Origin of the sequence: Cupriavidus pauculus, assembly GCF_008693385.1 — a bacterium.
Classification (GTDB): domain Bacteria; phylum Pseudomonadota; class Gammaproteobacteria; order Burkholderiales; family Burkholderiaceae; genus Cupriavidus; species Cupriavidus pauculus_D.
The window spans coordinates 2487237-2544233 of record NZ_CP044067.1 but is presented as its reverse complement, the minus strand read 5'-3'; the positions used below and the strand labels follow the sequence as shown (position 1 = coordinate 2544233).

The 56997-nt window shown below is 67.6% G+C and carries 50 protein-coding genes (2 of these 50 running past the window's edge); 23 read left to right on the top strand and 27 right to left on the bottom strand.

Translation table 11 applies throughout. The annotated features are described in order from the left end of the window. The 5 genes from tcuA to FOB72_RS29595 all read right to left on the bottom strand — a co-directional run. Positions 1-796 carry the 5' portion of an FAD-dependent tricarballylate dehydrogenase TcuA gene (tcuA, locus tag FOB72_RS29615; RefSeq protein WP_150376799.1) on the bottom strand. Its footprint begins 626 nt before the window's first position, so only the first 796 of its 1422 coding nucleotides appear in the window; its start codon is at positions 794-796; the stop codon falls past the left edge of the window. Positions 797-947: 151 nt separating this feature from the next. After that, entirely contained in the window at positions 948-1889 is a 942-nt protein-coding gene (locus tag FOB72_RS29610) for a LysR substrate-binding domain-containing protein (RefSeq protein WP_150376798.1), read from the bottom strand. A gap of 46 nt (positions 1890-1935) precedes the next feature. Beyond that, positions 1936-2649, bottom strand: coding sequence for a 4-carboxy-4-hydroxy-2-oxoadipate aldolase/oxaloacetate decarboxylase (locus FOB72_RS29605; protein WP_150376797.1), 714 nt, complete (start codon positions 2647-2649; stop codon positions 1936-1938). Next, positions 2646-3374, bottom strand: a complete 729-nt coding sequence (locus FOB72_RS29600; protein ID WP_150376796.1) for a PIG-L deacetylase family protein — start codon at positions 3372-3374, stop codon at positions 2646-2648. Before FOB72_RS29600 ends, FOB72_RS29605 begins: the two co-directional genes overlap by 4 nt. Positions 3375-3393: 19 nt before the next feature. Then, on the bottom strand, positions 3394-4347 hold the full coding sequence (locus FOB72_RS29595; RefSeq protein ID WP_150377565.1) for a Bug family tripartite tricarboxylate transporter substrate binding protein: 954 nt from the start codon (positions 4345-4347) through the stop codon (positions 3394-3396). 175 nt (positions 4348-4522) lie between these two features. Between FOB72_RS29595 and FOB72_RS29590 the strand changes: the two genes are divergently transcribed. Then, complete coding sequence (locus tag FOB72_RS29590; protein WP_150376795.1) at positions 4523-5425, top strand: LysR family transcriptional regulator; 903 nt, start codon at positions 4523-4525, stop codon at positions 5423-5425. A gap of 24 nt (positions 5426-5449) precedes the next feature. Here the strand turns inward: FOB72_RS29590 and FOB72_RS29585 are convergent, their stop codons facing one another. Then, positions 5450-6142 (bottom strand): GntR family transcriptional regulator, encoded by a 693-nt coding sequence (locus FOB72_RS29585; protein ID WP_191002309.1) that lies wholly within the window; start codon positions 6140-6142, stop codon positions 5450-5452. A gap of 186 nt (positions 6143-6328) precedes the next feature. Here FOB72_RS29585 and FOB72_RS29580 point away from each other — a divergent pair, with 186 nt between their 5' ends. From FOB72_RS29580 to FOB72_RS29560, 5 genes are all read left to right on the top strand, one after another. After that, on the top strand, positions 6329-7297 hold the full coding sequence (locus tag FOB72_RS29580; RefSeq protein ID WP_150376793.1) for a Bug family tripartite tricarboxylate transporter substrate binding protein: 969 nt from the start codon (positions 6329-6331) through the stop codon (positions 7295-7297). An 82-nt stretch (positions 7298-7379) separates the two neighbouring features. Next, on the top strand, positions 7380-8549 hold the full coding sequence (locus FOB72_RS29575) for an aromatic ring-hydroxylating oxygenase subunit alpha (RefSeq protein ID WP_150376792.1): 1170 nt from the start codon (positions 7380-7382) through the stop codon (positions 8547-8549). Between the two features lie 17 nt (positions 8550-8566). Further along, positions 8567-9592 (top strand): NAD(P)-dependent oxidoreductase, encoded by a 1026-nt coding sequence (locus FOB72_RS29570; protein ID WP_150376791.1) that lies wholly within the window; start codon positions 8567-8569, stop codon positions 9590-9592. A gap of 13 nt (positions 9593-9605) precedes the next feature. After that, positions 9606-10574 carry a PDR/VanB family oxidoreductase gene (locus tag FOB72_RS29565; protein WP_150376790.1) on the top strand — a complete coding sequence of 323 codons (969 nt, stop codon included), beginning with the start codon at positions 9606-9608 and terminating at the stop codon, positions 10572-10574. Positions 10575-10592: 18 nt separating this feature from the next. Then, a complete protein-coding gene (locus tag FOB72_RS29560; RefSeq protein ID WP_150376789.1) occupies positions 10593-11750 on the top strand; it encodes a RidA family protein in 1158 nt (385 codons plus the stop codon). Here the strand turns inward: FOB72_RS29560 and FOB72_RS29555 are convergent, their stop codons facing one another. Both FOB72_RS29555 and FOB72_RS29550 read right to left on the bottom strand, forming a co-directional pair. Continuing rightward, positions 11751-13880 (bottom strand): acetate--CoA ligase family protein, encoded by a 2130-nt coding sequence (locus tag FOB72_RS29555; protein WP_150376788.1) that lies wholly within the window; start codon positions 13878-13880, stop codon positions 11751-11753. It abuts the gene before it with no gap. A 38-nt stretch (positions 13881-13918) separates the two neighbouring features. Further along, positions 13919-15274 (bottom strand): MmgE/PrpD family protein, encoded by a 1356-nt coding sequence (locus FOB72_RS29550; RefSeq protein WP_150376787.1) that lies wholly within the window; start codon positions 15272-15274, stop codon positions 13919-13921. A 161-nt stretch (positions 15275-15435) separates the two neighbouring features. Between FOB72_RS29550 and FOB72_RS29545 the strand changes: the two genes are divergently transcribed. The 4 genes from FOB72_RS29545 (at position 15436) to FOB72_RS29530 (ending at position 20388) form a co-directional block, all read left to right on the top strand. Then, the gene (locus tag FOB72_RS29545) at positions 15436-16347 is read left to right on the top strand and encodes a LysR family transcriptional regulator (protein ID WP_150376786.1); all 912 of its coding nucleotides are present in this window, start codon (positions 15436-15438) and stop codon (positions 16345-16347) included. A 104-nt stretch (positions 16348-16451) separates the two neighbouring features. Then, positions 16452-17426, top strand: a complete 975-nt coding sequence (locus FOB72_RS29540; RefSeq protein ID WP_150376785.1) for a Bug family tripartite tricarboxylate transporter substrate binding protein — start codon at positions 16452-16454, stop codon at positions 17424-17426. Positions 17427-17522: 96 nt separating this feature from the next. Beyond that, a complete protein-coding gene (locus FOB72_RS29535) occupies positions 17523-18719 on the top strand; it encodes a GGDEF domain-containing protein (protein ID WP_150376784.1) in 1197 nt (398 codons plus the stop codon). Positions 18720-19020: 301 nt separating this feature from the next. Continuing rightward, on the top strand, positions 19021-20388 hold the full coding sequence (locus FOB72_RS29530; RefSeq protein ID WP_150377563.1) for a collagen-like triple helix repeat-containing protein: 1368 nt from the start codon (positions 19021-19023) through the stop codon (positions 20386-20388). Between the two features lie 47 nt (positions 20389-20435). Here the strand turns inward: FOB72_RS29530 and alaC are convergent, their stop codons facing one another. From alaC to FOB72_RS29505, 5 genes are all read right to left on the bottom strand, one after another. Next, positions 20436-21656: an alanine transaminase gene (gene alaC / locus FOB72_RS29525; RefSeq protein ID WP_150376783.1), complete on the bottom strand. Its 1221-nt coding sequence runs from the start codon at positions 21654-21656 to the stop codon at positions 20436-20438. A 133-nt stretch (positions 21657-21789) separates the two neighbouring features. Continuing rightward, positions 21790-22179, bottom strand: a complete 390-nt coding sequence (locus FOB72_RS29520; protein WP_150376782.1) for a hypothetical protein — start codon at positions 22177-22179, stop codon at positions 21790-21792. 90 nt (positions 22180-22269) lie between these two features. Then, complete coding sequence (locus FOB72_RS29515; RefSeq protein WP_150376781.1) at positions 22270-23082, bottom strand: siderophore-interacting protein; 813 nt, start codon at positions 23080-23082, stop codon at positions 22270-22272. Positions 23083-23115: 33 nt separating this feature from the next. Continuing rightward, positions 23116-23772, bottom strand: a complete 657-nt coding sequence (locus FOB72_RS29510) for a PadR family transcriptional regulator (RefSeq protein ID WP_150376780.1) — start codon at positions 23770-23772, stop codon at positions 23116-23118. Between the two features lie 84 nt (positions 23773-23856). After that, the gene (locus tag FOB72_RS29505) at positions 23857-24060 is read right to left on the bottom strand and encodes a hypothetical protein (protein WP_150376779.1); all 204 of its coding nucleotides are present in this window, start codon (positions 24058-24060) and stop codon (positions 23857-23859) included. Between FOB72_RS29505 and FOB72_RS32335 the strand changes: the two genes are divergently transcribed. Both FOB72_RS32335 and FOB72_RS29500 read left to right on the top strand, forming a co-directional pair. Then, positions 24059-24217, top strand: coding sequence for a hypothetical protein (locus FOB72_RS32335; protein ID WP_191002308.1), 159 nt, complete (start codon positions 24059-24061; stop codon positions 24215-24217). The two genes, FOB72_RS29505 and FOB72_RS32335, sit on opposite strands and share 2 nt — an antisense overlap. A 132-nt stretch (positions 24218-24349) precedes the next feature. After that, complete coding sequence (locus FOB72_RS29500) at positions 24350-25294, top strand: hypothetical protein (RefSeq protein WP_191002307.1); 945 nt, start codon at positions 24350-24352, stop codon at positions 25292-25294. 151 nt (positions 25295-25445) lie between these two features. Here FOB72_RS29500 and FOB72_RS32910 read toward each other — a convergent pair whose 3' ends face one another. The 4 genes from FOB72_RS32910 to FOB72_RS29480 form a co-directional block, all read right to left on the bottom strand. Next, the gene (locus FOB72_RS32910) at positions 25446-26993 is read right to left on the bottom strand and encodes a methyl-accepting chemotaxis protein (protein WP_150376778.1); all 1548 of its coding nucleotides are present in this window, start codon (positions 26991-26993) and stop codon (positions 25446-25448) included. A gap of 126 nt (positions 26994-27119) precedes the next feature. Then, positions 27120-27629: a hypothetical protein gene (locus FOB72_RS29490; protein ID WP_150376777.1), complete on the bottom strand. Its 510-nt coding sequence runs from the start codon at positions 27627-27629 to the stop codon at positions 27120-27122. Positions 27630-27631: 2 nt separating this feature from the next. Continuing rightward, positions 27632-27982, bottom strand: a complete 351-nt coding sequence (locus tag FOB72_RS29485) for a DUF6152 family protein (RefSeq protein WP_150376776.1) — start codon at positions 27980-27982, stop codon at positions 27632-27634. Between the two features lie 52 nt (positions 27983-28034). After that, entirely contained in the window at positions 28035-29462 is a 1428-nt protein-coding gene (locus FOB72_RS29480) for a tetratricopeptide repeat protein (protein ID WP_223851636.1), read from the bottom strand. Between the two features lie 175 nt (positions 29463-29637). On the opposite strand from FOB72_RS29480, the gene FOB72_RS29475 reads away from it, so the two are divergent. Further along, complete coding sequence (locus FOB72_RS29475; protein WP_150376775.1) at positions 29638-30834, top strand: DSD1 family PLP-dependent enzyme; 1197 nt, start codon at positions 29638-29640, stop codon at positions 30832-30834. Between the two features lie 29 nt (positions 30835-30863). Here FOB72_RS29475 and FOB72_RS29470 read toward each other — a convergent pair whose 3' ends face one another. Beyond that, the gene (locus FOB72_RS29470; RefSeq protein ID WP_150376774.1) at positions 30864-31352 is read right to left on the bottom strand and encodes a hypothetical protein; all 489 of its coding nucleotides are present in this window, start codon (positions 31350-31352) and stop codon (positions 30864-30866) included. 469 nt (positions 31353-31821) lie between these two features. On the opposite strand from FOB72_RS29470, the gene FOB72_RS29465 reads away from it, so the two are divergent. From FOB72_RS29465 to FOB72_RS29445, 5 genes are all read left to right on the top strand, one after another. Further along, positions 31822-32013, top strand: a complete 192-nt coding sequence (locus FOB72_RS29465; RefSeq protein ID WP_150376773.1) for a hypothetical protein — start codon at positions 31822-31824, stop codon at positions 32011-32013. Between the two features lie 52 nt (positions 32014-32065). After that, on the top strand, positions 32066-34213 hold the full coding sequence (locus FOB72_RS29460; RefSeq protein ID WP_150376772.1) for a phosphocholine-specific phospholipase C: 2148 nt from the start codon (positions 32066-32068) through the stop codon (positions 34211-34213). Positions 34214-34335: 122 nt separating this feature from the next. After that, positions 34336-35259: a LysR substrate-binding domain-containing protein gene (locus FOB72_RS29455; RefSeq protein ID WP_150376771.1), complete on the top strand. Its 924-nt coding sequence runs from the start codon at positions 34336-34338 to the stop codon at positions 35257-35259. An 18-nt stretch (positions 35260-35277) separates the two neighbouring features. Beyond that, a complete protein-coding gene (locus FOB72_RS29450; protein ID WP_150376770.1) occupies positions 35278-36306 on the top strand; it encodes a M14 family zinc carboxypeptidase in 1029 nt (342 codons plus the stop codon). Then, the gene (locus FOB72_RS29445) at positions 36303-37070 is read left to right on the top strand and encodes an alpha/beta fold hydrolase (RefSeq protein ID WP_150376769.1); all 768 of its coding nucleotides are present in this window, start codon (positions 36303-36305) and stop codon (positions 37068-37070) included. The genes FOB72_RS29450 and FOB72_RS29445 overlap by 4 nt, the downstream gene beginning before the upstream one ends. A gap of 60 nt (positions 37071-37130) precedes the next feature. Here FOB72_RS29445 and FOB72_RS29440 read toward each other — a convergent pair whose 3' ends face one another. Further along, the gene (locus FOB72_RS29440; RefSeq protein ID WP_150376768.1) at positions 37131-37751 is read right to left on the bottom strand and encodes a TetR/AcrR family transcriptional regulator; all 621 of its coding nucleotides are present in this window, start codon (positions 37749-37751) and stop codon (positions 37131-37133) included. A gap of 407 nt (positions 37752-38158) precedes the next feature. Next, the gene (locus tag FOB72_RS29435) at positions 38159-38644 is read right to left on the bottom strand and encodes a copper resistance protein CopQ (protein ID WP_150376767.1); all 486 of its coding nucleotides are present in this window, start codon (positions 38642-38644) and stop codon (positions 38159-38161) included. Positions 38645-38975: 331 nt separating this feature from the next. On the opposite strand from FOB72_RS29435, the gene FOB72_RS29430 reads away from it, so the two are divergent. Then, positions 38976-39872, top strand: coding sequence for an alpha/beta hydrolase (locus FOB72_RS29430; RefSeq protein ID WP_150376766.1), 897 nt, complete (start codon positions 38976-38978; stop codon positions 39870-39872). Between the two features lie 5 nt (positions 39873-39877). Here FOB72_RS29430 and FOB72_RS29425 read toward each other — a convergent pair whose 3' ends face one another. Beyond that, complete coding sequence (locus FOB72_RS29425) at positions 39878-41098, bottom strand: methyl-accepting chemotaxis protein (RefSeq protein ID WP_191002306.1); 1221 nt, start codon at positions 41096-41098, stop codon at positions 39878-39880. A gap of 220 nt (positions 41099-41318) precedes the next feature. Here FOB72_RS29425 and ltaE point away from each other — a divergent pair, with 220 nt between their 5' ends. Next, on the top strand, positions 41319-42350 hold the full coding sequence (ltaE, locus tag FOB72_RS29420; protein WP_150376765.1) for a low-specificity L-threonine aldolase: 1032 nt from the start codon (positions 41319-41321) through the stop codon (positions 42348-42350). 18 nt (positions 42351-42368) lie between these two features. On the opposite strand, the gene FOB72_RS29415 is transcribed toward ltaE, so the two are convergent. The 6 genes from FOB72_RS29415 to FOB72_RS29390 form a co-directional block, all read right to left on the bottom strand. After that, positions 42369-42923, bottom strand: a complete 555-nt coding sequence (locus FOB72_RS29415) for a vWA domain-containing protein (protein ID WP_223851635.1) — start codon at positions 42921-42923, stop codon at positions 42369-42371. A gap of 92 nt (positions 42924-43015) precedes the next feature. After that, positions 43016-44095: an ATP-binding protein gene (locus tag FOB72_RS29410; protein WP_150376763.1), complete on the bottom strand. Its 1080-nt coding sequence runs from the start codon at positions 44093-44095 to the stop codon at positions 43016-43018. Next, positions 44092-47904: a cobaltochelatase subunit CobN gene (gene cobN / locus FOB72_RS29405; protein ID WP_150376762.1), complete on the bottom strand. Its 3813-nt coding sequence runs from the start codon at positions 47902-47904 to the stop codon at positions 44092-44094. The genes FOB72_RS29410 and cobN overlap by 4 nt, the downstream gene beginning before the upstream one ends. A gap of 4 nt (positions 47905-47908) precedes the next feature. Further along, a complete protein-coding gene (cobW, locus tag FOB72_RS29400) occupies positions 47909-48967 on the bottom strand; it encodes a cobalamin biosynthesis protein CobW (RefSeq protein WP_150376761.1) in 1059 nt (352 codons plus the stop codon). A gap of 99 nt (positions 48968-49066) precedes the next feature. Further along, on the bottom strand, positions 49067-50713 hold the full coding sequence (locus FOB72_RS29395) for a M30 family zinc metallopeptidase (protein WP_223851634.1): 1647 nt from the start codon (positions 50711-50713) through the stop codon (positions 49067-49069). A 147-nt stretch (positions 50714-50860) separates the two neighbouring features. Then, a complete protein-coding gene (locus tag FOB72_RS29390) occupies positions 50861-54820 on the bottom strand; it encodes a cobaltochelatase subunit CobN (protein WP_411859887.1) in 3960 nt (1319 codons plus the stop codon). A 786-nt stretch (positions 54821-55606) separates the two neighbouring features. Here FOB72_RS29390 and FOB72_RS29385 point away from each other — a divergent pair. The 3 genes from FOB72_RS29385 to FOB72_RS29375 form a co-directional block, all read left to right on the top strand. Continuing rightward, positions 55607-55933, top strand: coding sequence for a hypothetical protein (locus tag FOB72_RS29385; RefSeq protein WP_150376758.1), 327 nt, complete (start codon positions 55607-55609; stop codon positions 55931-55933). A gap of 166 nt (positions 55934-56099) precedes the next feature. Beyond that, a complete protein-coding gene (locus FOB72_RS29380; protein ID WP_150376757.1) occupies positions 56100-56810 on the top strand; it encodes an alpha/beta hydrolase in 711 nt (236 codons plus the stop codon). Then, positions 56807-56997, top strand: the 5' portion of a protein-coding gene (locus FOB72_RS29375; RefSeq protein WP_191002304.1) for a hypothetical protein. Its footprint extends 181 nt past the window's final position; only the first 191 of its 372 coding nucleotides appear in the window; it begins with the start codon at positions 56807-56809; its stop codon lies beyond the right edge, outside the window. The genes FOB72_RS29380 and FOB72_RS29375 overlap by 4 nt, the downstream gene beginning before the upstream one ends.

The window sequence follows — 56997 nt, the reverse complement described above, 5'->3', positions numbered from 1 at the left end:
GCACCACGCCCAGCGACACGCAGTCGATACGCGTGCAGATGCCGCCGTCGTACAGCGGCGCGCGCGCGTCGATGGCCACGCAGTGCGATTGCGACGGATCGCCGATCGCATCGGCGCCGGCCTCGATCATGTACTTGAGCAGCACGCCCATATTGAAGCGCGTGCCGCGGATCAGGAAGTTGTCGGCCGGCCATTCGCCGCGCTCGTTCTGGCCCCACGCTTCGCGCAGCCATTCGCGGTTCGACTCGAAGCCGCCGGCGGCCAGCACGCAGGCACGTGCCTCGATGCGCTCCTTGCCGATACGCGCGGCCACGAAACGGTCCCCGTCGAGCTCGATCGCATCGACAGGCGCGTTGTAGCGGATCTGCACGCCGAGGTTTTCGGCGCTGCGGTAGTACGCATTGACCAGGGCCTTGCCGCCGCCCATGAAGAACGCATTGGTGCGCGCGACATGCAGCGCGCCGGACAGCGGCGGCTGGAAGTGCACGCCATGGCTGCGCATCCAGTCGCGGCAATTCGACGACGCCCGGATCACGAGGCGCGCGAGGTGTTCGTTGGTGATGCCACCGGTGACCTTAAGCAGGTCCTGCCAGAACTCCTCTTCGGGATAGGCGTCGACGAGCACGTCCTGCGGGGCGTCGTGCATGCAACGCAGGTTGCGGGTGTGCTGCGAGTTGCCGCCGCGCCATTCGCGCGGTGCGGATTCCAGCAGCATCACGCTGGCGCCGGCCTCGCGCGCCATCAGGGCCGCGCACAACGCGGCGTTGCCGCCGCCAATGACGAGAACGTCGATCATGGCCGGACGTCCTTTCTGGCTCGAGTGGGGAGGGAAGACACGATTGAAATCTTGTGGAAGCGTGCCGGAACTGTATCGGTCACACCTCCCCCTGCGAATCCCCTGCACGGCATGGGGGCATCACAAATCGTGATACCCCTGCCGGTGGCGGCTATGCCTCCATCAGGCGCGCGCCATGCCAGCCGCCCGAGCGCACGAGGCTGCGGGCGGTATCGGCCAGCACCACGCGCAGCGCGAGGGCGGCGGGCGACAGCTCGTCGTCGGACAGACTGCAAAGCAGGTTCTGGCGGCCGACCTTGGGGTCGTCGATCTGCGCGAGATGGAAGCGTTTTTCCGCGTCGGGATAGCGGCCGACGGCGGCCCAGGGCTGCAGCGTGGCGCCGAAGCCCATATCCACCGCGTCCATCAGCATCGCCAGCGAGTCCACTTCCTGCACCACGTTCGGCACGACCTTGGCCCGCGTGAACGCGGCGTCGAGCGTGCTGCGCAGGCCGTGGAGCCCCGTGGGCATGATCAGCGGGATTGCTTCGAGATCGACGATCGACAGATGCGTGGGCGGATCGGCGCGGCCCTGGGGCAATGCCGCGCGCGAGCGGATGAGGAACAGCGTTTCCTCGAGCAGCGGCAAGACGGTCCAGCGGCGCGCGGCGTTCGTGTCGAACAGGACGGCGAGGTCGAGTTGCCGCGCGTTGAGCATCGCGGTGAGGTGGCCGGAGAGACTTTCGACCATATGCAGGCGCACATCGGGATACCGCTCGCGCATCGCGCGCATCAGCGGCACGCCGACCACGGACGCGGTGGTCGGCGCCAGCCCGACGCTCACGGTCCCGGACAGCCGCGCCTGATGCGCGGCCCGCTTCGCCTGCTCGGCATGGCGGAGCGTAAGCTGCGCCTCGTGAAAGAACGCGAGCCCGGCCTCGGTCGGTGTGACCCCATGCGGCGCACGGCGCAGCAGACGCGTGGACAATTCGCTCTCGAGCCGGCTGATCTGCTGGCTGATGGCCGACTGCACCATATCGAGCTCGAGCGCTGCCCGGCTCATGCTGCCTAGTTCGACCACCCGTACGAAATACTGAAGCTGGCGCAGTTCCATCTGTCTCCCCTATGCGCCACTTATACCAGATTGGAGGGGGGGGAACTCAGGCCTCGTCGGCCCCGCTATACCAGTCCACGGTCCGGTCCGAATACACGAGCCCCTTGGCCGCCAGCCCCGGCCGCATATCGTACATATCCACGCCCAGCACGCCCGAAGCCAGCTTCTCCCGCTTGCCGGCCTCCAGCGCCTCCCGGTCGGCGGCCTTCCTCGCAATCGCCTCGGCCGCCGGCCGGGCGACCACGACCACGCCATCGTCGTCCGCCACGATCACATCGCCCGGACGCACCTGCGCGCCCGCGCACACCACGGGCACATTCACCGCGCCCACGGTTTCCTTGACCGCGCCCTGGGCCGAAATCGCCCGCGACCACACCGGAAAGCCCATCTGGTTCAGCACGGAGACATCGCGCACCCCACCCTCGATGATCAGCCCGCGCGCACCGCGCGCCTTCAGCGACGTGGCCAGCAGATCGCCGAACAGCCCATCCGTGCAATCGCTGGTCAGCGCGACCACGAGCACGTCTCCGGGCTGGATCATCTCCACGGCCACGTGAATCATCCAGTTGTCGCCCGGATGCATGAGCGCGGTGACGGCGCTGCCGGCAATCGCCACGCCGGACTGAATCGGCCGCATATAGGGCTTCATCAGCCCCGTGCGCCGCTGCGCCTCGTGCACGGTCGCCACGCCCAGCTTGCCCAGCGTATCGATATGGCGCGCCTCGGCGCGCAGGATGTTGCGGTAGGCAATCGTCCTCATGCCAGCACCTCGCTCACCATCGGAAACACGCGCGCATAGCCTTCGCCATACTGGATCTTGAGATCGGAATTGCGCGTCGCCTGCGCGCCGCGCTGCAGCGCGACACGCGTGTAGTACTCCCACAGGTGTTCCTGCGCGGCCATCGTCGTGAACGCGCGCTGCTTCTTCTCCCAGACCGGGGAGATATCGAGCAGCAGATCGGGCTTCCAGTTGCACTGCTCGGGCTGATGCGGCTCGAACAGGAACACCGGCGGCGCGCCGATCACGGGCACGTCGGGCTTGTAGCCGTGCGCCTGCGCGATGACGCGCGCTTCCTGCGCGACGTGCGTCGCCAGCGGATGGTCGAAGTTGTAGATGTCCTCGCGCGAATGGCTCAGCACGAACTCGGGGCGGATCTCGCGATAGATATCGGCCAGCCGCAGCAGCGCTTCGTCGGGCACGCGCATCGGATAGTCGCCGAGGTCGAAGCATTCGAGCGTGCCGCCGAGGATCTCGGCCGCGCGCTCGGCTTCCTCGCGGCGCGCCGCCTTGACGCGGTCCATCGTCATACCGGGCTGGCGCCACATCTTGGCGGATTCGCCGCGCTCGCCGAACGACAGGCAGACGATGCGCACGTGATAACCGCGTTCCGCATAAAGCGCCACGGCGCCGCCCGCGCGCCAGACAAAGTCCGCGGCGTGCGCGCTCACAACGAGGATGGAAGGCTTGGCTTGAGTGTCGGTCATGCTTGAGATCGGTAAAGAATCAATCGGCCGTGATGTTGGCCTTGTGGATCACGCCGGCCCACGTCGTGGTCTCGCTGCGGATGAACTGGCCGAACGCTTCGGGCGTACCGGACACGATCGTCACCCCCAGTTGCTCGAGCTGCTTGCGCACCTCGGCATCGGCCAGCGCCGCATTGGCCGCGGCGTTCAGCTGCTTCACGATCGGCGCGGGCGTCCTGGCCGGGGCGATCAGGCCCCACCACACGGACGCATTGAAGTTCGGCAGCCCTTCCTCGCGCGACGTCGGCACGTTGGGCAGTTGCGCGGAACGCCTGGCGCTCGCCACGGCCAGCGGCCGCAGCGTGCCGGCCTTGATATGCGTGATGACTTCGAGCGGGTTGATCGGCATGAAGTTGATGCGCTCGCCGAGCAGGTCGGTGATCGCGGGCGAACCGCCCTTGTACGGTACGTGCAGCACGTCGATGCCGGCCACTTCCTTGAACTGCTCGCCCGCGAGATGGCCCGAGCTGCCATTACCGGCCGATGCGTAGGCAAGCTTGCCCGGCTGCGCCTTGGCCTGCGCGATCAGATCCTTCAGCGACTGGATCTTCGACTTCGCCGGCACCACGATCACGAGCGATGCCTCGCCGATACGCGCCACCGGTGCGAAGTCCGTCGCGGGATTGAACGACAGCTTGCTGAACAGCGCGGCATTGGTGGCCAGGCTGTTGGAGGCCATCAGGATCGTGTACCCGTCGGCCGGCGCCTTCGCGGCCATGTCGAGCCCGATATTGGTACTCGCGCCCGGACGGTTGTCCACGATGATCGGCTGCTTGAGCGACTCGCTCATCTTGTGGCCCACGGCGCGGGCCACGATATCGACGGCGCCACCGGCCGCGTAGGGCACGATCAGGCGAATCGGATGGTTGGGATAGGCATCCTGCGCATGAGCGGCCATGCCGGTGAAAGCCAGCGCTGCGATGACGCCACCCATCAGGCCGGCCACGACGGTCCGGCGGCCGCGCGAGGTGTGCTTGGAATTCATGATCTGTGCCCCGTTGTTGTGCTTGTGCACGCATTCTCGGCACCGATCGTGATAGTGTCTAATATGTTTTCAACCTGCCGGTTATTTCAATTCGCTATCACGAAGCCGGAAAACCGCCCCCATCATGGATTTCCGCCAACTGCGCTACTTCGTTGCGGTCGCCGAGGCCCTCAGTTTCAGTGAAGCCGCCCGCAAGCTGCATATCAGCCAGCCGCCGCTCTCCATCCAGATCAAGGCCCTCGAAGAGGAGCTCGGCAGTCCGCTGCTCGAACGCACGCGGCACAAGGTCGCGCTGACGCCGGCCGGCAGCCTGTTCCTGGAAAAGGCGCGCGCGGCGCTGGCCAACCTCGATCAGGCTCGCGATGTCGTGAAGCAGGTGGCCAGTGGAGAAGCGGGCGAGATCCGCGTCGCCTTTACCGCGTCCGTGCCGATGCACGACACGTTTCCCCGCGCGTTCCAGCGCTTTCGCGAAGCCCACCGCAATGCGATGCTCGAGCTCGTGCATATGTCCACGGGCCAGCAGCTGCAGCAGATCGAAGAGGGCGAGATCGACATCGGCTTTCTGCGGCCTTCGCCCCAATTCCGTCCGCCCACGTCCATCGCCGTGAGGGAAGTGCTGAGCGACCGGCTCGTCGTGGTGGTACCGCTCTGGCACCCGCTCGCACGCGATAGGCGCCATGCGGGCGAGGCGGATCATGCGCTGGACATCGCGGAGTTGTCGAACGAGGCGTTCCTGCTGTTTCCGCGCGGCCTCGGCTGCGGCCTGTTCGACCACGTGACCACGCTCTGCAACCGCGCGGGCTTTGCGCCGCGCACCGTGCAGGAAGCGCGCGAGGCCACGACGATCATCGGCCTCGTCGCCAGCGGCGCGGGCGTCGCCGTGCTGCCCGAGATCTATGCGCGCACGGGCATTCCGGGCGTGGCCTATCTGCCGCTGATCGGCCCGGACGCGGACAGCCGCGTGCTGATGGCGCACCGCGCGGGCATGCTGTCGCCGATCATGGAGCGGTTTGTCGGGTTCTTCTGAAGCGCACCGTGCAGCCGCAGCCGCTCACGCGACATTGGCCATGCGCGTGCGATAAGCCTCGGCAAAGTCCGCCGCGTTACCGATGTGCTCACGCATCCGGGCCTCGGCCAGATCCGCATCGCGCGCCTCGATCGCATCGAGGATGCTCTCCAGTTCGGCCACCGCATCCTTCATGCGCAACGGCGGCGACGGCGTCATCTTCTTCAGCCACCGCAGCTTGTCCAGCAGGTTCAGCAGGCTGTCCGTCATCAGGCCGTTACCGGCCGTGCGGTAGATCGTCGAGTGGAACGTCGCGTCCAGTTCGTTGAATTCATCGAACGACTGGCTCTCGAAGCTGGCGTCGTCCGACGCGAACCGGCGGAACGCCGCGCGCAGTCGCCGGATGGTGTCGTCGGACATGCGCGTGGCGGCCTGGCGCGTGACGTAGGACTCCAGCAGAAAACGGTATTCGAAGATCTCGTGGATCTCCTCTTCGGTCAGCGACCGGACATAGGTCCCGCTCTGCGGACTGACCGCGATCCAGTCGTCGTTCCTGAGCTGCGCGAATGCCGTCCGGATCGGAGAGCGGCCGCAACCGAGTTCGTCGGCGAGTCTTGCTTCCGAAAGCTTTTCGCCGGGCGCATAACGCAGGCTGATAATGCGTTGCTTGATCTCGTTGTACACGAGCGTCGCCACCGCGGAACTCTCTGGAATCTTCAATTCACTGCCAGTCGTCACCTGCATCTCTGCCGCATCGATAGCGCCAGACCTCTAATAAAGTAGTTACCCAGTTTAGCGCATGCCTCTCATGCATGCGAGATTCATGTGCCTTTTGCCCCCTTTTTGTGCCAACAAACATTCTAGTTGACTAGTTTAACGATTGATCTAGGATGACGATTCGCCCCCACACCGAGGAGAAACCTCATGTCATCCCGTCGTACGTTGCTAGGTCTGGCCGTTGCAGCTGCCGCGCTGCTTTCTCCTCTGGCGCACGCCCAATATCCGGACAAGCCCATCCGGTTCATCGTGCCCTTTCCGCCGGGCGGCGCGGTCGATGTCCTCGGCCGCCTGACCGCCAAGATCGTCGGCGACGCCACGCGCCAATCGGTGGTGGTCGAGAATATCGCGGGCGCCGGCGGTGCCATCGGGACCAAGATGGCCGCCCAGTCGCCCAACGACGGCTATACGCTGCTGATGGGATCCACCAGCTCGCTGTCGATCAATCCGATTTACCAGAAGGTCGGTTATGACCCGATCAAGGATTTCACGCCCATTACCCTCGTCGCCTCCGTGCCGCACGTGCTGGTCGTGGACCCCGCCCTGCCCCCGAAAACGCTCGCGGAATTCATCGCCTACGCAAAAGCCAACCCGAAGAAGCTGAATTTCGCATCGTCCGGACCGGGCACGCCGCACCACGTGGCGGGCGCGATGTTCAACCAGATGGCGGGCGTCGACCTCGTTCATATCCCGTACAAGGGCACCGGGCCCGCGCTGACCGATGTCATGGGCGGACAGGTATCGATGATGTCCGTGGAAATCCTCGCCGCGGCGCCGCAGGTCCAGACCGGGAAGGTCCGCGCGCTCGGTATCGCCGCCGACCAGCGCAGCCCGCTGCTGCCCAACGTGCCGACCGTGAGCGAAGCGGGCCTCAAGGGTTTCGAGGTGACGTCCTGGTATGGCGTGGTGGCGCCGGCCGGCATTCCGCCCGCCGTGGCGGCGAAGCTGTCGGCCGCGGTCGCGGAGGGGCTGAAATCGCCGGAAGCCATCGAAAAGCTCAAGGCGCTGGGCGCCCAGCCGGTCGGCGGCAGCCCGGAACAGTTCCAGTCGTTCCTGCAGCGCGAGAACCAGAAGTGGGGCAAGGTCATGGCGGCCGCGGATATCTCGAACAACTGACCTTGACGATCGCCCGCCCATTGCGTACTCTGCCCTCTAAACTAGTTGACTAGTTTTCTAGGTAGTCACAACCGAGACAACGATGATCGAAAACATGTTTTCCCCCGCGCACTACGTCGCGCAGCGCCGCCCTTTGCATGAGGGGTCGCCGCTGCCGGGCTGGTGCTACACGTCCCCCGAGTGGTATCAGCGCGAAGTCGACACCATGTTCCGCAAGGACTGGCTATGCGTCGGCCGCGTCGAACAGGTCGCCGAGCCGGGCAGCTACTACTCGATCGAGGTGCTCGGCCAGCCGCTGATCGTGGTGCGCGACGAGAACAACGACGTCCGCGTGCACTCCGCGCTGTGCCGGCATCGCGGCGCGATCATCACCGAGGGCGCGGGCAAGTGCCGCGCCTTTACCTGCCCGTATCACAGCTGGACCTATGCCCCGAGCGGCAAGCTGATCGGCACGCCCGGCACGCCGCCGCCGATGGCCGGCGTGGCCGGGTTCAAGGCCGCCGACCATGGCCTGCGGTCCATCCGCTCCGAGACCTGGGCCGGGTTTCTCTTCATCACGTTCAACGCGGAAGCGCCGCCGCTGCTCGACTACCTCGGCGACCTGCCGGCCTATATGGCAAGCCACCGGCTCGAGGACATGCAGTGGACCCATCGCGACGAATACGTCGTCGACTGCAACTGGAAGGTGTGGCTCGAGAACGCATTCGAGAACTATCACGTGCCGACGATCCATCGCAGCCACGTCGATCCGAAGAACCCGCAGAACTGGCAGTTCGAGAAAACCCATGGTGCGTGGGAGGCGATGTACAGCAAGCGCAGCATCGTCGCGTACTCGGGCCTGCCCGAGATTCCCGGCATCGACCCCGAGAAGGCGAACTGCCTGTTCCATATCTGGGTCCAGCCGACGCTCCAGATCATCGTCACGTCGTCGTACATGAAATTCCGCCAGTACCTGCCCGAGGGTCCGGAGAAGCTGCGCATCTACGAGAACTGGACGTTCCCGCGCAGCACCGTGGCGCGCGACGATTTCAGCGAGATCGTCGGTCCGGCGTACTACGAGAAATATTCGAAGATCGTCATCGAGGACCTCGGCATCAATCCGAACGTGCAGAAGGCCATGCGCACCGGTGCCTATGTTCCGGGCCGGCTCTCCCTCGAGGAGTACATCGTGCACCGTATCGCGAACCACGTGCTGGACCGCGTCATCGGCCCCGACACCGAATCGTCGCGCGAACTCCGCGACGCCGCCTAAGACAACGAGACGCCCCCATGCCCTCCACGACCGCAAGCCGCGACTATTCCAGCGCGGATCCGCTCCACATCCATATCGAGAACTCGCGCGCGATGATGCCCGTGTTCACGGTGCACACGGACCAGTACGAAGCCGCGCTTGGCCGGCACCCCGACGTCGCCGCGCGCATCCGCACGACGTGGGGTCACGATCAGGATATCTATCACGATGCGATGGAAACCGCGGACGCGATGATCACCTACCGCTTCCCGCACAAGACGCTGCGCGACGACGGCAAGCGCCTCAAGCTGCTGCAGGTGCTGGGCGCGGGCGTCGATTACCTGCTGCCGCTGGACTGGGTTCCATCCGGCCTGCAGGTACTGACCAACAGCGGTGCCCATCTGCCCAAGGCCGCGCAATCGGGGCTGATGGCGCTGCTCATGCTCAACGCGCGCATGCCCGCGCTGATGTGGAACCACCGGCGGCACGCATGGGACCGGCAATTCACGTCGGCACTGAACGGCAAGACGGTGCTTATCGTCGGCGTCGGTGCGATCGGCGGCGGCATCGCCACGCTGGCCAAGCAGTTCGGCATGCACGTGATGGGCATTCGCCGCAGCGGGGCCCCGCACGAGAGCGTGGACAGCATGCATCTGCCCGGCGCCTTGCGCGACCTGTTGCCCCAGGCGGACTTCGTGCTGCTGAACACCGCGCTGACGGAAGAGACGCGCTTCCTGATCGGTGCCGAGGAAATCGCGCGTATGCGCGACGGCGCCGGGCTCATCAATATGTCCCGCGGCGGGTTGATCGACCCCGCGGCGCTGGACAGCGCGCTGCGCACGGGCAAGCTTGGCGGTGCCATGATCGACGTGACCTACCCGGAGCCACCGCCCGCCGACTGGCCCTACTGGGAGACGCCCAACCTCGTCATCACGCCCCACGTGCTGTCGGACGATATCGAGCATTACATCCCGCACACGCTCGATATCTTCTTCAACAATATCCGCCGCCATTTCCACGGCGAGCCGCTGACGAACCTCGTCGACCTCGCGCGCAGCTACTGAAGGAGGCGTCATCATGAGTCAGGCCACCGACGAGCTTCGCCTGGTCAAAGTCGCGGCGATGCGCGAGGTCGCCACCGACATCGTGCAGTTCGACCTGCGCGCCGTGGATGGCCGGCCGCTGCCGGCCTTCTCCGCGGGCGCGCATATCGACGTGCATACGCCCGCCGGCCTCGTGCGGCAGTACTCGCTCTGCGGGCCGATCGACGATGCCGATCACTACAGCATCGCGGTCAAGCACGAACGCGGCGGCCGCGGTGGTTCCGCGAGCCTCCATGACGGCATGGAGGTCGGCAGTCCGCTCGGCATCTCGCCGCCACGCAACCACTTCCCGCTGGTCGCAAGCGCGGCGCACACGGTGCTGATTGCCGGGGGTATCGGCATTACGCCGTTCGTGGCGATGATCGCGACGCTGGACCGCGCCGGCCAGTCGTGGGAATTGCACTACTGCGCGAGATCGGCCGAGCATGCGGCGTTTCACACGCGGCTGAGCGCGCGGTATCCCGACCGCGTCACGACCTACTTCAGCGAGGCGCCGATCCTTCCCGTGCGGGACATCGTCGGCCTCGTCGCGGCGTCGCCCTCGAATGTCCATCTGTATTGCTGCGGACCCGCAGGCCTGATGCGCGCGGTGCAGGCGGCAACGCCGGACACGGCGACATCGCGCGTGCATTTCGAATGGTTTGCGGCCGACCGGGACGACGCGGCGCCGAACGAGCCCTTCGAACTCAAACTCGCGTCGTCCGGCAAGGTGCTGGCCGTGCCCGCGACCGAGACCGCGCTGGATGTCCTGCATGCCAACGGCGTCGATCTTCCCAGCAGTTGCCGCGAGGGGGTATGCGGGACCTGCGAGGTGCGCGTGCTGTCGGGCGACATCGACCATCGTGATCTGCTGCTCGGCGCGGCGGAGCGCGGCGCCAACCGCTGCATGATGCCCTGCGTATCGCGCGGGCGGCCCCACACGCGAGTCGTGCTCGATCTTTGAACGAATCAGGAGAAGAACATGGACATGCCCACGTCGAATCCACACATTCCCCCGCTGCGGCGCGTCGGCCAGACCGTCTACGTCGGCCTGCAGCTTCCGCTCGCCTCCGCGCATCCAGTGGACATCGCGGACCAGACCGACCAGGTGTTTCGCAGCCTGGTCGCGCGACTGGAAGAAGCCGGCGGCGCGATGGCCGACCTCACCAAGCTGCATACGTACTACCTGTTCGACGGCGATGGCACCGACGTCACGGCGTACTGGGAACGCATGACCGCGGTACGCCTCCTGCATCTGGCCGATCCGGGACCGGCCGCCACGGCGTTGCGCACGCAGGGCGTCGGGCCGGACCGGGCACTGATCGCGGTGGATGGCATCGCCGAACTCGGCCAGGACAAGCAGCGCATCATGCCCGCGCACGCGTGGGACTGGAGCATCCCCACGCCGTTCTCGCAAGGCTGGCGCGTCGGTACGACCGTGTATGTGGGCGGCCAGATTTCCGCGGACCGGCAGGGGCGGACCATCGCGGCGGGCGATGTCGAGGCCCAGACGCGCAACACGCTCGAGTACATCGAACACGTGCTGCGCGACGCGCGGACGGACTGGGACAAGGTCTGCTCGCTGAAGATCGCGTACCGGCATGACGGCGACGCGTCGCTACATGCATCGCAACGGCTCGGCGAATCGATCGTTGCCGAAGCGGCGCGCCGGTTCGCGGGACCGAAGCCGGCCATCACCGTGATCGGCGTGGACCTGCTTTACGAAGGCCTGCTGCTCGAGATCGATGCCGTCGCGTCCACCGAGGCCGGCGAGCCGGTGAGCATCGCGGGCGAGACGGGCGCAACGCCGTTCTCGCCGGGCTGGCGCGCCGGCAACGCGCTCCACATTGCCGCGCAGGCGGCACCCGAGGCCGACGGACTGGCGGCGCAACTCGAAGGCGCGCTGACCCGCGTGGCGACAGTCGCGCAAGCGGGCGGCGCCGCGATGGCGGACATCGTCAAGCTCAACGTATTCCTCTGCCCGGGCGAGTCGGCCCAGACGGCGACCGAGGTGCTGCACCGGTTTCTGGTGCCGGGCCGCACCGTGGTCAGCATCGTGCAGGTGGCGGGCTTCCTCACCCCGGGCCAGCGCGTGCAGATCGACGGGCTGGCTATCCTCGGGCAGGACGCCTCGGCCTGATCACACCACGCCTGATCGCCCCACGCCTAATCGCACTACGCAATCGACGCCGACCACCCCGTCAGCCCGCACGAACAGCGGGTTGACCTCGGCGTCCTCGATCTTCACGTCCGTCACGGCGCAGAGGTTCGAGAACGCGACGATGGTCTTCGCCAGCGCATCCACGTCGCCGCGCGGCAGGCCGCGGAAACCGCGAATCAGCTGTGTCGAGCGGACCTCGCCGATCATCTCGCTGGCCTCGGCCAGCGAGACCGGCGCGGGACGCAGGCTCACGTCGCGGTGGAGTTCGGCCGTCACGCCGCCGGCGCTCAGCATCACGATCGGGCCGACGAGCGGATCGTTGCGATAGCCGAGCATCAGTTCCAGCAACCGGCTTTCCATGCGCTGCACGAGAATGCCGTCGATCCGCGCGTCCGGTGCCGCCCCGCGTACGTTCGCGTACAGCTGGTCGGCGGCGCTCGCGAGTTCCGCGTTGTCGCGCACCCCCACCTTCACGCCGCCGACTTCGGTCTTGTGCAGGATATCGCGCGAACAGATCTTGGCCACCACCGGATACGGCACCGCATGGGCCAGCGATGCATCGGTGACGAGCGCCATCGGTGCGATGGGCACGCCCGCCGCCGCAAACACCTTCGCGGCTTCGAACTCGGACAGGTCGCCCTGCGTGGGCAGCCCCGCCGGCCATGTGATCGGTGCCGGTTCCGCGATGGCGTCGTCGCGGGACTTCGCGGCGCGGAACAGGCAGGCCAGCGCGTCGGCGCAACTCTCCGGCGTGCGGAACGCCGGCACGCCTGCCTGCTGAAGCAGGTCGAGCGACTGGGTCGCCTCCGGCGCGAGGAACGCCAGCAGCGGCTTGCCCGTGCGCGCGGACACCGCCGAAGCCTCGACGATCGGTCGCACGGCCAGCTGCGGGTGGAATTGCGCGGACGAACCCGCCACGCACAGCACCGCATCGCACCAGTCGCTCTCGAGCATCTGCTCGACGAGGTCCTGGTATTGCGCGCTCGTCGCGGCCAGCGTGAGATCGATGATCGGGGTCTGGCGAATCTTCACGCCTCGCGCGGCCATATGCGCGACAAAGGCATCGGGCGGCGCCACGGCCTCCACATCGGCCAGCCCGAGCCGATCGACTACCGTGGCGGCCCCACCACCCGTCGTCGTCACGACCGCGATGCGCGGATGGCGATCGAGCACGGGCACCGTCTTCGCATAACGGCGTGCGAGCGGCGCGAGTTCGAACAGCGCTTCGAGAAACTCCACGCGCATGGCGCCGTGCTTGCGCAGGAACGCGTCGACGGCGGCATCGTTGCCCGCGAGCGCACCGGTATGCGATTGCGCGAGCGCCTCGCCCTGCGCGGAACGGCCGAGCTTGTAGGCCAGCACGGGCTTGCCGGCAGCCCGTGCGCGGCGCAGCGCGGGACCGAGCACCGCGGCGTCGCGAATGGTTTCGAGGAACAGCAGGATGACCTCGGTGGCGTCGTCATCGACGAGCATATCCACGAGCTCGCCCACGCCGATATCGCATTCGTTGCCGACCGATACGAGCTTGGCAAAGCCGAGTCCGCGCGCGGCCCCGCGCGACAGCAGCGCGCCGAGCATCGAGCCGCTCTGCGATACCACGCTGATACCGCCAGCGCGCAGTTCATCCATCTCCAGCACGGCGTTGACGGAGAGAATCGCGCCGCTGTGCACATCCACCACGCCGATGCTGTTCGGCCCCAGCAGCCGCACGCCCAGCTCGCGCGCCCGCGCCGCCAGCGCTTCCTGCGCGGCCACGCCGTCGCCGCCGAGTTCGGCAAAACCGTCGGAGAACACCGTCACCACGCGCGCGCCCTGTGCCGCGCATTGTTCGAGCACTTCTGGCACCTGCCGGCCCGGCACCATCACGAACGCGTGGTCGATGGTGGCCGGCAGATCGGCGACGCGCGGGTAGGCTTGCAGGCCCATGACCTCCGCGCGGCCGGCATTGATGGGATAGATCGTGCCGCGATAGCCGTGCTTGCGCATGAAGCGCATCGGGCGGGCGGTGTTCTTGCTTTCGTCGGCGGAAGCGCCCACCAGCGCGACACGCTGCGGCGTAAAAAGGGCCTTGGCCAGCGCGGCGCCGGCGGGTCGGGAAGTCGAGGTCATGAGAAAATCGGTCGTAAGCGGAATCGCGTGGGCGAAGATCAGCCGGCCTTGAGCCGGGAGAGGCCAAGCGCGCGCACGGGCCGCTCGTCGAGTTGCCACAGCGTGTCGAGCAGCCGCGCGGCCGGGCCAGCGCCGAGTACCGGCGCGGCGAGCTCCATGAACTTGTCGGCCAGTGTCGCGTCGTCGAGCGGCGACTCGGGGTCGCCCTTGCGATACGGCGCGAAGTAGGTATGGCGCGCGCCATTGGCCATTTCGATCTCCACGCGCGCGGCACGCTGGCGCGGAAACGCCGCGGTCAGTTCCGGATCGGCGGTCAGCGACACCTTGGTCATCAACTGGCGAATCTGCGCATCGGCCATGCGTTCGGGCAGGAACGCGTCGAGCCGCACCGCGCCGCGCAGAATGCCGTGCGACACGACGTACGGCAGGCTGAAGCGCGCCTCGAATGCCGTGGTCGGATTGAAGTTGCCGGTCACATCGAGCGCCACCTGGTACGTCGCCACGCGGACGGCCGCGATGCGCGCCGGGTCGAGCGCGTGATCGCGCACGAGTTGCTGGGCGGCATCGATCGCCGCGAACGTATGGCCGCAGCAGCCGTGATTCTTCTGCGTGATGCGCGTGACGTTGTAGTCGGTGCCGAGGCCCTGCGTCACGTTGCTCCAGTCCGGCTTGCCGCACAGCGCCGCGCCGAAGCCGGCATCGCCTTCCAGAATGTTGTACACGCCGTTGACGCCGTGCGCGGCGGCCTGCGCCGCCTGCACGCCGACCTGCGCGGCATGGCCCGCATGCAGCGCCTTGGTCATCGCGTCGGAGCGGAATGCCTGTTGCAGGCCAGAGGCGAACGTCGCGGCCGTGGCCATCGCATCGGCGGCCACACGCGCATTGCCCGGAGCGACGAGCAGCGCGCCCGCGGCCGCGGCGCCGAAGCAGCCGACCGTGCCGGTGGTATGGAAGAAGCGATAGTGCGCGGGCTGGATGGCCGCGCCGATGCGTGTGGACACTTCATAGCCGGCGATCACCGCGCGCAGGAAATCGATGCCCGTGGCATCGACCTGTTCGGCCAGCGCCAGCGCGGCCGCGATGGTCGGGCAGCCGGGGTGATAGACGGCATCGCGGAAGATGTCGTCGAACTCGGCCGCGTGCGATGCGCTGCCGTTGATCCATGCGGCCAGCGCGGGAAACGCGTGCGTGCCATGGCCGATGACGGTCGAGCGGCCCACGCCGAGCTCTTCGCGGTGCGCGGCCACCAGTTGCTGGCCCGGCGCGATCTGGACGCCGGCGAGCAGCGCGGCGAACCAGTCGATGACGGCGCGGCGGGCATGGTGCAGTGCGGCGTCCGGCAGGCGCGACGACGCTTCCCGCCCGACATAGGCGGCGAAATCTTCGATGATCATGAGTTGTGCTCCTCGGAATGCGGGCGTCTCTGGCGCCCGTCGACAGTCTGGAATGGTTATCATCGTAGGCTCGCCGGCGTGGCCAGCTTTGACTTTTGGAGAAACCTCCCGAAATATCGCGGGGATTCCAGAGGACGCGCCGTGCGGTGCATACTGCGCCCATGGACATTCCGTCGCTACTCATCCTGATTGCCGCCGTCGAGGAAAAAAGCCTGTCGCGCGCGGCCGAACGCGAGAACCTCGTAACCTCCGCGGCCAGCAAGCGCATCGCCGAACTGGAGCGCCGCGCGGGCACCGCGCTGCTGCGCCGCCACGGTCGCGGCGTGGAGCCGACGCCAGCCGGCGCGATGCTGTATCAGCGCGCCAAGGCCATCGTGCGCAGCGTGCAACTGGCGCAGGACGCGCTCGCCACGTTCTCCACCGACGGCACCGCGAAGATCCGCCTGGCCTCGAATCGCTCGACGGTGCTGCAGTTCCTGCCCACCGATATCAGCGGCTTTCTCAAGCAGGTCCCCGAAGCGCGCATCGACCTGATGGAGGCGTTCAGCTTCGATATCCCGCGCATGGTGTCCAATGGCGACGCCGATATCGGCATCTATCACGCGCGAAGCCCGAGCCCGGGGGTGTTCTCGCTGCCGTACCGAAAGGATCGCGTCGGGCTCGTCGTGCCGCGCGGCCATCCGCTCGAGGCCAAGGGATCGCTACGGCTCGAGGAAGCGCTCGACTACGACTTCCTGGGCTATTTCCCGCGCCATACGTTCGATGCGTTCCTGACGCTGGTGTCGGGCACGATCTCGCGTCCGCTCACGATCAAGACGCAGGTCTCGAACTTCGAGGCGCGTTGCCGCATGGTGCGCGAAGGGCTCGGTATCGCGGTGGTGCCAGAAGGCATTGCCAAGAACTACCTGTCGATGATGGGCCTGTCGCTGCTGACGCTCAACGACGAATGGGCCGTGCGCGAATTCCACGTGTGCGTGCGCGATCGCGACAGCCTGCCGGCCGCCACGGCGCAATTGCTCGAGTACCTCGCGCGCTGCGCGACGATGGAGCAGCACTTCAAGCGGCCGCGCTAGAAGTGGCAGCGAGGCATGAACGCAGCGTTTCTCTTTTTTCATAGCTGAGCGGGCGCGTTTCCCTAAGATGGTCGGTAGAACACTACGAACATCGGAGACGACTCATGCTTCAGATCTTCCGGCCCATCGCGGCCGGCATGCTGCTTTGCTGCGCCGCAGCGACCGCGTCGGCCCAGACGACGAATTTCCCCACCAAACCCATCCGCATGGTCGTGGCATTCACGGCCGGAGGCACCACCGACATCCTCGCGCGCGAAGTCGCCGCCGAGATGTCGCAGACGCTGGGCCAGTCCGTGGTGGTGGAGAACCGTCCCGGCGCGGGCGGCAATATCGGCACCGAGATCGTGAGCCGCACCGAGCCCGACGGCTACACGCTGCTGGCCACGTCGGTGGGCCCCATCGCGATCAACCCGTCGCTCTACAGCAAGCTCAAGGTCAACCCGCTGACCGAACTCACGCCGGTGGCCCCGATGGCCGACGTGCCCAACGTGCTCGTGGTACCGCCCACGCTGCCGGTGAAATCGGTGAAGGACCTCATCGCCTACGCGAAGGCGCATCCGAACTCGACCAACTTCAGTTCCACCGGCGTCGGCACCGCCGCGCATCTGTCGGGCGTGCTGTTCAACGAGCGCGCGGGCGTGCAGACCACGCACGTGCCCTACAAGGGCGCCGATGCGCTCAACGATCTGCTGGCCGGCCGCGTGCAGTTCATGTTCGCGACGCTGCCGTCCGTGATCTCGCATATCCGTAGCGGCACGCTGCGCGCGCTCGCGGTGGCATCGCCGCAGCGCACCGGCACGCTGCCCGATGTGCCGACGATGGCCGAAGCTGGCGTCTCCGGCGTGGAAACCGGCGCGTGGTTCGGCCTGTTCGCGGCCAAGGGGGTGCCCAAGGACGTGCTCGCCAAGCTCAACGGCGCCGTGGTCACCGCGCTCGGGAAGGCCGAGGTCAAGAACAAGCTCGCGCAGCAGGGTGCCGATGCGATGCGGCTCTCGCCCGAGGCGTTCGGCAAGTTCGTGCTCAGCGAGAACAAGCGCTGGAAGCCGGTGGTGGTGAGTTCGGGCGCGCGCATCGACTGACCCTGCCCGCCCTCCTGGCCCACGACGCCCCGCCCCGTGCGGGGCGTTGCTTTTGCGAGGCGTATCATTGAGCTTTTGATGGAGGACGCCTCGCCGATGTCGGCTCCGATCGCCCTGCTGGTCATTACCGCGGCGCTCAGCGCAATGATGCTGGCCATTGTCTTGTCGCTGCGCCGCTGCGGCCTGCCCGGCGTGCAGGAGTGGTGCCATGCGAACCTCGTTGCCACCGTCGCGCTCGTCCTGTTCGCGCTACGCGGCAATATTTCCGACGTGCTGTCGGTCGTGGTCGCCAATGCCGCGCTCGCCTGGGCCATCTGCATGTTCTACGCGGGCACCGTGCTGTTCTGCGGCGGCCGGCCGCCATGGCGCATGCTGATCGCCGGCACGGCCGGCGTCGCGGTGAGCATTGCCGCGCTGCGTTATGTCGTCGATGACTTCGCGGCCCGCGTCGCGCTCGTCTCCGCCTTCCATGCGCTGCTCTGCGCGGGCGTCGGCATCACGCTGCTCACGCGCCGCCCGCGCAATCGTACCGCGAGCCATTTCCTGACCACCGCGACGTTCGCGCTCGGCTTCGCGCTGGCGCATGCCGCGCGCGGCGCCATGGCCGCGATGGCGATGCTCGGCGACGGCATCACGGCACCGGGCCTCAACGTCGCGTTCCTGACGCTCGGCGCGCTGGTGATGCCCGCGCTGACGATGGGCGCGGTGCTGATGATCCACGACAGCCTCGTGCGGCGGCTGGAAGCCATCGCCAATACCGATACGCTGACCGGCGTGGCCTCGCGCAAGGCGTACGAGGACGAAGCCGCGCGCGAACTCGCGCGGGCCATGCGCGGCGGCCCCACGCCCGCGCTCGTGATCATCGATATCGACCGCTTCAAGTCCGTCAACGATACGTGGGGACACGCCGCGGGCGATGCGGTGCTGCGCGAGTTCGCGCGCGTGGCTGGGGAGGAGATTCGCGCCAGCGACCGGCTCGCGCGGCTGGGCGGCGAGGAGTTTGTGATCCTGCTGCCGGCGACGGGCGAGGCCGAAGCGCGGCATGTCGCGGAACGGGTTCGCGCGCGCGCGGCGGCCAATGCCGTCGATACGCTGTTCGGCACGGTGCACTACACGGTCAGCGGCGGCGTGGCGACGTGGCGCGCCGGCGAATCGCTCGCGCAACTGTCGGCGCGCGCCGATGCGGCGCTCTATCGCGCCAAGCTGACGGGCCGCAATCGTATGGTCGGCCAGAGCGAACTCGTGGACGGCTTGACCGCGCCCGCCTCGGATCGCATCGCCAACACGGTCTGATGCGCCGTCAGTTTTAATCTCGCGTTACGGCAAACGTTACGGCCGACGTTACGAGGTAACGATGCCGTAACGGCCCCGCGTGCTCCCGCGCACGTTCGAACGGACGTCTCAATCGCACCCTCCTTCCCGCAAACCCAATGCCGTGGCGGTACCCGGCAACGTCGCGGATGCCCTGACATGGCCGCGCGCGCACTGGGCATGGCCGTTGCGGTGGTGAGTCGCTGCACTCGCAGAACATCACAAAGGAGAGGTCATCGTGCGCAACAACAATTACTTGCTCGGCCTGGTATTGGTGGGCCTGATGCTGATGGGCGGCTGCTCCCATCACCATACCGGCCCCATGGGGCCTGAAGGCATCGCGGGCCCGACCGGCGCGACGGGAGCGACGGGGGCGACGGGTGCCACCGGCGCGACGGGCGCCACGGGCTCGGCCGGTGCGACCGGCGCCACGGGGTCCGCCGGTGCTACAGGTGCTACAGGTGCTACAGGTGCTACGGGTGCGACCGGCGCGACGGGGGCGACGGGCGCTACCGGTGCGACAGGTCCCACGGGCGCGACGGGTGCCACGGGCCCGCAAGGTCCGCAGGGCCAGACCGGCGCGACCGGTCCCACCGGCCCGGCCGGCAACGACGGCGCCACCGGTCCGCAAGGACCGCAAGGTCCGCAAGGGGAAACGGGTGCCACGGGTCCGACAGGCGCCGCGGGTCCCACCGTGCTGAAAGAGGTCGGCACCGCGGTCAGCAGTGTCGGCAGCACGGTCAGCGGTCTCGGCACGGGACCGCTCGCCGCGGTGACCGCGCCGGTGGGCTCCGTCGTCAGCCAGACCGGCGACCTCGTCGGCAACCTCACGCCGCAACTCGCGGCCGATCCGGTCAATCAGGTATTGACCACGGCAAACCGCGCCATCGTGCCGCTGACGGCCACGCTCGGCAACGCCACGCAGACCATCGGCGGCGCTACGGGTCTTGGGCCTACCGTGAACAACCTGCTCGTAACGCTGGGCGGCGCGGTGAACAATGTGGGCGGCACGCTCAAGCAGACGCAGGCACCGGTGGTGAGCGAGGTCGGCGGCATCGTGCAGACGACGGGCACCGCGGTGGCGGCGCTGGGCGGCGCGCTGATTCCCGCGGGTGGGACACCGGGCACGAACCCGCTGGCCCCGATCACCAACCTCGTCAGCGGCCTGACGGGCGGCCTCACGGGTGGACTAGGCGGCGGCACCGGCGGCACGAACCCCCTGGCACCGGTCACCAGCCTCGTCAGCGGCCTCACGGGCGGGCTGACGGGCGGACTGGGCGGCGGCACGGGCGGCACGAACCCGCTGGCACCCGTCACCAACCTCGTCAGCGGCCTCACGGGCGGGCTGACGGGCGGACTGGGCGGCGGCACCGGCGGCACGAACCCGCTGGCCCCGGTCACGAATCTCGTCGGTGGCCTCACGGGCGGCGTGGGCGGCGGCACGGGCGGCACGAACCCGCTGGCACCCGTCACGAATCTCGTCGGTGGCCTCACGGGCGGCGTGGGTGGCGGCACGGGCGGCACGAACCCGCTGGCACCCGTCACGAATCTCGTCGGCGGCCTAACCGGCGGCGTGGGCGGCGGCACCGGCGGCACGAACCCGCTGGCCCCCGTCACCAACCTCGTCGGCAGCCTGACCGGCCAGCGTTAAGCGAAAAATGCCCCTCTCCCGCCGGAGAGGGGCGCGCATCGCACCGGTCAAGCCGCGACCGGCTTGATCAACCCATCCGCGCGAAACATCGCCTTGATACCCCGCACCGCCTGACGAATCCGCGACTCGTTCTCGATCAGCGCGAATCGCACATGCTCGTCGCCATAGTCGCCAAAGCCAATCCCCGGCGACACCGACACCTTGGCCTTCGCCAGCAACTGCTTGGCGAACTCGAGCGAACCGAGCGCGCGATACGGCTCGGGAATCCGCGCCCAGATATACATCGACGCCTTGGGAATCTCCACAGGCCAGCCCGCCTCGATCAACCCGCGCGCCAGCACATCGCGCCGCGACTGGTACTGCGCGGCAATCTCCTTCACGCACTGCTGATCGCCCTCGAGCGCGCTGATCGCCGCCACCTGCAATGGCGTGAACGTGCCGTAATCGTGATAGCTCTTGATGCGCGTCAGCGCGTTCACGAGATCCGGATTGCCGACCATGAAGCCGATACGCCAGCCCGCCATGTTGTAGCTCTTGGACAGCGTGAAGAACTCCACCGCAATGTCCTTGGCCCCAGGCACCTGCATGATCGAAGGCGCCTTCCATCCATCGAACACGATGTCCGCATACGCGAGGTCGTGCACGACGAAGATATCGTGCTTGCGCGCCAGCGCGATCACGCGCTCGAAGAAATCCAGCTCCACGCAGGCCGCGGTCGGGTTCGACGGAAAACCCAGCACGATCATCTTCGGCTTCGGATAGCTGCCGCGAATCGCGCGCTCGAGTTCGGCAAAGAAATCGATGTCCGCCGTCATCGGCACCGAGCGAATATCCGCGCCCGCGATGACCGCGCCGTAGATATGGATCGGATAGCTCGGGTCCGGCACCAGCACCGTATCGCCGCGATCGAGCGTGGCGAGCATCAGATGCGCAAGCCCTTCCTTCGAGCCAATTGTGGCGATGGCCTCGGTATCGGGATCGATATCCACGCCATACCGGTCGCGATACCAGTGCGAGATCGCGCGGCGCAGCCGCGGAATGCCCTTCGATGCCGAGTAGCCATGCGTGTCCGGCCGCTGGGCCGCGTCGACGAGCTTCGCCACGATATGCGGCGGTGTCGCGCCATCGGGGTTGCCCATGCTCATGTCGATGATGTCCTCGCCACGGCGGCGGGCGGCCATCTTGAGCTCGGCGGTGATATTGAAGACGTACGGGGGGAGACGATCGATGCGCGCAAAGCGGCGCTTGCCGGAAGAATCGGCGGCCATGGAGGAGTCCTTTTACGTAAGCGCCCGGAACCGTCCGAGCGACGTCGGTGGCTGTTGTCTCGACCACCGGGAACCGATATTACGCAGCGGCGCGCGTTTGCACAACTCCCTCTTTCACACTTTTATCGCGATCTCACCACGACACGCCCGAGGGACGATACGGACGATCGGGCGGCAGCAGCCGCACGATGCAGTTGAGCGCATCGGCATTGACCTGGTCGCCGCCCATCGCGCCCGCGATCGATGCGCGATACTCGGGCACGCTGATGCGCTGGTAGTACAGCCGCGACGTCTGGTCGAGCCAGTAGACGTACTCGCTATCGCTCTCGTCGCTGCCCGTGCGCAGCCACTCGCCGACAGGATGCGTGCCGAGCGTGGCGTCGGCACAGGTGTTCTGGATACGGTCCACGTACTGGTTGAACCCTTTGGCCTCGAAGTTGCGGACCGAGTCCGGCGCGCAGGCGGCCAATGGCAAACCGAGGGCGATGACGACGGCAGACAGGCGGGCGCGAGGCAGCGACATGGCATCTCCGGAGGATGGGCGTGCTTGCAGTGTAGCCGCCCGCCTTCCGCATTGCGCTGCAATTGCTCAGTCGCTCAAACGCTCATTCGCTCAATCGTCGATCGTCTCGTGCACGGCGGCATTGCCGCGCTTCCAGTAGGCCGATGCTCGAATGCGCGACTTGTCGACGCCACGCTCTTCCACGAGGTACTTGCGCACCTCGCGCATGGCCGCGCCCTCGCCCGCGGCCCACACGTAGCCATCGCCTTCGGGCAGGCTGACCCAGCGCAGCGTGGGCAGCAGCATGCTGCCTTCGGGACGATCCTCGCGATGGACCCAATGCACCTCGATATTCGGTCCCGTCACGAGCGGGATATGCGACCCCGCGTCGGACACTTCGAGCACGACCACCGCGCGCGCATCGGTCCCGAGCTCTTCCAGGCGCCGCCCGATCGCGGGCAGCGCGGTGTCGTCGCCGATCAGCAGATGCCAGTCGAACTCGCGCGGAATCACGAACGAACCGCGCGGACCGCCGACGCCGAGGTACTGGCCCGGCCGCGCCTGCGCGGCCCATGTGGAAGCGGGCCCGTCGCCGTGCAGCACGAACTCGATATCGAGTTCCTGGGCCACCGGGTCGTAGCGACGCGGCGTGTAGTCGCGCGCCTGCGGGCGCGTTGCCCCTTCGGGGAACGTGATCCCCTCGGGTCCCACCTCCGGCAGCACGGGCTTCTCCTGCCCCGCCGCCGGGAAAAACACCTTGATATGGTCGTCGAACGATGCGGACACGAAGTCGGCAAGGTCGGGACCGCCGAGCGTTACGCGCAGCAGTTGCGACGATATTTTCCGGACGCGCAGCACCTGAAGCTGGCGCATGCGAAGCGTATGGCGAACACGTTGAACGGTCAGATCGCGTGGAGCATTCATATAGGGGTATCCAGTGGTGTCGATATGGCAGGCTCAGCCCTTGTTCTCGATCTCGCGCGCGGCACGATCGAGGATGGCGATAATCCGCCGCTGCTCGTCCGGCGCGGCGTCGGTCGCCAGCGCCAGCGCGCGCTTGAGCCGCATGCGCGCCTCAACGAACTCCGGCAGCCAGCCGCCCTGCTCGGGATCCTGCTGCGGCATGCCCGTCATCGCGCGCCGCATCCAGTCCATCTTCTTGGCCACGTGCCGCAGCTTGCCAACCATCAATGCCACGCGTTCGCGATGCGTTTCCAGATAGGCAACGCCGGTCTCGGTAATCCGATACAGCTTCTTGTTGCCCTCCGCATCGACGCTCGCATACCCGAGGTCCTCGAGAAACGTCAGCGCGGGGTAGACCACGCCGGGACTCGGCTTGTAGAACCCACCGGTCCGGGTCTCGAGCGCCTTGATCAGCTCGTACCCATGCGAAGGCTTTTCCTCGAGCAGCGACAGCAGCAGCAGTTGGAGGTCTTCGGCGCTGAACTTCCGCCCGCGCCGCCAGCCGTCGTCCGAGCCAAATCCGTCCGCCCCGTCGCCGCCGTCCCATTCGGGGCGGCCGCCGCTGCTCCAGAACCCGCCGCCATGGCGATGCATCATGTGCGCGCGCAGTTTGTGCAGGTGGGCATGAAAATGATGGTTAAGGTGAAGCATGCGTCGCTCCGAATATCGTAAAACATATCTTACGATATACAGAGCGACAAAAAAGGTCAAGGCGAGGATGCGATAACGCGCCGGCTAGATGCCATGGAACAGCCAGGACAGATGCTGGCGGGCCTGAGCCGCGCTCGTCTGCGACAGCAGCGCATTGCGGAGTTCCGCCGCTACCCCCTTGGCGTGATAGAGCTCCCCGTACATGCGAGAGGTCAGTTGCACGCGCGCGGTGCGCAGGTAGCGCGATTGCTGATAGGCCAAAAACCTGGCGGTGGTCCCCAGGCCCATGCGAGCGTTCCAGCTGCAGGGCATCGCATACGTCGATCTGGTCCACGAGGACGGCACCCCCATCACCTACCCCGTTGCCGCGGTCTCGCTTCGTAGCGCGCGCAGCGCAATGATCGACAACTTCATCGCCATCGTTTCGGATGTCGGCAAGGGCTAAGCGCGCTGCGCCGACGGCTTGAACGTCGTCACCGGCGTCGAAGATATTTCCTGCGCCGAGGAAAAGATTCACTTCAATCTCGGGAGCGGATGACGGAAGATCAATCCACCCATGCGCGACAAGAACGTGCACATGCGAGTCCTCCTGACCATCCTGCTGACGATGAGCCTGCTCGCTTCGCCGGCGCCGTCGCGCGCGCAGACGTTCGGCATCGTCGGCGCCAACGTCCAGAAGCAGGCGAATGCGGTGCTGACGCTGATGTCGTTCGCGGTCGTGCCCGATCTGGCGTCCAGTTCGCTGTCCATCAGCAATACCAGTACCGATAATCCCGATATCACGCTCTGGCAGCTCGGCGGCGGCTTTACGCTCAGCAAGTCGTTCCCGCTATACCTCGAGGGCTCGGTAGCCTACAACCGGTACGACCCGACCTTTGTCGCCTCGAATGGCCAGGAAACGCGCCGCGTGCCGACCAAATGGAACACGTTCGCGGGCACCGTCGGGGTGGGCTGGGATTTTCCGCTGACCGAGAGCAAGGAGCTGGTGTTCCGGCCCATCCTCAACGCATCGATCGGACGCGTCGCAAGCGATATCTCGGTGGCCAAGTTCGCGGTCGAACAGAAGACCGACCGCGACATCATGTTTCTCGAGGATGGATCGATGAACGCCTATGGGATAGGCGGATCGGTGATGCTGGATTGGGAGAGCCACCGCGGCGAGAACGATCTCGATCTGGAACTGCGCTACACGAACATCTATCTGCGCAGCTTCGGGACATCGTATGGCATCGGCGCGTCCTCGGCCGCGCAGACCGCCAGCCTTTACGCACGCTGGCGCGCCCCCACCGGCCTCCGCGCCCTCGACCGCCCGGTCCGCTATGTGCTGGAGCTCTCCCACTCGCAGTACTTTGGCAACCAGGCCGGCGCACTGGGCTTCAACTACCTGACCACGGTCGGCACGGGACTGGAACTGGACACGAGCGCCCACGAAGTCTTCGTGACCCGCATCCGCGCCGTGGTGCGGTACGTGTTCGGCAACAACGTCTCCGGCGTGTCGTTCGGTTTCGCGGCGAGTTTCTAAGGACGCGCTACAGGCAACTGCGCTGGGCGAACGGAACCGCGCGGAGTTCGGCCTGTGGATCCGTTCCCCCTACCCACGTGGCATCCCCTGCTCATACGAGTCATCGTTTTGGCGCATATGAGACGGCCGCCGCCGCGTCCTCAACAAGCCCCTACGCCGCCAGCTTGAAAGTCATCACCGCCGACGACAGCTGGTTGGCCTGGGCTTCCAGCGAATCGGCCGCGGCCGCGGCCTGTTCGACCAGTGCGGCGTTCTGCTGGTTGACCTGTTCCATCTGCGACACCGCCGAGCTCACCTGTGCGATGCCCGACGACTGCTCGCCCGATGCCGCCGAGATTTCGTTCACGAGGTCGGCCAGGCGGCGGACTTCGGAAACGATTTCGCCGATCGTGCTGCCGGCCTGCTCCACCTGCACGCTGCCGGCATCCACCTTGCCGACCGACGAATCGATCAACGCCTTGATTTCCTTCGCGGCACCGGCGCTGCGCTGTGCGAGCGCGCGGACTTCGCCGGCGACCACGGCGAACCCGCGGCCCTGTTCGCCTGCACGCGCGGCTTCCACCGCGGCGTTCAGCGCCAGGATGTTGGTCTGGAAGGCGATGCCGTCGATCACGCCGATAATGTCCACGATCTTCTGCGAGCTCGTGTTGATCTCGCTCATCGTCTGCACCACGCCGCGCACCACCTCCCCGCCCCGCGTGGCCAGCTGGGCCGCGCTGCTGGCCAGTTCGCTCGCGCGCGAGGCGCTGTCGGCGTTGTTGCTCACGGTCGAGGTCAGCTGCTCCATGCTCGCCGCCGTTTCCTCCAGCGCCGACGATTGCTGCTCCGTACGCGACGACAGGTCCGTATTCCCCGCCGCGATCTCGCGCGCGCCGATCGTCACCGCATCGGAGCTCGCCCGCACCTTGAGCACCGTCTCCGTCAGCCCATGCTGCATGCGCGCGAGCGCGTCGAGTACCTGCCCGATCTCGTTGGTGCCGGCCCTGGGCACGGTAATCGTCAGATCGCCCTCGGCCACGCGCATCAGCAGGTCCGATGCCTTGGTCAGCGGCGCCACCACGAGGCTGCGCAGCGCCAGATGCACGGCCACGATCAGCGCGGCCGACAGCGTCAGCCCGATGATCACAAGCACGATCACGCGCTGATAACGCGTCTGGCTGCGCGCCAGTTCCTCGTCATTGAGGCGCAACGCCAGTTGCTGGAACCGCTCGACACCGGCCGAATGCTTCGTGCCGAAGCCGACGATATCCTTCTCGTTGATCGCGGTATAGCCCGCGGTGTCATCCTTGCGCAGCGCCGCCACCGCGCGCTGCCCCGCATCGATATGCCCGCGGGCCACGGCAATGATGTCCTCGCGCGTGCTCGCATCCTGCCCCGCGAAGGTCTCGGCCTTCTCGAACGCGTCGAGCTCCTCCTTCGACTTGGCGATGAACTTGTCCGCCATGCCGAGCGCCTCGTCGCTGACCTTGCCGTTCTCCTTGCTGGAGCTGTAGGCACGCGTGAGCGCCGAGCGCGCCCGCATCATGTCCTTGTAGGCGTCGTTGAGCAGCAGCGCGCGGGAAGCCACCAGATGCGCGCGTTCGAGGGAGGACTTCGACTCGCGCAGTTCGAGCACGCCGAGGGCGGCGCCAAGAACGAGCATAAGGCCGAAAATCGCCAGCGTTGCCAGCAGGCCGTGGCGGATGCTTACGTTTTGCATGGAGTTGTCAGATTCGATCGATCAGTCGGTACCGGCTTAACGACGCCTCGCCCCGAACCTTGAGACCTTCCACGCACACGTTTGCGTTACATCAAATTTCTGCGATTCTGCACTTGACGGCAGAGGCTACATATAAGCAATCAACCGTCCCGCGCAAATCACGAGCCCCCACGTCACGAGCGAGATCCACGCACAGAGCCGCGCGCCCGCCGGAGGCGTTCCACCGGCTTCCCAGCGGCTGCCGGGCCGCAGCAGCTCGCGATACGGCCCCATATGGAACCACGCCGCATTGGCCAGCCCGAGCAGCACGAGCAGGGTCTTGACGACGAATGCGCGGTTGCCGACCAGGTCGTCGGCATGCGCAAGAAACAGCAGCACGCCGCTCGCGGCGATCAGCAGGAAGCCGACGACCGATAGCGGCAGCGCATGGCGCAGCAGCACGGTGACCGGCAACTGCCGGCCGAACCCCGCCAGCCGCATATCGACGACGACGATCGAGCCGAACAACAGCGCCATGCCAGCGAGATGAAAAATCTCGACGATCGGATAGGCCCACGCGGACGCACGCAGCGTGGCCGATACGGGCAGCGCCGCAAGCTGGGCGGCCCACTCGGTGACAGCGACCGGGGTCGCCACCGTCAGCGCAACTCGACCGTCTTGCCGTCGAGCGTGATGCGCTCGACCCGCATCTCGTCGGCCTTCTCCTTGCTGGCGTAGCCCACCATCGTGACTTCGCGGCCGACGGCGACCTTGTCGGCGGTGGCGCCGCGCGACTCCATGCGCGAGACGGGCGCGAGCACCGCGAACCATCGCTTGCCGCTCGCTTCGACGGTAATCGTGGCGTGCGGATTGCTGTAGTGGCTTTCGACGACCTTGCCGGTCACGGTCAGCGGCCTGGTATCGTCATAGGTGGACCAGCCATGATGCGCGAATGCCGGCAGGCTGACGGCGAACGCGAGCGACAGCAACAAACGACGGGGATGGTGCATGCGAACACTCCTTGTCGAAAGACTTCAGGCGTCAAACTTCAGGCATCCAGCTTCAGGCATCAAACCGCGGCGACTCCGGCGGCGGGTGCGCAATACTGTCGGGCGTCGCCGAGGACAATCCACCGGGCTCGCGCAACGTCCGCGCGCGCCGCATCATCGTGCCGAGCGCGGGATTCATCGCCTTGAGCGCGGCACGCTCGGCCAGCAAGGCATCGGCAAGATTCGCGCGGCCGCCGCGCAGCGCCGCCTCGATCAGCGTCAGCGTGAAGACATCGCGCTGCGCGTGACTGCCGCCGAAGCGATGGCAGATCTGCCGCACCGGCATCAGCCGCGCAATCGCCTTGTCATGATCGCCGCGATCGAACGCGATCAACGCCTCGGCCACGGGCAGCCCGACCTCGGCCGTCATCGTGCTGTTGGTGTTGCCCGCGTGGTGCGCATTGCCCGCGCCGCCCTGTGCCGCCGCCTCCTGCATGGCAGCGTGCAGGGCCGCCACATCGTCGATGCGCCCGGCTCCAAGACACGCCATGATCGCATGCACGTCGTTGAACGCATAGTATCCAGCCGCGCCCCGCGACTGCCAGTCGTCGGCCACGTCGATCCACCGGTTGCCCACGTCCACGCCGCGCAGATGCAGCCGCCACAGCAGCGCGGCGGCATCCACGAGGTCGAGCGCGACCGCCGGCGCGGGCCGCGCGACATGATCGTCGTAGAGCGCGAGCACCGCATCGTGCTGCTCGCGTTCGAGCAACAGCAACGCGAGGTGCCACCAGTTGTGAACGGCGAGCATGTTGTCCTCGGCCCAGTCCTCGCGGCGCGCGGTCAGCCAATCGACGCCGGCGTCGAGGCGCCCCTGCATCTCCATGACATGCGCCACCGCGTGGATCGCCCACGGATCGCGCGGGTTGAGCGCCACGGCCTCGCGCCCGCGCGCCTCGGCATCCTCGTACCGCTGCATCTCCTCGAGCCCGAACGCATGCATGCCCAGCAGATAGCTGTAGCCGGGCACGTTCGCATTCCAGTGCGGGAGCACCTGCGCGATGCGATCGCGCAGCATGCTCGACTGGCCCAGCAGGAAATCGCCGATATGCGCGACCTGAATCGCAAGGATATCGTGCGGATAATCGACGGCGATATCGCCGTAGGCCTGCACGGCCTGCGAGAACCGTCCGTCGAGCCAGGCCCGCGCCGCCGCGAAATGCCGGCGTTCGCGCTCGTTGGCGCGCGCGCCCAGCGCCTCGCCCGCTTCCACGCTCTGCCGCAGCATCGGCTCCGCGGTCCCGTCGCCGGACGTCACCATCAGGCCGGCACGCAGTGCGTGGCCCATCGCGAAGTCGGGATCGTCGACCAGCGCGCCGTCGATCACGGACAGCGGATCGCCGTAATACCCATGCAGCAGGTTGAGCGCGGCCTCGTACCGCTCGAGCGAATGCGCGCTCGCGGGCGATACGTGCAGGCCCCTGAAGTCCGTCTGTGCCATCGCGTCCCCTTGTCGTCGTCTGCGCGGACATCCCCTCATCGTAGTCAACAGGCGCGCCGACGCAAGGCGGGCCGGCCCCCGAAGGCGGCGGGAGGCCGCCCGCGCCAGGCGTCCCTCTCCACACTTGCAGGCACCCATGCTACGCTCCTCGCTCCTCCATGCCACTGCCACGCCCATGCGCTCCGCCTCCCGCGACACCTACGAAGCCGTGTCCCTGACTCTTCCCGCCGCGGCCTGCCCGGGCCAGTCCGTCGCCGATATCGACACTCCTTCGCTGGTGCTGGACCTCGACGCCTTCGAGGCCAACCTCGATCGCATGCAGGCCGTGGCCGATGCCGCCGGCATCAAGCTGCGCCCGCACGCCAAGGCCCACAAATGCCCCGACATCTCGCTCGCGCAGATCGCGCGCGGCGCGGTGGGCGTGTGCTGCCAGAAGGTCAGCGAGGCGCTGCCGTTCGTCGCCGCGGGCGTCACGGACATCCATATCAGCAACGAGGTCGCGCTGAACCCCGCAAACCCGGCCAAGGCCGATCTGCTCGCGAAGCTCGCGCGGCATGCGCGCCTGAGCGTATGCGTGGACGACGTCGCGCAGATCGACGTGCTCGCGGCGGCATGCGACCGCGCCGACAGCCGGCTCGATGTCTTCGTGGAAATCGACGTGGGCCAGGGCCGCTGCGGCGTGCCCGACGCGCCCGCGGCGCTGCGCCTGGCCCGGCGTATCGCCACCTTCGAGCGCCTGCATATGCGCGGGCTGCAGGCCTATCACGGCGGCATCCAGCATCTTCGCGACTGGAACGAGCGCCGCGATGCGGCGGCCAGCGCGGCCGCCCGCACGGCCGCCGTGGTCGCCGAACTGCGCGCGGCCGGCGTGGAATGCGAAGTGGTCACCGGTGGCGGCAGCGGCAGCGTGGAGTTCGACCTGCAGAGCGGGGTCTATACCGAGATCCAGCCCGGTTCGTACGTGTTCATGGACGCCGACTACGCCAGCAACGCCTTTACGGGCACGATGCGCTTCGCGCACGGCCTGTTTATCGCGAGCACGGTAATGAGCGTGGCCGCGGGCGACCGCGTGATCCTCGACGCCGGGCTCAAGTCGATGGCCGTGGATTCGGGCCTGCCGTGGGTGTGGAGCGAGCAGGCAAACGCGCCCTCGCAAACGCTGGTGTACACCGCGGCCAACGACGAGCATGGCATCGTGAAGCCCGTGGCGGAGGGGGGTGGGATCGATGCGCTGCCGGCGCTCGGCAGCCGCGTGCTGCTCGTGCCGGGCCATTGCGACCCGACGCTGAACCTTTACGACGACCTCGTCTGCGTGCGCGCGGGAGTGGTGGAGGCCGTCTGGCCGATCGCCGCGCGCGGGTTCAGCCGCTAGATTCAGCCGCTAAAACTCAAACAACCGTATCAGGCGAGCTGGGCCGCCAGCTCGTACAGGTCCGCGGCGATCCAGCCGCGGCCATTCCATGCCTCGAACACGAGGTCGCTCACGGGGACATCGGTGAGCGTCCCGATCCAGTCCGTGGGTGCCGCGCCACAGCGCAGCCCACTCGCGACCATCGTCATCGCGTCGGGTACATCCATGTCCGCCACCCGCGTGACGGTCGGCCACGGTAACAGCCGGCGGTCGTCGGCCCGTAATCCGAACCGGTAGAGACCGAAGCGCGCATGCAGCGCCGCGCGGCTCAGGCCGCGCGCGTCCGCGCGCAGCTTGTCGTCCTTGCTCGCCGACGGATCCCATTGCTGGTTCCGCGAGAACCACAGGATCTTCTGGCACGGTTCGGCCGCGTGTCCGCACGCGCCCCCGGCGCCGGGCACGAGCTGCCCCGAACGCGCGATGGCCGCCAGCGGCGTGCCTACCGTGTAGTGCCAGACATAAGGTGAATCAGCATCCATTTCCAAGCAGCTCCCTGCAAACGTCCCTTCTACAGCCACATTGGTGACCAAAGGGCGTGTTTACAAGCAGGGCTGGAGCGCATGACGTGTGCACCACCTGGCGGCGCGAACCCGCATTCCAGACCCCTTTGTCACCCGCAAAGCCAGTGCCAGCGCGGGTTTTCAAATCGTAGGGCAAGACCATAGCCGATCCGCACTCGTGCCGCGCAGGCCTTGAGTAGAGGGCGAAGTCTAAAAACCATAGCACAGCCATTGCTGCGTCGCAGCACCTGTTTGGTATCTGCCGCGGTTTTTCGCACAAAACCCGACGCTGCGAGGCATCGATCACATGTCGTCCACGTCACAAACACGACACACAAAAGCGTCAATACCGACATCGGCATTCTTGCGCCGAATGTCATTGCGGCGAAAACGCCCCTTCCTACGATCTGCAGCGTACGTCCCGTCCTCCGCAAGAGAGAACCCCACCATGACCTTCGTCCTTCGTACCCTGACCCGCGCGCGCCCGTTCGCGCCGCTGGCCGCCCTGGCGCTCTGCGCCGCGCTCGCCGCCTGCGGCGGCAGCGATGCCGATAACGGCAGCAATCCGACCACGCCGCCCGCCGGTGGCGGCACCACGCCACCGGGCACCGTCACGCCCCAGATGAAGTGCGCGCCCTGAGGCCCGCATCGCCCCCCAAACGCCTACCGGCAAGCAACCTCATCGACTCGCCATGAACTCGAACAGCCGACGCAACTTTCTGAAGATGGCAGGCTCCGGCGTCGCCGCCACGGCCGCCCTCGCCGCCTTCCCGCCAGCCATCCGCCGCGCACTGGCCATTCCCGCCAACAACGCCACGAAGTCCATCCGCGACGTGGAATACGTGGTTGTCCTCATGCAGGAGAACCGTTCCTTCGACAATTACTTCGGCGCCCTCAAGGGCGTGCGCGGCTTCGGTGACCGCTTCCCGATTCCGCTCGCCGGCGGTCTCAACGTTTTTCAGCAGACGTACATCAACGCCAGCACGGGCGTCACGCGCACCCTCACGCCGTATCACCTCGACAGCAGCAAGGGCAACGCGCAGCGCGTCAACGGCACGCCGCACAGCTTCCCCGACGCGCAGAACGCATGGGACCTCGGCCGCATGAACCGCTGGCCTACGTTCAAGCAGCCGCAATCGATGGGGTACTACACCGAAGCGGAAGCGGGCTTCCAGTACGCGCTGGCCAACGCCTTCACGATCTGCGACGCATACCACTGCAGCTTCCACGGCGGCACCAACACCAACCGCCTGTTCCACTGGACCGGCACGAACGATCCGACCGGCGCGCATGGCGGCCCCGTCATCGACAACAGCGGCGACTCGCTCGAAGCCACGAACATCAACTACACCTGGAAGACCTATCCGGAGCGCCTGCACGAAGCGGGCGTGAGCTGGAAGGTTTACCAGAACATGCCGGACAACTTCACGGACAACCCGCTCGCGGGTTTCCAGCAATATCGCGCCGCCAACGCCGCGCGCGGCAACCAGATCAACGGCGCGCCGTATCCCGCGTACACGACCGCCGACGAGGCCGTGAGCCCGCTCTACAAGGGCATTGGCAACACGATGCCCGACGGCGGCTTTTTGCAGGCGCTGCGCGACGATATCGCCGCGGGCCAGCTGCCGCAGGTGTCGTGGATCGTGGCCCCGGCCACGTACTCGGAGCACCCCGGGCCCTCGAGCCCCGTGCAGGGGGCCTGGTACACGCAGCAGGTGCTCGACGCGCTCACGGCCAACCCCGATATCTGGGCGCGTACCGTGCTGTTCATCAACTTCGACGAGAACGACGGCTTCTACGACCACGTGCCGCCCCCGGCCGTGCCCGCGCTCGACGCCAGCGGCCAGCCGATCGGCGCCGCCACGATGAGCACGGATGGCGAGTACCACACGACAAAGCAGCCCTACGGTCCCGGCCCGCGCGTGCCCATGTACGTGGTATCGCCGTGGAGCCGCGGCGGCTGGGTCAATTCGCAGGTGTTCGACCATACGTCGGTGCTGCGCTTCCTCGAAGCCCGCTTCGGCGTGGTGGAGAGCAATATCAGCGCGTACCGCCGCGCGGTAATGGGCGACCTGACCAGCGCGTTCGACTTCGTGAACCCCAATGCCAACGCGCTGCCCACGCTGCCGACCATGCAGAAGGCCGATGCGGACAACCTGCGCACCGCGCAGGAAGCGCTGCCGCAGATCGCGCAGCCGACGGTGGCCGCACAGGTGCTGCCCAAGCAGGCCGCCGGCACGCGGCCATCGCGCAAGCTGCCCTACACGCTGCACGTGAGCGGCCTGGAAGACCCGGTCAATCGCGCGATGTGGCTCAAGTTCAAGAACGACGGCACGCAGGCGGCGGTATTCCACGTCTACGACAAGCTGCACCTCGCGGACGTGCCGCGCCGCTATGCGGTGGACCCGGGCAAGGAGATCGACGCCAGGTGGGACGTGTTCACGCTGCTGAACGGCCGCTACGACCTGTGGGTGGTCGGCCCCAACGGTTTCCATCGTTCGTTCTCGGGCGATGCGAGCACGGCAACGGGGTCGGGCGCTTCCGCGCCGGAAATCCGCGTCTGCTACGACGAAGCCAACGCCAGCGTCTACCTCACGCTGATCAATCGCGGCGCCACGGCGTGCACGTTCACGATCACGCCGAACGCCTACCCCGGCTTCAGCCCCGAGACCGTCGCGGTGCCGGCGGGCAAGAGCGTGGACAGGAACTGGGCACTGGCCGCGCAGGGCAACTGGTATGACTTCACGGTGACCACCGCGCAGGGCGGCTTCACGCGGCGCTTTGCGGGCCGGCTCGAGAACGGCAAGGACGGCGTGTCCGATCCGGCGATGGGCGGCTAGGCGTCACCGCCGATGTCCGACGCCCCGCGCTTCTTTCATGAAGCGCGGGGCATCATGTCGTCTCCAGATTGTCACAATCGCACGCTACTCTCGCTGGTCGTCCCGCCTCGATCAGACCCTACATGCTTGGTGACCTGCTGGTGACCTTCTTCGAAGTCGCGCGCCAGGGCAGCATCACCACCGCTGCCAGGCAGCTCCGCATCAGCCAACCCACCGTCACGGGCCGCATCCGCCAACTGGAAGAAATCTACGGTGTCGAGTTGTTCCACCGCCGCGCGAGCCGCGTCGATCTCAGCGATGTCGGCATCGCGCTGATGCCGCTTGCCGAACAGATGATGCAGCAGGAAGGCGACGCCGATTTCCTGCTCCGCAATGCCGGCAGCCTGCGCTTCGGCAAGCTGCGCATCGGTGCCACCGGGCCGTTCTACATCCTGCGCAGCATTGCCGCGTTCCGCCAGCGTTATCCCGATATCGGCGTCACGCTCGAGACCGGCAACTCCAAGACCGTGCTCGACGCGCTGTTCGACTATCGCATCGACGCCGCGGTGTCTTCCCATGCGGTGGACGACGACCGGCTGACGCGCGTGATGCTCGCCGCGGACCCGACCGTCGTGGTCGCGCATCCCGATCATGCGCTGGCACGCGAGGCACGCATCGACATCGCCGAGCTCGCACGCCACCACCTGCTCGTGCGCGAGCGCGGCTCCATGACCCGCGAGGCCACCGAGACCGCGCTGGCCGCCGCCAGCCTCGAACTGCCGCCGCATACGGTAATCGGCAGCCGCGAGGCCATCTGCGAGGCCATTCGCCACAACCTCGGCGTAAGCGTGATGCCCGTGGGCGAGGTGCCGCGCGATCCGTCGCTACGCGCGATTCCGTTCGCGGGGCCATCGCCTGTCATCCACGAATATCTGTACTGCCTGCAGGCGCGGCGCGCCACGCGTCTCGTCACGGCCCTGCTCGATTGCGTGGTGCTGCCCACACCTGCCGCGGGGACGCCTATAGTGAACGGATTGCGCGATCGCACGCCAACGCACGAATCATGACTGCCCGATGATCTCCTCATGACCGCGACGGGCCCCGCCGGCTTTCCCGAGTATGACCAACTGATGACACTGCTGGAGCTGGGCGCATCGTGGTTCGAGGTGCGCGAGGTCTGCAGCGTGGCCGTCGGCGATCGCGCATTCGGCGTGCATGTAGCCGCGCTCGGCTCCGACTCGCCGGACGCGCCGGCCATCGGCATCTTCGGCGGCATTCACGGGCTCGAACGCATCGGCACGCAACTGGTGCTCGACTATATGCGCGCGCTGCTGTGCCGCCTGCAATGGGACGAACTGCTGCATCGCGAACTGCAGGCCGTGCGGCTCGTGTTCATGCCGATCGTCAACCCGGGCGGCATGTGGACCGGCCGGCGAGCCAATCCGAATGGCGTGGACCTCATGCGCAATGCCCCGCAGAACGCCGATGCCCGCGTGCCGTTTCTCGCGGGAGGCCAGCGCATTGGCCCGTGGCTGCCGTGGTTTCGCGGACGCGCGGGCGCGCCGATGGAGCCGGAGAGCGCGGCACTGCTTGGCGTCGTCGAAAAAGAATTGCTGTCGCGGCCACTGAGCTTCGCGGTGGATTGCCACTCGGGCTATGGCTGGCGCGACAGCATCTGGTTTCCGTATGCGCGCACGCACGCGCATATGCCGCATCTGCCGGAGATGTATCTGCTCAAGACGATGTTCGAGCAGGCCCATCCGCACCACGGCTATGCGTTCGAGCCGCAGAGCCACCAGTATCTGCTGCACGGCGACCTCTGGGATTACGCGTATGACCGCACGCCCGCGCGGCATCTGTTTCTGCCGATGACACTCGAGCTCGGGTCGTGGCTCTGGATCAAGAAGAATCCGCGGCAGCTGTTCTCGCGCGCGGGCATCTTCAACCCGATCAAGGCGCATCGCACCGCGCGCGTGCTGCGGCGGCATGTGAGCCTGTTCGACTTTCTCGGCCGCATCGCGTTCTCGCCAGAGCGGTGGCTGCCGCAGGGCGAACGGCGCGCGCTGCTGGACGAGCAGGCGCGCCGGCATTGGGAAGGACCGCCCGCGCCATGACGACCTGGATCTTCCTGCGTGGACTGACGCGTGAGGCGCGCCACTGGGGCACGCTGCCGGCGCTGTGGGAATCTCACGGCCTGGGGCGACCGGTCACGATCGACCTGCCCGGCAATGGCGCCCAGCGCGGGGTGCCCGTGCCCGCGACCGTGGGCGGCATACGCGAACATGTGCGGGCCGCCGCGCGGCAGGCGATGCTGCCGCCTCATACGGCTCCCTATAAGGCGCCCTATCGTGTCCTCGCCATGTCGCTCGGCGCCATGGTCGCCACGGACTGGGCCCAGCAATATCCCGACGAGATCGCGGGCCTCGTGCTCGTCAACACGAGCCTGCGCCCGTTCAGCGGCGTCACCGAACGGCTGCGCCCCGACACGTGGGCCGCACTGCTCGGGATGGCCCGCCACTGGGACGACCGCGTGCGCTGCGAGCGCACGATCCACCGGCTGACCTGCGAACGGCTCGACACCCGCGACGCGGACCTCGCCGAATGGGTCGCCATCGCGCGGTCCGCCCCGGTGCCCCGCCGTGCCGCGTGGCAACAGCTGATGGCGGCCGCCCGCTACCAGGCGCAACCGGCGCGCCCCGCCTGCCCTACCCTGCTGCTGTCCTCGGCGGCAGACCGCCTCGTCAACCCCATCTGCACCCGGCAACTCGAAGCCGCATGGCAGGTCGCCCACCGCCAGCACCCGTGGGCCGGCCACGACCTCCCCCATGACGATCCGCACTGGGTGTGCGAGAGGGTCGCGCGCTTCAGCCAGCAATAAGGACCGCCAATAAAAAAACCCCGCGAAGCGGGGTTTCTTGTCTTGCAGGTGCGGCGGCGATCAGACCACTGCGGCGGCCGCGGCGGCTTCCGCCGCCAGCTGATTCGGGCACTTGACGTTTTCCAGCGCGCCGAGCAGCGTGTGGGCCGCGGCTTCCACGCGTTCCTGGTTGCCGAACAGGCGCGCCGCGATCAGGCCGCTTTGCAGCGCACCGTAGACCACCTGCGCCAGCATGGCCGGCGGCACCGGGTACGGCATGTCGCGTTGTTCCTGGCCTTTCTCGAGCAGCTTCGTCAGCCAGGCTTCGTTGACCGCGTAGAAGTCCTTGAGCACCTTGTGCACGCACTCGGGCAGGCTCAGGACTTCCGTGGACAACATGCCCGCCAGGCAGATCTGGTCCGAGCCGCAGGTTGCGCGAATCGGTTCCAGGTATTGGCGGGCCTGGTCCAGCAACGGCAGTTCCGGGTCGATGTTCCGCATGCGCTCGGTAATGCGCGCGCTGTACGTCTTCACGGCCTCCAGGACCAGATCGTCCTTCGACGGGAAGTAATAGTGAATGCTCGAGGTCTTGACCCCGACCAGTTCGGCCAGATCGCGGTAGCTGAAGCCGTTGAAACCGCGGCGGCGAATCAGTACCAGCGTGTGCTCGAGCAGTTGCTCGCGAACAGGTTGCGTTTTCATATTCCCGAGGAGGCGGACACCGCGTCCAGAATTGCGTATGCCGGAAGTTTATCTACACGAAGATAGATACTCAACCGGGAATTTCCCGAATCTGCCCGATGGGGCACAGGGGGCTTATGCAGGCAGCGTTTGCGCCACCAGCATGACGGCCGAGCCACTGATCAGGCTGAGGGCTACCCACCCGCCGAGGATCAAGGCACTGTTCCGGATACTCATGATGAAACTCCTTTCTTCTTCTGGTTCTTACAACTGAAGCAGGAGCCCTCATGAGGCTCCTGCCGGATCTGCCGCAATCGTCAGGAAACACCGCCGCGCGGGGAGAGAGGGTCCGCGCGCCGGAAGCGTCCTGACGGCTTCGGCGTATCAGGCAGGAGACCGGATATGTCACCTGCCATCAAAGCTTGCCGTCAGGCATTCGCGCCATCCGTGAACACATCGAACTGACGCGACGGTTCAGCGGAGACGCCGGTACGATCAAGGCCGGCTACGGTGCGGGCACCGTCGGTGTAGACATCGGTCGAGCGGGCACCGTCGTAGTACGGGTTGCGCGGGCGGTTGATATCGCGGGCGCCGTCGGTGTACGGGTCAACCTTGCGGCTCGGTTCGGCGGAGACACCCACGCGGTCCAGACCGGCGACGATGCGAGCACCGTCGGTGAAGGGGTCAGCCTTGCCGACGCGGGCGCCGTCGAGGTACGGGTCGGCGGTGCGGGCACCGTCGGTGAAACCATCGCGGTTGCTGATGCGGGCACCGTCGGTGAACGTGCTACGCGGTTCGCTGATGGTGCGGGCGCCGTCGAGGTACGGGTCACGCGAACCTTGTGCGGCTTGGGCGGCACCACCGATGAAAGCGGCGGCAAGGGCGGCGGCGGTAAGGATAATCTTGGCGTTCATGATCTAGCTCCGTTTCGTTTGGGCGCTACGAGGTTGACGCTCGATCGGGCCCGATGTCTGTGTTGCGGTCTTTTTTCGTTTTTCGCTACATCTACTGGTAGGTAGAGATCCAGCGTTAAAAAAAAGACCGACTCCCGGTACTGACTGCTGTGCTGCTGGTTTGTGACGCTGACTGCGTCGCGACCATGGATCGAATAATATCTACTACTAGATAGATAAGCAAGGTGTTTTTTGCGATGCCGGCCTAAATAGTTTCTATCGATGCGATAGCATCGGCCTGCGGCCCAGTCTGGTGGCCGCCAAACCCCTGGCGCCACTGCCCCCGATATCCATGACCGCGATCGACCCGAATCCGCCAGCCCGCACGGCCTCACGACTGCCAGCGGGGCGCGCCGCGGCGCTGCTGGCCTTGCTGGCGGCCGCTGCCGTGGGCCGGCAACTGCTGTTCCGCTCGGTCGAGCGGGCCGCGTTCAATACCTGCCCGGACCATGCCGTCACGCCTGAACAGATGGGGGCGCCTTCCGTCTCTCTCAAGTTCGCGAGCGGCGATCGCACGCTGCATGGCTGTTTTGTGCAGGCCACGGCACCGGATGCGCCGGCGCTTTGTGTGTTCCATGGCAATTCGGAGTGCCTGTCGGACTGGGCGCCCGTGCAGGCGCTGCTCCATGCGGCGGGGATTTCGTCGTTCGTCTTCGATTACAGCGGCTACGGCTCGAGCACCGGGCGGCCCACGGTGCGCAATCTGCGGGAGGATGCGAAGACCGCCTATGCGCATTTCCGTGCGGCCACGCCGCGGGCCGTGCGGCATTACGTATTGGGCTACTCGCTGGGGTCCGGGATTCTGCTCGACGTGCTGCACCGGCTGCAGCCGGCACCGGTGGGCGCGATCATCGGCGCGGGATTCTCGTCGGCGCGTGCCGCGGCGGTAGCGACGGGACGCGTACCGGGGTGGATGGCGTGGATGCTGCCGGACCCGTGGGATAACGCGGCGCGGGTCTGCCGGCTGCGGATGCCGCTGATGCTGCTGCATAGCCGGATCGACGCGACCATTCCCTATAGCCACGGCCAGCAGCTCGCGCGCGTGGCGCGGTGCGCCAGCCGGCTGGTGACGTTCGAGGACCTGCCCCACAACGCCGCGACCCATCCGGACTGGCTCGCGGCGTTCTGGGCGCCGGTGATTCCCTATCTGCGGTCGGATGACCTGCGTGACCCCGCCTCGGGAGGCTAGCCTGGTCAGGCGTGCGCGAGCGCCGGACGTTGGGCCGGCCGCGCGGCGGGGCGGGGGGAGGCCGGCTCGTCGTCGAGCTTGAACTCGCCCACCACGCTTTGCAGCTGTTGCGCCTGGTCGGCCAGCGCCGCCGACGCCGCGGCGGCCTGCTCCACGAGCGCCGCGTTCTGCTGCGTGACCGTATCCATCTGCGCCACAGCCTCGTTCACCTGCGCGATGCCCGTGCTCTGGTGATCGGACGCAGTGGCGATCTCCGCGAGGATCTGGGTCACGCGGCGCACGGCCTGGACGATCTCCTTCATGGTCTCGCCGGCCTGCCCGACCAGCGCCGAGCCGCTCTCCACCTGCCGCGCCGAATCGCTGATCAGCACGTTGATCTCCTTGGCCGCGGCGGCGCTGCGCTGCGCGAGCGTGCGCACCTCGCCCGCCACGACCGCGAACCCGCGGCCCTGCTCGCCCGCGCGGGCCGCTTCCACGGCGGCGTTCAGCGCGAGGATGTTGGTCTGGAACGCGATGCCCTCGATCACGGCGATGATATCGGTGACCTTGCGCGAGCTCGTGTTGATGGCCTCCATGGTCTCCACCACGCTGCCAACCAGCGCGCCACCGCGTTCGGCGATGCCCGACGCCTCGCCCGCGAGCGTGTTGGCCGTGCGCGCGCGGTCCGTATTGAGCTTCACCATCGACGTCAGTTCACCCATGCTCGATGCGGTTTCCTCGAGCGTGGCGGCTTGCTCCTCGGTACGCTGGGACAGATCGGTATTTCCGGCGGCAATCTCGTGCGATGCCACCGAGATCGCATCCGTTGCGGCCTTGATGCGCGTGACGAGGTCCGTCAGCATGTCCTCCATCTCGCCGAGGCCGCCGAGCAGCCGGCCGAACTCGCCGCCGCGATCGGTCTCGAATTCCTTGCTCAGGTCGCCGGCCGCGACCGTTTCCGCGATAAAGACCGCCTCCGAGAGCGGCGACTCGATGCCGCGCACGATGCCGATGCCGGCCACCACGCTCGCCAGCAGCGCGAACACGCCGAGGCCGTAGACGATAGCGCGTGTACTGTCGTCGTCCGCGGTGGCCACGGTCTCGGCGGCCGCCGGCTTCGCCGCCAGCCGCGCCTCGAGCTGCGTCACGCGTCCCAGCGCCACGGCCATGATGACCGCCATCACGATCAATACCACGCCAAAGGCGATGCCTATGCGTGCGCGAATGCTCAAGTTCGTCAAAGCCATGGGTGCTCCCGCTCCTCTTGCGCCCTCGCGTGGGGGATCCCGCGGGGCTTTCGTCGTTCGATCGCTGTCCTAACGGCAGATGAGCGGGCAATCTTTAGCGCGATCGTTCGTGCAATGCGGCGAACCGTCGATGCGGTGCGGCAAGCGACGCCCGGGCGTGCCATCATTGCTGTTTTCACGCGCGTTTTTGCACGCCAACCGGCCGACGAGGACCCCAGCCATGAGCACCCCGATTCGATACGATTTCCGCAGCGATACCGTGACCCGCCCCACGCCGACGATGCGCGCGGCCATTGCCGAGGCGGTGGTCGGCGACGACGTGTTCGGGGACGATCCGACCGTGACGCGGCTCGAAGCGCGTGCCGCGGAGATGCTGGGCAAGGCAGCGGCATTGTTCGTGCCGACCGGTACGCAGTCCAACCTCGTTGCGCTGATGGCGCATTGCGGGCGGGGCGACGAATATATCGTCGGGCAGATGGCGCACTGCTATCGCTGGGAAGCGGGTGGCGCGGCGGTGCTCGGGAGCATCCAGCCGCAGCCGATCGCGAACCAGCCGGACGGCACGCTGGCGCTGGACGATATCGCGGCGGCGATCAAGCCCGACGATCCGCATTTTGCGCGGACGCGGCTGCTGGCGCTCGAGAACACGATCGGTGGGCGGATTCTGCCGCAGACCTATGTGGTCGAGGCCACGACGCTGGCGCGTGAACGTGGGCTCGCGTGCCACCTCGATGGGGCGCGGCTGTTCAATGCGGCGGTGGCCTCGGGCGTCGCGGCCGATGTGCTGGCGCGGCCGTTCGATTCGGTGTCGGTCTGCCTGTCGAAGGGGCTCGGGGCGCCGGTCGGCTCGGTGCTCGTGGGCTCGGCCGAGCTGATCGGCAAGGGGCGGCGCCTGCGGAAGATGCTGGGCGGCGGGATGCGGCAGGCGGGCATTCTGGCCGCGGCGGGGCTCCATGCGCTCGAGCACCATGTGGCACGGCTCGCGGACGATCACGAGAATGCGCGGCGGCTGGCGGAAGGATTCGCGAAGGTGCCGGCATTGAAGGTGGTGATGCCGGACACGAACATCGTGTTCGTGACGGTGCCGGCCGAGCATGCGGCGGCACTGGCGGCGCATGTGGCGGAGCTTGGGCTCGGGGTGACGTCTGCTTATGGCGCCACGCAGCAGCGGTGGGTCACGCATCTGGATGTGGGGCGGGCGGCGGTGGAGGCGGCGGTGGAGGCCGTGCAGGGATTCTTTGCTTCGCGTTGAAGCGGAAACAGGCCACCCTCAAGGCGCGGGCATATACTCCGCGCCCCATCTCTCCGCGAGCAATCGGCACCGTCCCAGCGGCAACGCGTGGCGCTCCATATCGACCACTACGACGTGGTCCGCCCACGCCGGGCGAGGCGGTGCGTCGTTGGTGCGGCCGTCGGTCAGCACCCATAGCAATCGTTGCTGGGCAGGCGCGCGCCGGGCGTGCCCGGCCAATAGCTGGTCGGCGCGGGCCATGCCCAGCGTCAACGGTGTGCCCCCGCCCCCCCGAATCGGGCGGAGCCAGGACTCGTTCCACGGACGCGCGCGGGACGGTTGTAGCCGGACTTCGGCGCGGCTCGCGGCGAAGCACACCAGTGCCACGTCGCCGCGCGACTGGTACGCGCGCTCCAGCAGCCTGAGCAATACGCCCTTGGCAAATGCGAACTGCCTTGCCTGCAGCATCGAGCCCGAGCAATCCAGCGCGAAACAATGCAGCACGCCCGCACGCGCGTCCGCGTCGCGGTAACGGAGGTGCGATGCGTCAAGCGCATCCCGGCCCTTGCGCGCGAGCGTGCGCGGCCAGTGCACGCGTGTGCCCGGCTGCAGGCCGCGTGCGCTGCCACCGCGAGGGGCATGCCACCGGGCGCCGCCCTGTCTGGCGGGCGTATCGCGCCGGTGGCCTAGGCTTTTTTTGGCGGTAGCTTTCCGAAGGGCTTCAGCGGTTTGACGTGGGCTACGGGGGTGGCCTGCTCCGTTGGCGGTGGCAGTGCGCCCCATTCATCGTTGCCCGGCTGCGCCTCTGGCGCGCCCGACGTCGGGTCCGATGGCGGGTCCGATGACGGGTCCGATGGCGAGCCCGGCGACGACTCGGCCGTGCCACGCTCGTCTGGCGAGCCCCCCTGCGACGCCTGCCGGCGGTGGTAGAGCACAAGGTCAGCCACCGCGTCCACATGCGCCGTGGTCAGCGACGGCGCGCGCTCCCACGCCGCCAGCGCACGGGCCGCGCGCAGCATGACGAGGTCCGCGCGCACGCCGTCCACCGCGGCGGCGATACACAGCACGCTCACGCGCGCGTGCACCGCATCGTCGAACGCCAGCGATCGCAGCCCCGCGCGGGCGTCGGCCACACGCGCCGCGAGATCGCGCTGGCGCGCCGCGACGCTCGCGCGAAACCCCTGAGGATCCGCATCGAACGCCAGCCGCGCCCGCACGATGGCCTGCCGCGCCACGGGATCGTCGTAATTGCCGATGGCCAGTGCCAGACCGAAGCGATCGAGCAACTGCGGCCGCAGGTCGCCCTCCTCCGGATTCATCGTGCCGACAAGCACGAACCGCGCCTCATGCTGATGCGAGACCCCATCGCGTTCGACCACATTGACCCCGCTCGCCGCGACGTCGAGCAATTGATCGACAAGCGGATCGGGCAGCAGGTTGACCTCGTCCACATACAGCACACCGTCGTGCGCGCGCGCGAGCAGCCCCGGCGCAAACCGCACCTGCCCCTCCTGCAATACATGTCCGAGATCGAGCGTACCCGTCAGTTGCTCTTCGCTTGCGCCCAGCGGCAACGTCACGAAATGGCCATGGGGCAACAGCTCGGCCAGCGCGCGCGCGGCCGTCGACTTGGCGGTGCCGCGCGGCCCCGTCACGAGAACGCCGCCGATGCCGGGGTCCACGGCCGCGAGCAGCAGCGCGAGCTGCAGACGCTCCTGGCCAACCAGTGCGGAGAAAGGAAAGATCGGTCTTGCCGAGGCGGTCATGAATGTCCTTCGAGCCGTTGCTCGTTGTCGAGCAGATGCGCTTCGATACGCGCGCGCTGGTCGCCGGGCTCCTGCCACAGCCCACGCTCCATCGCTTCGAGCAGGCGTTCGCAGATGCCCTGCAACGCGCGGGGATTATGCCGTGCGATCCAGTCGCGCGTGGCATCGTCGTTGACATAGGCGTCGGCCACCAGCGCGTACTGATGATCGGCGACCACGCGCGCGGTGGCATCGTAGCCGAACAGGTAATCGACGGTGGCGGCCATCTCGAACGCGCCCTTGTAGCCATGGCGCTTGACCCCGTCGATCCACTTGGGGTTGACCACGCGCGTGCGGATGACGCGTGCAATCTCCTCGCCGAGCGTGCGCACCCGTGGCGCGGAGGGGTTGGCGTGATCGCCATGATAGATCGCGGGCTGCGTGCCGCCGAGATGCCGTACGGCGGCAACCATGCCGCCCTGGAACTGGTAGTAGTCGTTGGCGTCGAGGATATCGTGCTCGCGGTTGTCCTGATTCTGGATCACCGCGTCGATCTCCGCGAGCCGCGTGGCAAAACTCTCCCGTGCATCGATGCCGTCGGCGCGCTGGCCATAGGCATAGCCGCCCGCATGCAGATAGGCATGCGACAGGTCCGCGTCGTCCTGCCAGCGGCGGCTGTCGATCAGCGGCTGGAGGCCCGTGCCGTAGTCGCCCGGTCTTGCGCCGAACACGCGCCAGGTCGCACGCTCGCTTGCCGTGGCGTCGTCGACGCCCTCGGCCTGGAGCCGCGCACGTTCGGCCAGCACGCGCGCGCGGATGGGGTTCACGTCCTCGCTCTCGTCGAGCGCCGCCACCGCGTGCACGGCGGCATCGAACAGTTGCACGAGGCCCGGGAAGGCATCGCGGAAGAAGCCCGATACGCGTAGCGTGACGTCGATGCGCGGGCGGTTGAAGGTCGAGACGGGCAGGATCTCGAAGTCGACCACGCGATGGCTGCCCGGGGCCCATTTGGGACGCACACCGAGCAGCGCCATGGCCTGCGCGATATCGTCGCCGCCGGTGCGCATGGTCGCCGTGCCCCATACGGACAGGCCAACCGCGTTCGGGTACTCGCCATGCTCCTGCAGGTGGCGCTCGACGAGCTGGTCCGCGGAACGCACGCCAAGCGTCCACGCGGTGCGCGTGGGCACGGCGCGCGTGTCCACCGAGTAGAAATTGCGGCCGGTCGGCAGCACGTCGGGGCGACCGCGTGAGGGCGCGCCGCTCGGGCCCGGGGGAACGAACTGGCCGTTCAGGCCGCGTTTCAGCTGCAACAGTTCCTGATCGCCGCAGGCGTCGAGGCGCGGGAGGAGCTCGCTGGCGATGTGGTGCAGCGCGCGGCGCGTGTTGGGCAGGTCCGTGCGCGCCATCGCGCTATCGCTCTCCGGCGCACCCGCCAACGCGTCCCCCAACATGTCTTCCAGCAACGCCAGCGCCAGCAACTCCAGCCGCTCGCGCGTGTCGCCATGATGTCGCCATGGCCCGGCATCGACGCCCGTCAGCAACGCGGGCCGGGGCCCGTGCCACGGTGCGGCCCAGTCCGCGTCGAGCGGGTCGAAGTCGAGGGCCAGATCCTTTGCCAGTGCGTGGAGCAAGCCGACACCGTCGCCCGCCGGAAAGCGGGCCAGCGCCGCCAGCGTGTCGCGCCGCTGCGTGCCGTGCGGCGAGGCGCCGAATACGTGGAGCCCGTCGCGGATCTGGGACTCCTTGAGTTCGCACAGCCACGCATCGGTCCGGTTGAGCAGCGCGTCTTCCTCGTCGCCACCGGAAGGCGCCTCGAAACCGAGTTCGCGATGCAGCTGCTGGTTCACGATCGTATCGAGGATCGAGCGACGCAACAGTTTCGCGCGCCGCGGGTCCACCGTCAGCGCTTCATAGTACTCGTCCACCTGCCGCTCCAGATCCTGCAGCGGCCCATAATTCTCGGCCCGCGTCAGCGGCGGCATCAGATGGTCGATGATCACCGCCTGCGCGCGGCGCTTGGCCTGCGCGCCCTCGCCCGGATCGTTGACGATAAACGGATACAGATGCGGCAACGGCCCGAGAATCGCATCGGGCCAGCACGCCGCGGAGAGGGCCACGCTCTTGCCCGGCAGCCATTCGAGGTTGCCGTGCTTGCCCACATGCACCACCGCATCGATCGCGAACACCTCGCGCAGCCACAGATAGAACGCGAGGTAGCCATGCGGTGGCGCGAGCTCCGCGTCGTGATAGCTCGCGTAGTCGTCCACACCATAGGCCCGCGCGGGCTGGATACCGATAAACAGATGCCCGCTGCGCACGCCCGCGATCATGAACCGCCCCGCGCGCACCATGGGGTCCTGCTCGGGCTCGCCCCAGCGGGCGATGACGGCATGACGGTTCTCGGCCGGCAGCGACGCGAACCACGCACGGTAGCGATCCATCGCCAGGCTCTGGAACGCGGGCCGCACCGCATGCTGATCGAGGTCGTTGGTCACGCCCTGCGTCAGCGCGTGCATCAGCGCATCGCCATCGGCAGGCAATGCCTCCACCGTATAGCCCTCGGCCGCCAGCAGCGAGAGAATGCGCACGACCGACGCGGGCGTATCGAGCCCCACCCCATTACCGATGCGCCCCTCGCTGGCCGGATAGTTGGCCATGATCAGCGCGACACGCTTCTCCGCATTGGGCAGCGCGCGCAACCGGCACCAGCGCCGCGCGAGTTCGGCGACGAACGCCACGCGCTCGGCGTCCGCCTGGTAACGCACGACATCGGCCTCGGTATGCGGACAGCGATACGCGAGGCCCTTGAAGCTGATGGCCCGCGTGATGATGCGCCCATCGACCTCGGGCAACGCGACATGCATGGCGATATCGCGCGTGCCCAGCCCCTGGCTGTCGGCCAGCCAGTCTTCGCGATTGCCGCCGGAAAGAATGACCTGCAGCACCGGCGCGTCGTTGGCGATGACCACGCCATCGCCCTCCCCGCCGTCGGGCGTGCCGGCCGAGAACGCGGTGGTGTTGAGCACGACCGACACCGCATGCGCATCGCAGAGCCGTTGCAGCACGTCGCGGCAGATCGGTTCCTTGAGCGAGGTCAGCGCAACGGGCAGCGGCCGCATGCCGGCGTCCATCAACGCCGCGCACAGCGCATCGAATACTTCCGTATTGCCTGCCTGCAGATGGGAGCGATAGAACAGCACGGCCACGACCGGCGCTTCCGCCAAGCCGCGCGCGCACCATTCGTGCTCCCAGTCCGCGAGCGTGGCCACGCCATGATCGCGGTGATAGAGCGCCGCCTGCGGCAACACCTGCGGCGGCAGCCCGGGCTCGCCGAGGCCGAAGGCATGATGGCCGATGCAGCGAAAGAACTGCTCGGCATTGCCCGCGCCACCCTCGCGCAGGTAGTGCCAGAGCTGGTGGCTCAGCGCGGCCGGCGCATTGCCATGGCGCGCCAGGTTCTCGTCCTCGGCAAGGTCGCCGGAGCCCATGACCAGCAGCTGATTGCGCGCGCGGGCGAGTTCGGGCAAGCGCTCGAGCCCGTAGGCCCAGTCGCTGGCCCCGCCCAGATGATCGACCACGACCACGCGCGCATGCCGCAAGACCTCGTCGACATAGAGGTCGAGCGACGCGGGCTGGCGCAGGTACATCTGGTTGGCCAGACGCACCGAGGGAAAATCGGCACCGAGGCGCGGCACCACGCTCGCGAGCAGCGACAGCGTGGTGTCGGCGGCGCTGAGCACGACGATGTCCCCCGGTGTCTGCTCGATGCGCAGGACGATGGCGTTGTCCTCGACAAAGCCGCCCGGCCGGGTAGACAGCAGGTGCATGGGGTCAGGCGTTTGCCAGCGCGGCCGTCAGTTGCGATTGCAGCGTCGCGTGGTCGAGGTCCTGCCCGATCAGCACCACGCGCGTGCGGCGGCTCTCGCCGGTGCGCCATGCACGGTCGAAATAGCTGTCGAAACGCTGGCCCACGCCATGCACGACCAGCCGCATCGGCTTGCCCGGGAGCGCCACGAAACCCTTGATGCGATAGATCGTATGCGACTGCACGAGCTGGCCGAGCGCCGCCACGAGCCGATCCCGATCGACATCGCCGGCCTCCACCACCACCGAGTCGAACTCGTCGTGATGATGATCGGCGTCGTCCCCGTCGCCATGATGGTCCACGCGCAGGTGGATGGTGTCCTCCGACGCGCGGTTCAGGCCGAGCAGCAGGTCCACGTCGATGCGGCCCCCCTGTGCCGGCACGATCTTGACCTCGGCCGGAATCTCGGGACGCACGAGCGCCTCCACCTGCGCGCGCTGCGCGTCGTCCATCAGGTCGGTCTTGTTCAGGATGACGAGGTCCGCGCTGCCGAGCTGATCTTCGAACAGTTCATGCAGCGGCGACTCGTGGTCGAGGTTCGGATCGGCGCGGCGCTGCGCGTCCACGGCAACCGGATTCGCCGCGAACTGGCCGGCGGCGGCGGCCGGGCCATCGACCACGGTCACCACGGCGTCCACCGTGAACGCATTGCGGATGCTCGGCCAGTGGAAGGCCTGCACGAGCGGCTTGGGGAGCGCCAGGCCGGACGTCTCGATCAGCACGTGATCGATCTGCTCGCGGCGCTCGAGCAATTGCTCCATCACCGGGTAGAACTCTTCCTGCACGGTGCAGCACAGGCAGCCGTTGGCCAGTTCGTAGAGTTGCCCCGTGGGCTCGCCCGCGTCGTCGCAGCCGATGCCGCAGCCCTTGAGGATTTCGCCGTCGATGCCGAGTTCGCCGAACTCGTTGACGATGACCGCGATGCGGCGGCCGTTGGCGTTGTCGAGGATATGGCGCAGCAGCGTCGTCTTGCCGCTGCCGAGGAAGCCGGTGACGATCGTTGCCGGGATTTTGTTGGTTTGCATGCCGGTCGAAAGGTTGTGCCGCGAAGGTTTTTCGCAAGGACGACCAGCATAGCAGAGCCGCCGCGTCCCCTCTCGCGCGAAGAGGGGACCGGAGGGAGATCAATCGTGCACGACGATCGACAGATGGGTACCGGCAGGCACGCGTACGGTCTCGCGATAGGTGCCGCGCACGGCCTGCCGCACGATCGGCAGGCTTGCATAGGCCTGCAGCGTCTGCGGCACGGCCGTGGTCAGCGTGCGCAGGCTGGCGTAAGACGCGGGATCGATCTGCGGCAGCACGAAGCCGCCATCGGCGCGCACCGGGTAGCCATAGCCGGCCGGGCTCGCGCTCGCGGGCATCAGCGACGCCGCGGTGGCGCTCCAGGCCGCGAACTGCTGCAGGAAGCCCGAACCGGGCTGCACCGAACGGATGGCCGCGTCGAGCACGCCCACGGAGGCCGTGGTACTGAAGTTGGTGAGCAGGTTTCGGTAGAACGCCAGCCCGAGCTGACGGTTCAGGAAGCCGCCGAACGAACCCGATACCGAGTAGCTGTCGCACACCCTGGCGTCGAACGGACGCCAGACCGTGAGGTTGCAGTTGTACGATCCCGCGCCATAGGCCACATAGTCGCGGAAGCGGACGTCGCGGATCGCGTTGTACGTGGGATCGATCGTGAAGCTCGCGAAGTCCTCCATCATCATCGCGGTGGCTTCCTCGAGCCACGTGTCGTACATGTAGACGCTCGACTGCTGCACGCCACGGCGATAGAAGTTCTGCATGTGCATGCCTTCGTGCGCCATGGTCATGCGCATCTGCTGCATGCCCGCCGCGCCCGCGAGATAGAGCGTCTCCGAATCGAGGTAGAGCGAGATCGATTCGTTGCTGAACGGCTGGCTTGCGCGCTTGAAGTTGTTGCGCGCGTAGAAGTAGCCCACGAGGTCGTACGGCTTGTTGTTGCGATCGAAGTTCAGGATCACGATGTCGATCGGCTGGCCGCTGCCGTCGATCAGCGTCGAGAACTGCTGCGCCCCCCACATGACGCCGCCGACGGACTTGAGCATGTCGTAGATGCCGCCGGCACCCGCATACGCGGCGGCCAGGCTGTCGAGGGTCGTCGAGTCGATCCTGCCCGCGCCTTCCTCGCCGTTCTCCACCCAGAAGTTCACGGTGGTGCCGTCGGTCGTGGCGATCTGCTTGCGCAGCGTCGCGGTACGCGCGCTGTTGTCCGCGTGATACCAGGTGCGCGAATTCGTCAGCGCGGTAAAGTTCGGCGCCTGCGGTGCGATGGCCGACGACTGCGGGCGCTTGTCGCCGACGAGCGTCGCCCAGCCATTGTGGTTGAAGTCCGAGATCGCGCGCCGCGTGGCCTCCGCATCCTGTGCGCCACCGTCGAGCTCGAGGCTCTGCAATGCGGCCGGAAAGCGGGACGCCGTCAGCGAGATCGCGGGCATGGCCTGCGCCACCGCGCCGTCGTTGGTAAAGACGAGCGACACGTCCTGGCCATTGAGGCCCGCGATGCTGACGGGCAAATCGACCGCCGCCAGCGACGTGTTGCTGGCTTGCCAGACGCCCGTGCCGCTGCCGGCATAGGTATTGGCGTCCACGGCCGCGCAGCCGCCGCAGGCGGCCGCCACCACCAACGCCGGCGTGGCAGGCGCGCTGGGTGCGACGGGTCCGGACGTCGTGGCCGGTGTGCTCGTCTGTGCCGCGCCGCCGTCGTCGCCGCCGCCGCCACCGCAGGCGGCAAGCGCCGCGCTCAGCGTCATGGCCGCTATCGCGCCCCAATTCGTTGCATTGCGCGCACGCATGATACTTTTCCCCGTTCTTTGTCTAGATTTTTTTGGTCCCTGTGGAAGACAGGTCCATGGGGCAATATCGGCAGCGCGCGCCCGGTCTGTACCCCTGCGCCCGGATCAGGCCCGAGGGGCTCGGTGTGTGGCGCGGCGCCACGCGGCGGCCGCGCCGGCCAGAAACGCGAGCAGCGTGAACGCGGCGGCACCGAGGCGCCAAGGCGTGGACGCGGGCGCGAGCGACGGCGTGGTGCCTGTTACCGGTTCGAGCCGGATGCCGTGAATCGGCTCGGCCTGGGCGGGCGCGGCCGGTGCCTCCCGCGCGGGCCGCGCGGCGGGGTCACGGCTGACATGCATGGGGGTTACCGGTGAAGGGCGTGATGGCGCCGAGGGCACCGAGCGGGCCGAGCGGGCCGAGAGAAGCGTCCGCGCATCCGCCACCTTCGCGTCCGCGAACTGCCGCCCCATGTCGCGCAGCAGGGCGGCATCCACATGCGCCGCCTGCGACGCGCGCGCGATATGCGCCATCAGTACCGGATTGCCGCACGTGTTCGCGGTGCACGACAGTCCGTCGCGCCGCACCGACGCCGCATAGCGGCGCAGCAGCTCGGCTCGCTCGGCGTCGCTGAAACGGTAACTGCCCTGCCGGTCCACTTCGATGAGGCGCGCCAGCATGGCCTGCATGGCATGGGGATTGGCCGTGCGGAAGAATCGGTCCATGCCCAGGTGCAGGCTGTCGGCCACGTACACGTCGTAGGTGCGTTGCCAGAACGTGCCCGACATCTGTTCGGGGACGGTCGCCTGGAAACCGTAGAGGTGCTCGATCTCGCGCTGGATCTCGCGGGCGCCCGCGTAGCCCGAGCGTTGCATCGCGGCGATCCATTTCGGATTCCAGTGGCGCGCATTGAGCTCGGTGGCCAGCCACGTGCGCGCGTCAACGGTGCGCGTCTCGCCGGCCGTGCGCAGGTTGTGCAGCCACAGCGGCGGGGCCTGTCCCGTTACCGAGCGCGTGGCCGCGACGAGGCCGCCCGCGTACTGATAGGTATCGTCGTTGTCGAGCGCGCCATAGAGCGTGCTTGCGCGCGAGAACAGCACGGCCTGGTTCGACCGCAGATGGCTGGCCAGCGCGCCCGGTGCGCTCTCGCCCCAGCCATCGGCCGAGTAGGCGTGGTTCATCGCGTGCAGATAGAGCTCGGCCAGTGCGTTGCGCGGTCCCTGCGTGCCGGGCTGCGCATCGCCGGCCGGCGGCTGCGCGTCGCGGCTCTGCTCGACCATCTGTTGCACGCCGATGGCGTAATTGCCCGGACTTGCCGCGAACACACGGGCGCGAGCGAGACGCGCGGCCTGCGTGGCGTCGGTACCGCGCGCGATCAGGGCGTCCGTCACTGCCCGGTCGTGCCGGCTGATGGCGTTGTCGCCCGCCGCGGCGGCCAGCCGCGCGGCCTTGTCGAGCAGCGCGACCTTGTCGCCAAACCCGTCGCGATAGATGCCCGAGATGGTCAGCACCACGTTCACGCGCGGACGGCCCAGTTCCGCGTCGGGAATCAGCTTCACGTCTTCGACGATGCCGCGCGCATTCCAGACGGGCGTCACGCCCATCAGGTACATCGCTTCGGCTTCCATTGCGCCCTGATGCCGTTCGGTCTCGCCGTACCAGAGGACCATGGAGACGGACTCGGGCGGCGCCCCGTGTTCCTGCCGATAGCGGGCGAGCGTCTGTTCCGCCATGGTCTTGCCGAGCGCCCATGCCGCGCGCGTGGGGATCTGGGCGCCGTCGAATGCGTGCAGGTTGCGGCCCGTGGGCAGCGAGTCGGGGGTGCGCACGGGGTCGCCGAGCGGGCCGCTGGGCAGGTATTCGCCGTCGAGCACGGTGAGCAGCCCGTCGAGTTCGCTTGCGGGCGATACGCGCAGGTCGGCGAGCCATCCACGGCCGGCCGCAATGGCCGCGCGCGCGGCGTCGGCGAGCGATCGGTCGGCCGCCGCCGGGGGCGCCGCGGGACCGGCGTCGTGGAATGAGGCGGAAGGGGCGGAAGGGGCGGAAGGGGCGGAGGGCGCATCGAGCGACGGCTCGCGGCCGGCGACGAGATCCGCGGCCCATTCCCGAACACGCGGCATCCCGAGCGCGCGGACCTGCGCCGGACGCAGCCGCGCGGCCAGCATCGTGGCCAACGCATCCTCCTGCTCGCGCAGCGGCGGCATCTGGCCCAGCGCGTGAATGCCGAGCGGCACGGGCTCCGCCTCCACGCGATGCAGAAACGCATGGATCGTCGGCTCGATCGACTCCCACGGCGCGCCCGGATCGAGCCCGAGCTGCCGGTCGAGTCCGAGCGCGCGCACCTCGGCAATCGCCTGCGCGCGGTACTGGCGCGCAAGTTCCGGCGAGGCATCGCGCGTGGCGGCTTCCTGCTCGATGGCTTGATCGAGCTGCGCAAGCGCCGGCGGCTGGCCCGCGTTGGCAAGCAGCGGCGACAGATGGCTGACGAGCACCGCGGCACTGCGGCGCTTGGCCTGGATGGCCTCGCCGCCGCCGTCCTGGATGTAGACGTAGGCATTCGGCACACCGCCGAGCAGCACCTCCGCGCTGTCGTCGCCCGACAAACCCACCTGCTTGCCCGGCAGCCATTCGAGCGTGCCGTGGCGGCCGACGTGCACGACGGCATCGGCACCGAAGGCATGGCGATACCAGAGATACGCGGCGATATACGAATGCGGAGGCGGCGTGAGCAGATCGTGCGAGGTGTCCTGCGCGCGCGCGAACGTCGAGCGCAGCGGCTGCGGGCCGACGAAGAGGTTGCCGAAGCGCAGACCGGGAATGACGAATGCCGGCTCGCCTTCCGTCACGGTCTTGCCGTCAATGCCCAGCGAGCCCCGCGCGGCCACGCGCGTCATCATCAGCGGGTTGCGTTCCGGTGGTCCCCATGCGCGCGTCACCGCCTCGCGGAACGCCGGCGGCAGCGCATCGAACCATTTGCGGTATTGCGACACGGGCAGCAGCGTCACGTGCCCCGCGCGCACCATTGCGTCGAGCTCTCCCGGCGACCACGTCTCCACGTTGCGGCCGTTGGCCTCGAGCAGGCGCGTGAGCGTCGCGGTGTCGGGCAGCGCGGTGCCCGTACGGTAGCCCGCCGCGCGCAACCGCTCGAGCATCGCGGCCAGCGAGGGCAGCGTCGCCAGATAGCTCGCGCCGATATTGCCGCGGCCGGGCGGGTTGTTGTAATAGAGGATAGCCACATGCCGGTCCGCGGCCGGCCTGGCGCGCAGCGACAGCCATTGCCGCACGCGCGCCACGATGGCCTCCACGCGCTCGGGCACGGCGACACTCGCGCGTGCGCCTTCCACGTCTTCCTGCGTGGCGAACAGCATCGGCTCGGTGGCACCGGCGCGTTCGGGCGCGGTGACCAGCAGCGGCACGCGGTCGCCCGGGATGCCGCGCACATCGGCGGCCCAGGTGGCGCGGCTGTCGCGCGTGGCAACAAGGTTGATGATCCGGATGCGATGCGCGGCAAGCCAGTCCTTGTCCTGCGCGCGGGGAATGGTCAGGTTCAGCGACAGCAGCAGCGAGATCGGCGACGATGCGCCATCGGTCGTCAGATACGCGTCGAGACTCGACAGGGGCCAGCCGAACACCGGCACCACCCCGATGCCCTGCCGCTCGAGCGCCGCGATCAGCGCATCGATATGCGCAAGATCGCGCTGGCGATAGCTGGTCGCATAGAACGCCAGCGCGACGAGCGGCGACCGCGCCCCTACCCCGCCCCCTCTTTCATCTCCGCCTCTTTCATCTCCGCCTCTCTCGCTCCGGTACCAGGCGAGATACGCGGGCAGGCTGTCGAACGGCTGCGCGGCGCGCGGATGATAGATGCCCGCCGCCGGCGCCGGCCGCACCGCGGGCACGTCGATCGCCGCGCCACGCTGCGCCGCCGCATAAGCGAAGAACGCGGCGAGGTTGTCCGCGCCACCGGCCTCCCAGTACTGGCGCGCGGCATCGTTGCGCGCGGCATCGAGCGCCACGCCCCACGCCGCTTCCGCGTCCGCGGCAGGCGTGGCCAGCAACAGCGCGCCGCGCGCCTGTGCGGCGCGCATCGCCGGGGCCAGCGTGCGCTGCATCGCACCCGGCACGTACCACGTCTGGACGACATCGGCGCGCGCGATGCGCGTCGCCGCCTCGGACGCCGTGGCGGCAAAGTCGATGTCCGCGATGCCGTCGCCCTGCGCGTACCGCGCACGGAAGGCCGCCTGCGCCGCGGGCAACAGATGGGTGTTCGGGGTGATGACGAGAATGCGCACCGGCGCGGCGAATGCCTTCGGCCCCGCGATCAGCAGCAGGCAGAACAGCAGCAGGGCCGAGGCCGTCAGCAGGCTGGCGCGGACGGAGCGAGGAATGAACACAGGGGGCGACGACGGGACAGTCGGGGCGGTCGGGGCAGACAAGCGCAGCATTCTACCCTTGCGCCTCGCACGCGCGTTTGCCATGCGATGTGTGGTGCGCGACACCATCCAAACGCACGTTGCAGGGGTCGCAACCTGTTGTTTTTGCGCTCACTGAAATCGACAACGCAGAGGGAGACGCCGGGGCATGAGTGCATGTCATTCATGCGCGCGAGGCAACAAGCGAGCATGCCCGCGCGTAAAAATGACAATCGCGTGCAGAAGTGATCGATGCTTCGTGCACAAAGTGCATGCCCCGAAACACCCGTTATGCGCCGGCAAAAAATCTACACCGGGGAGCGGCGAGAGGCAATCATCCGCGTGGGCGAGCCCACACGGAGCATGGTGACCCATCGTGTACCTCACCTCAGGTCGACTATATTGATGGTCATGGCAAGGCATTTGCATTAACAGCAGTCGTCACCCCTGGAGGTATCTGCCATGCGTTCGCTTGCTAACCTGTTCAGTCCACCGACGCCCGAGAAGATCGCTGAGAAGGAACTGCAAGACATGAGGCTGACGCTTTTTCAGGCCGAGCGTCGCCTGCTGGAAGCGCAGATGCAGGTGGACTACTACCGCAACATGATCTCGTTCCTCGAGGAAGTCGGGACGAGCGGTGTGGAAGGCGTCGCCGACAAGCGCCGCGCCGCCGCGCCGGCCACGGAACCCCGCGCCGACAAGCGGCCGGAAGAGCTCCCGCAGGTGCCCCAGCCCGCGCGCGTATCGCCGGGCCTGACCACCGTGCCCATCGTGCCTTCCGCGGCCTGAGGCACGTCCGCCACGCGGCGGAGGGCCTGGCTGGCAAGCGTCGGCCGCCGAAGCGTGCGCGACCGAAGCCTGTGCGATACTCGCGGCCGTGCGCCTCCGCGCGGCCCGGCCGATTCCCGGCGATGGGCCCTCGCGCGCGCCCCGACCCTGGAACCGGCCTCCTCTCATGACCGCTGCGCTGCTCCCCGCCATCGAACTCGAATCCGCGCCCGAACGGTCGCAATCCGCGGCGCAACCGCCCGCTTATACCGTCATCTGGATGCATGGCCTCGGCGCCGACGGCAGCGACTTCGTGCCCGTGGTGCCCGAACTGGGCCTCGGCGACGCGCCCAATATCCGCTTCGTGTTTCCGCATGCCCCGGCCATGCCCGTCACCGCCAACGGCGGCTACGTCATGCCGGCCTGGTACGACATCCTCTCGTTCGACGAAGTCGGCCGACGCGGCGATGAAGCGGGTATCCGCAAGTCGCGCGACGCGATTCGCGCGCTGATCGCGCGGGAGAACGCGCGCGGGGTCCCATCCGAGCGCATCGTGCTGGCCGGTTTCTCGCAGGGCGGCGCCATTGCCTACACGGCCGGCCTCACGCATCCCGAGCGCCTGGCCGGGATCATCGCGCTATCGACGTATATCCCCTCGCCGGACCTCGTCACGGCCGAGGCGTCCGCCGCGAATGCGGACACGCCGATCTTCGCGGCCCATGGCACGGGCGACGATGTCGTCCCCCTTGCGCTCGGCGAGCAGGCGCGCGACTTCGTGCGCGCGCGGGGCCATGCGCCCGAATGGCATACGTATCCGATGCCGCATTCGGTGTGCCTGGAAGAGATTGCCGATATCGGTCAGTGGCTGCGGGCCCGTTTCCAGGGCTCGCTCGCATGATTCCGCAGACCCCTCCCCCGCGCATCGACTTCAACACGCGCAAGGCCCTGCTGTTCGCGCTGGCCGCGGAACGCCTCTCGGCCTATTACGAACACCGGACATGGATGACGGACGCACAGGGCGCGACGCTGGCCGGCATGTGGCTGTCGCGGTCCAAGCTGCAACTGGCGTTATCGGAGCGGCGGCT

Bases quoted from the DNA above. Each gene is read 5' to 3' on its own strand.
- FOB72_RS29560 (WP_150376789.1), top strand. From the start codon at position 10,593: ATGGACATGCCCACGTCGAATCCACACATTCCCCCGCTGCGGCGCGTC.
- FOB72_RS29590 (WP_150376795.1), top strand. From the start codon at position 4,523: ATGGATTTCCGCCAACTGCGCTACTTCGTTGCGGTCGCCGAGGCCCTC.
- FOB72_RS29530 (WP_150377563.1), top strand. From the start codon at position 19,021: ATGCTGATGGGCGGCTGCTCCCATCACCATACCGGCCCCATGGGGCCT.
- FOB72_RS29455 (WP_150376771.1), top strand. From the start codon at position 34,336: ATGCTTGGTGACCTGCTGGTGACCTTCTTCGAAGTCGCGCGCCAGGGC.
- FOB72_RS29565 (WP_150376790.1), top strand. From the start codon at position 9,606: ATGAGTCAGGCCACCGACGAGCTTCGCCTGGTCAAAGTCGCGGCGATG.
- cobW (WP_150376761.1), bottom strand. From the start codon at position 48,967: ATGCAAACCAACAAAATCCCGGCAACGATCGTCACCGGCTTCCTCGGC.
- FOB72_RS29600 (WP_150376796.1), bottom strand. From the start codon at position 3,374: ATGACCGACACTCAAGCCAAGCCTTCCATCCTCGTTGTGAGCGCGCAC.
- FOB72_RS29545 (WP_150376786.1), top strand. From the start codon at position 15,436: ATGGACATTCCGTCGCTACTCATCCTGATTGCCGCCGTCGAGGAAAAA.
- FOB72_RS29505 (WP_150376779.1), bottom strand. From the start codon at position 24,060: ATGGGCCTGGGGACCACCGCCAGGTTTTTGGCCTATCAGCAATCGCGC.
- FOB72_RS29450 (WP_150376770.1), top strand. From the start codon at position 35,278: ATGACCGCGACGGGCCCCGCCGGCTTTCCCGAGTATGACCAACTGATG.
- FOB72_RS32910 (WP_150376778.1), bottom strand. From the start codon at position 26,993: ATGCAAAACGTAAGCATCCGCCACGGCCTGCTGGCAACGCTGGCGATT.
- FOB72_RS29570 (WP_150376791.1), top strand. From the start codon at position 8,567: ATGCCCTCCACGACCGCAAGCCGCGACTATTCCAGCGCGGATCCGCTC.
- FOB72_RS29395 (WP_223851634.1), bottom strand. From the start codon at position 50,713: ATGACGCTGAGCGCGGCGCTTGCCGCCTGCGGTGGCGGCGGCGGCGAC.
- FOB72_RS29515 (WP_150376781.1), bottom strand. From the start codon at position 23,082: ATGAATGCTCCACGCGATCTGACCGTTCAACGTGTTCGCCATACGCTT.
- FOB72_RS29510 (WP_150376780.1), bottom strand. From the start codon at position 23,772: ATGCTTCACCTTAACCATCATTTTCATGCCCACCTGCACAAACTGCGC.
- FOB72_RS29595 (WP_150377565.1), bottom strand. From the start codon at position 4,347: ATGGGTGGCGTCATCGCAGCGCTGGCTTTCACCGGCATGGCCGCTCAT.
- FOB72_RS29465 (WP_150376773.1), top strand. From the start codon at position 31,822: ATGACCTTCGTCCTTCGTACCCTGACCCGCGCGCGCCCGTTCGCGCCG.
- FOB72_RS29500 (WP_191002307.1), top strand. From the start codon at position 24,350: ATGCGAGTCCTCCTGACCATCCTGCTGACGATGAGCCTGCTCGCTTCG.
- FOB72_RS29445 (WP_150376769.1), top strand. From the start codon at position 36,303: ATGACGACCTGGATCTTCCTGCGTGGACTGACGCGTGAGGCGCGCCAC.
- FOB72_RS29475 (WP_150376775.1), top strand. From the start codon at position 29,638: ATGCGCTCCGCCTCCCGCGACACCTACGAAGCCGTGTCCCTGACTCTT.
- FOB72_RS29410 (WP_150376763.1), bottom strand. From the start codon at position 44,095: ATGACCGCCTCGGCAAGACCGATCTTTCCTTTCTCCGCACTGGTTGGC.
- ltaE (WP_150376765.1), top strand. From the start codon at position 41,319: ATGAGCACCCCGATTCGATACGATTTCCGCAGCGATACCGTGACCCGC.
- FOB72_RS29480 (WP_223851636.1), bottom strand. From the start codon at position 29,462: ATGGCACAGACGGACTTCAGGGGCCTGCACGTATCGCCCGCGAGCGCG.
- FOB72_RS29380 (WP_150376757.1), top strand. From the start codon at position 56,100: ATGACCGCTGCGCTGCTCCCCGCCATCGAACTCGAATCCGCGCCCGAA.
- FOB72_RS29485 (WP_150376776.1), bottom strand. From the start codon at position 27,982: ATGCACCATCCCCGTCGTTTGTTGCTGTCGCTCGCGTTCGCCGTCAGC.
- FOB72_RS29470 (WP_150376774.1), bottom strand. From the start codon at position 31,352: ATGGATGCTGATTCACCTTATGTCTGGCACTACACGGTAGGCACGCCG.
- FOB72_RS29605 (WP_150376797.1), bottom strand. From the start codon at position 2,649: ATGAGGACGATTGCCTACCGCAACATCCTGCGCGCCGAGGCGCGCCAT.
- FOB72_RS29435 (WP_150376767.1), bottom strand. From the start codon at position 38,644: ATGAACGCCAAGATTATCCTTACCGCCGCCGCCCTTGCCGCCGCTTTC.
- FOB72_RS29580 (WP_150376793.1), top strand. From the start codon at position 6,329: ATGTCATCCCGTCGTACGTTGCTAGGTCTGGCCGTTGCAGCTGCCGCG.
- FOB72_RS29520 (WP_150376782.1), bottom strand. From the start codon at position 22,179: ATGTCGCTGCCTCGCGCCCGCCTGTCTGCCGTCGTCATCGCCCTCGGT.
- FOB72_RS29610 (WP_150376798.1), bottom strand. From the start codon at position 1,889: ATGGAACTGCGCCAGCTTCAGTATTTCGTACGGGTGGTCGAACTAGGC.
- cobN (WP_150376762.1), bottom strand. From the start codon at position 47,904: ATGCACCTGCTGTCTACCCGGCCGGGCGGCTTTGTCGAGGACAACGCC.
- alaC (WP_150376783.1), bottom strand. From the start codon at position 21,656: ATGGCCGCCGATTCTTCCGGCAAGCGCCGCTTTGCGCGCATCGATCGT.
- FOB72_RS29385 (WP_150376758.1), top strand. From the start codon at position 55,607: ATGCGTTCGCTTGCTAACCTGTTCAGTCCACCGACGCCCGAGAAGATC.
- FOB72_RS29425 (WP_191002306.1), bottom strand. From the start codon at position 41,098: ATGGCTTTGACGAACTTGAGCATTCGCGCACGCATAGGCATCGCCTTT.
- FOB72_RS29540 (WP_150376785.1), top strand. From the start codon at position 16,452: ATGCTTCAGATCTTCCGGCCCATCGCGGCCGGCATGCTGCTTTGCTGC.
- FOB72_RS29550 (WP_150376787.1), bottom strand. From the start codon at position 15,274: ATGATCATCGAAGATTTCGCCGCCTATGTCGGGCGGGAAGCGTCGTCG.
- FOB72_RS29430 (WP_150376766.1), top strand. From the start codon at position 38,976: ATGACCGCGATCGACCCGAATCCGCCAGCCCGCACGGCCTCACGACTG.
- FOB72_RS29460 (WP_150376772.1), top strand. From the start codon at position 32,066: ATGAACTCGAACAGCCGACGCAACTTTCTGAAGATGGCAGGCTCCGGC.
- FOB72_RS32335 (WP_191002308.1), top strand. From the start codon at position 24,059: ATGCGAGCGTTCCAGCTGCAGGGCATCGCATACGTCGATCTGGTCCAC.
- FOB72_RS29555 (WP_150376788.1), bottom strand. From the start codon at position 13,880: ATGACCTCGACTTCCCGACCCGCCGGCGCCGCGCTGGCCAAGGCCCTT.
- FOB72_RS29535 (WP_150376784.1), top strand. From the start codon at position 17,523: ATGTCGGCTCCGATCGCCCTGCTGGTCATTACCGCGGCGCTCAGCGCA.
- FOB72_RS29440 (WP_150376768.1), bottom strand. From the start codon at position 37,751: ATGAAAACGCAACCTGTTCGCGAGCAACTGCTCGAGCACACGCTGGTA.
- FOB72_RS29390 (WP_411859887.1), bottom strand. From the start codon at position 54,820: ATGCGCGCCGCACAGGCGCGCGGCGCGCTGTTGCTGGCCACGCCTGCC.
- FOB72_RS29575 (WP_150376792.1), top strand. From the start codon at position 7,380: ATGATCGAAAACATGTTTTCCCCCGCGCACTACGTCGCGCAGCGCCGC.